Source organism: Pseudoalteromonas sp. 120-MNA-CIBAN-0494 (assembly GCF_040308885.1).
GTDB lineage: Bacteria > Pseudomonadota > Gammaproteobacteria > Enterobacterales > Alteromonadaceae > Pseudoalteromonas > Pseudoalteromonas nigrifaciens.
This window is the reverse complement of sequence record NZ_JBEOOE010000009.1, coordinates 1-57,671: the sequence shown is the minus strand read 5'-3', so window position 1 is coordinate 57,671 and position 57,671 is coordinate 1. Positions and strand designations below refer to the sequence as shown.

General features: G+C 40.4%; 54 protein-coding genes and 1 pseudogene (1 of these 55 running past the window's edge). 43 read left to right on the top strand and 12 right to left on the bottom strand.

What is annotated here, in order from left to right; all coding sequences use genetic code 11:
• From AAEY55_RS08140 to AAEY55_RS08120, 5 genes are all read left to right on the top strand, one after another.
• Window positions 1-991, top strand: partial view of an ATP-binding protein gene (locus AAEY55_RS08140; RefSeq protein ID WP_011329989.1) — the 3' portion only. 740 nt of this gene lie to the left of the window's left edge; only the last 991 of its 1,731 coding nucleotides appear in the window; the start codon falls outside the window, past its left edge; its stop codon occupies window positions 989-991.
• The gene (locus tag AAEY55_RS08135) at window positions 984-2,348 is read left to right on the top strand and encodes a sigma-54 dependent transcriptional regulator (protein WP_011329990.1); all 1,365 of its coding nucleotides are present in this window, start codon (window positions 984-986) and stop codon (window positions 2,346-2,348) included. Before AAEY55_RS08140 ends, AAEY55_RS08135 begins: the two co-directional genes overlap by 8 nt.
• Window positions 2,349-2,535: 187 nt before the next feature.
• Window positions 2,536-3,495, top strand: coding sequence for a porin (locus AAEY55_RS08130; RefSeq protein ID WP_182677993.1), 960 nt, complete (start codon window positions 2,536-2,538; stop codon window positions 3,493-3,495).
• An 11-nt stretch (window positions 3,496-3,506) separates the two neighbouring features.
• Window positions 3,507-4,982: a DASS family sodium-coupled anion symporter gene (locus AAEY55_RS08125; protein ID WP_089369226.1), complete on the top strand. Its 1,476-nt coding sequence runs from the start codon at window positions 3,507-3,509 to the stop codon at window positions 4,980-4,982.
• A gap of 178 nt (window positions 4,983-5,160) precedes the next feature.
• Window positions 5,161-6,582 (top strand): coniferyl aldehyde dehydrogenase, encoded by a 1,422-nt coding sequence (locus AAEY55_RS08120; RefSeq protein WP_089369227.1) that lies wholly within the window; start codon window positions 5,161-5,163, stop codon window positions 6,580-6,582.
• Window positions 6,583-6,700: 118 nt separating this feature from the next.
• On the opposite strand, the gene AAEY55_RS08115 is transcribed toward AAEY55_RS08120, so the two are convergent.
• A complete protein-coding gene (locus tag AAEY55_RS08115) occupies window positions 6,701-7,426 on the bottom strand; it encodes a tetratricopeptide repeat protein (protein WP_086995764.1) in 726 nt (241 codons plus the stop codon).
• A 511-nt stretch (window positions 7,427-7,937) separates the two neighbouring features.
• On the opposite strand from AAEY55_RS08115, the gene AAEY55_RS08110 reads away from it, so the two are divergent.
• Both AAEY55_RS08110 and AAEY55_RS08105 read left to right on the top strand, forming a co-directional pair.
• A complete protein-coding gene (locus AAEY55_RS08110) occupies window positions 7,938-8,801 on the top strand; it encodes a DUF6279 family lipoprotein (RefSeq protein ID WP_089369229.1) in 864 nt (287 codons plus the stop codon).
• 131 nt (window positions 8,802-8,932) lie between these two features.
• Window positions 8,933-9,964, top strand: coding sequence for a diguanylate cyclase (locus AAEY55_RS08105; protein ID WP_350550772.1), 1,032 nt, complete (start codon window positions 8,933-8,935; stop codon window positions 9,962-9,964).
• A 3-nt stretch (window positions 9,965-9,967) separates the two neighbouring features.
• On the opposite strand, the gene AAEY55_RS08100 is transcribed toward AAEY55_RS08105, so the two are convergent.
• Entirely contained in the window at window positions 9,968-10,906 is a 939-nt protein-coding gene (locus AAEY55_RS08100) for a LysR family transcriptional regulator (protein WP_350550769.1), read from the bottom strand.
• A gap of 118 nt (window positions 10,907-11,024) precedes the next feature.
• Here AAEY55_RS08100 and AAEY55_RS08095 point away from each other — a divergent pair, with 118 nt between their 5' ends.
• The 5 genes from AAEY55_RS08095 to AAEY55_RS08075 all read left to right on the top strand — a co-directional run bounded on the left by AAEY55_RS08095 (window position 11,025) and on the right by AAEY55_RS08075 (window position 20,357).
• Entirely contained in the window at window positions 11,025-12,194 is a 1,170-nt protein-coding gene (locus tag AAEY55_RS08095) for an efflux RND transporter periplasmic adaptor subunit (RefSeq protein ID WP_089369230.1), read from the top strand.
• Between the two features lie 9 nt (window positions 12,195-12,203).
• Complete coding sequence (locus AAEY55_RS08090) at window positions 12,204-15,356, top strand: efflux RND transporter permease subunit (RefSeq protein WP_089369231.1); 3,153 nt, start codon at window positions 12,204-12,206, stop codon at window positions 15,354-15,356.
• Window positions 15,349-16,761 (top strand): TolC family protein, encoded by a 1,413-nt coding sequence (locus AAEY55_RS08085; RefSeq protein WP_089369232.1) that lies wholly within the window; start codon window positions 15,349-15,351, stop codon window positions 16,759-16,761. The genes AAEY55_RS08090 and AAEY55_RS08085 overlap by 8 nt, the downstream gene beginning before the upstream one ends.
• Before the next feature lie 9 nt (window positions 16,762-16,770).
• A complete protein-coding gene (locus AAEY55_RS08080) occupies window positions 16,771-17,799 on the top strand; it encodes a zinc-binding dehydrogenase (RefSeq protein ID WP_011330001.1) in 1,029 nt (342 codons plus the stop codon).
• A 302-nt stretch (window positions 17,800-18,101) separates the two neighbouring features.
• Window positions 18,102-20,357, top strand: a complete 2,256-nt coding sequence (locus tag AAEY55_RS08075; protein ID WP_011330002.1) for an acyl-CoA dehydrogenase — start codon at window positions 18,102-18,104, stop codon at window positions 20,355-20,357.
• Window positions 20,358-20,476: 119 nt separating this feature from the next.
• On the opposite strand, the gene AAEY55_RS08070 is transcribed toward AAEY55_RS08075, so the two are convergent.
• The gene (locus AAEY55_RS08070; RefSeq protein WP_089369233.1) at window positions 20,477-21,028 is read right to left on the bottom strand and encodes an outer membrane beta-barrel protein; all 552 of its coding nucleotides are present in this window, start codon (window positions 21,026-21,028) and stop codon (window positions 20,477-20,479) included.
• Window positions 21,029-21,484: 456 nt separating this feature from the next.
• Between AAEY55_RS08070 and AAEY55_RS08065 the strand changes: the two genes are divergently transcribed.
• From AAEY55_RS08065 to AAEY55_RS08040, 6 genes are all read left to right on the top strand, one after another.
• Complete coding sequence (locus tag AAEY55_RS08065) at window positions 21,485-22,441, top strand: phosphotransferase (RefSeq protein ID WP_089369234.1); 957 nt, start codon at window positions 21,485-21,487, stop codon at window positions 22,439-22,441.
• Window positions 22,442-22,586: 145 nt separating this feature from the next.
• On the top strand, window positions 22,587-23,216 hold the full coding sequence (upp, locus tag AAEY55_RS08060) for a uracil phosphoribosyltransferase (RefSeq protein WP_011330005.1): 630 nt from the start codon (window positions 22,587-22,589) through the stop codon (window positions 23,214-23,216).
• 24 nt (window positions 23,217-23,240) lie between these two features.
• Window positions 23,241-24,482, top strand: coding sequence for a uracil-xanthine permease family protein (locus tag AAEY55_RS08055; protein ID WP_041454985.1), 1,242 nt, complete (start codon window positions 23,241-23,243; stop codon window positions 24,480-24,482).
• Window positions 24,483-24,562: 80 nt separating this feature from the next.
• Entirely contained in the window at window positions 24,563-25,438 is an 876-nt protein-coding gene (locus tag AAEY55_RS08050; RefSeq protein ID WP_089369235.1) for a hypothetical protein, read from the top strand.
• A gap of 212 nt (window positions 25,439-25,650) precedes the next feature.
• Window positions 25,651-26,040, top strand: a complete 390-nt coding sequence (locus AAEY55_RS08045) for a cytochrome b562 (protein WP_011330008.1) — start codon at window positions 25,651-25,653, stop codon at window positions 26,038-26,040.
• A 10-nt stretch (window positions 26,041-26,050) separates the two neighbouring features.
• Window positions 26,051-26,437 carry an OsmC family protein gene (locus tag AAEY55_RS08040; protein ID WP_011330009.1) on the top strand — a complete coding sequence of 129 codons (387 nt, stop codon included), beginning with the start codon at window positions 26,051-26,053 and terminating at the stop codon, window positions 26,435-26,437.
• A gap of 73 nt (window positions 26,438-26,510) precedes the next feature.
• Here the strand turns inward: AAEY55_RS08040 and ykgO are convergent, their stop codons facing one another.
• Entirely contained in the window at window positions 26,511-26,645 is a 135-nt protein-coding gene (gene ykgO / locus AAEY55_RS08035; RefSeq protein WP_011330010.1) for a type B 50S ribosomal protein L36, read from the bottom strand.
• 265 nt (window positions 26,646-26,910) lie between these two features.
• On the opposite strand from ykgO, the gene AAEY55_RS08030 reads away from it, so the two are divergent.
• Window positions 26,911-27,180 (top strand): hypothetical protein, encoded by a 270-nt coding sequence (locus tag AAEY55_RS08030; protein ID WP_011330011.1) that lies wholly within the window; start codon window positions 26,911-26,913, stop codon window positions 27,178-27,180.
• Window positions 27,181-27,316: 136 nt separating this feature from the next.
• On the opposite strand, the gene AAEY55_RS08025 is transcribed toward AAEY55_RS08030, so the two are convergent.
• The 7 genes from AAEY55_RS08025 to AAEY55_RS07995 form a co-directional block, all read right to left on the bottom strand.
• Window positions 27,317-27,526, bottom strand: coding sequence for a cold-shock protein (locus AAEY55_RS08025; RefSeq protein WP_011330012.1), 210 nt, complete (start codon window positions 27,524-27,526; stop codon window positions 27,317-27,319).
• Window positions 27,527-27,715: 189 nt separating this feature from the next.
• Window positions 27,716-27,925, bottom strand: a complete 210-nt coding sequence (locus AAEY55_RS08020; RefSeq protein ID WP_011329603.1) for a cold-shock protein — start codon at window positions 27,923-27,925, stop codon at window positions 27,716-27,718.
• A gap of 190 nt (window positions 27,926-28,115) precedes the next feature.
• On the bottom strand, window positions 28,116-28,322 hold the full coding sequence (locus tag AAEY55_RS08015) for a cold-shock protein (RefSeq protein ID WP_011330013.1): 207 nt from the start codon (window positions 28,320-28,322) through the stop codon (window positions 28,116-28,118).
• A 583-nt stretch (window positions 28,323-28,905) separates the two neighbouring features.
• The gene (locus AAEY55_RS08010; RefSeq protein WP_208619498.1) at window positions 28,906-29,130 is read right to left on the bottom strand and encodes a hypothetical protein; all 225 of its coding nucleotides are present in this window, start codon (window positions 29,128-29,130) and stop codon (window positions 28,906-28,908) included.
• Window positions 29,111-29,836, bottom strand: a complete 726-nt coding sequence (locus tag AAEY55_RS08005) for an IS110 family transposase (protein WP_208619499.1) — start codon at window positions 29,834-29,836, stop codon at window positions 29,111-29,113. The genes AAEY55_RS08010 and AAEY55_RS08005 overlap by 20 nt, the downstream gene beginning before the upstream one ends.
• A gap of 529 nt (window positions 29,837-30,365) precedes the next feature.
• Window positions 30,366-32,930 (bottom strand): excinuclease ABC subunit UvrA, encoded by a 2,565-nt coding sequence (uvrA, locus tag AAEY55_RS08000; protein ID WP_339684040.1) that lies wholly within the window; start codon window positions 32,928-32,930, stop codon window positions 30,366-30,368.
• 133 nt (window positions 32,931-33,063) lie between these two features.
• Window positions 33,064-33,717: a DUF6058 family natural product biosynthesis protein gene (locus AAEY55_RS07995; protein ID WP_089369237.1), complete on the bottom strand. Its 654-nt coding sequence runs from the start codon at window positions 33,715-33,717 to the stop codon at window positions 33,064-33,066.
• A gap of 172 nt (window positions 33,718-33,889) precedes the next feature.
• On the opposite strand from AAEY55_RS07995, the gene dapA reads away from it, so the two are divergent.
• The 21 genes from dapA to AAEY55_RS07890 all read left to right on the top strand — a co-directional run bounded on the left by dapA (window position 33,890) and on the right by AAEY55_RS07890 (window position 52,590).
• Window positions 33,890-34,807: a 4-hydroxy-tetrahydrodipicolinate synthase gene (gene dapA / locus AAEY55_RS07990; protein WP_182683632.1), complete on the top strand. Its 918-nt coding sequence runs from the start codon at window positions 33,890-33,892 to the stop codon at window positions 34,805-34,807.
• 117 nt (window positions 34,808-34,924) lie between these two features.
• Complete coding sequence (locus AAEY55_RS07985) at window positions 34,925-35,638, top strand: beta-ketoacyl synthase chain length factor (RefSeq protein ID WP_350550764.1); 714 nt, start codon at window positions 34,925-34,927, stop codon at window positions 35,636-35,638.
• Window positions 35,631-36,416, top strand: a complete 786-nt coding sequence (locus tag AAEY55_RS07980) for a 1-acyl-sn-glycerol-3-phosphate acyltransferase (RefSeq protein WP_192532288.1) — start codon at window positions 35,631-35,633, stop codon at window positions 36,414-36,416. The genes AAEY55_RS07985 and AAEY55_RS07980 overlap by 8 nt, the downstream gene beginning before the upstream one ends.
• Window positions 36,413-36,670, top strand: coding sequence for a phosphopantetheine-binding protein (locus tag AAEY55_RS07975; RefSeq protein WP_011330019.1), 258 nt, complete (start codon window positions 36,413-36,415; stop codon window positions 36,668-36,670). Before AAEY55_RS07980 ends, AAEY55_RS07975 begins: the two co-directional genes overlap by 4 nt.
• A gap of 25 nt (window positions 36,671-36,695) precedes the next feature.
• Window positions 36,696-36,941: an acyl carrier protein gene (locus AAEY55_RS07970; RefSeq protein ID WP_011330020.1), complete on the top strand. Its 246-nt coding sequence runs from the start codon at window positions 36,696-36,698 to the stop codon at window positions 36,939-36,941.
• A gap of 4 nt (window positions 36,942-36,945) precedes the next feature.
• Window positions 36,946-37,512 (top strand): hypothetical protein, encoded by a 567-nt coding sequence (locus AAEY55_RS07965; protein WP_086995804.1) that lies wholly within the window; start codon window positions 36,946-36,948, stop codon window positions 37,510-37,512.
• Window positions 37,505-38,884: an AMP-binding protein gene (locus AAEY55_RS07960; RefSeq protein ID WP_350550761.1), complete on the top strand. Its 1,380-nt coding sequence runs from the start codon at window positions 37,505-37,507 to the stop codon at window positions 38,882-38,884. The genes AAEY55_RS07965 and AAEY55_RS07960 overlap by 8 nt, the downstream gene beginning before the upstream one ends.
• Complete coding sequence (locus tag AAEY55_RS07955) at window positions 38,868-39,227, top strand: thioester dehydrase (RefSeq protein ID WP_011330023.1); 360 nt, start codon at window positions 38,868-38,870, stop codon at window positions 39,225-39,227. The genes AAEY55_RS07960 and AAEY55_RS07955 overlap by 17 nt, the downstream gene beginning before the upstream one ends.
• On the top strand, window positions 39,228-39,977 hold the full coding sequence (locus AAEY55_RS07950) for a glycosyltransferase family 2 protein (protein WP_089369242.1): 750 nt from the start codon (window positions 39,228-39,230) through the stop codon (window positions 39,975-39,977).
• Window positions 39,967-40,926 carry an acyltransferase gene (locus AAEY55_RS07945; protein ID WP_011330025.1) on the top strand — a complete coding sequence of 320 codons (960 nt, stop codon included), beginning with the start codon at window positions 39,967-39,969 and terminating at the stop codon, window positions 40,924-40,926. The genes AAEY55_RS07950 and AAEY55_RS07945 overlap by 11 nt, the downstream gene beginning before the upstream one ends.
• A 2-nt stretch (window positions 40,927-40,928) precedes the next feature.
• Window positions 40,929-42,473: an aromatic amino acid ammonia-lyase gene (locus AAEY55_RS07940; RefSeq protein ID WP_350550758.1), complete on the top strand. Its 1,545-nt coding sequence runs from the start codon at window positions 40,929-40,931 to the stop codon at window positions 42,471-42,473.
• Complete coding sequence (locus tag AAEY55_RS07935; RefSeq protein WP_350550755.1) at window positions 42,466-42,894, top strand: acyl-CoA thioesterase; 429 nt, start codon at window positions 42,466-42,468, stop codon at window positions 42,892-42,894. Before AAEY55_RS07940 ends, AAEY55_RS07935 begins: the two co-directional genes overlap by 8 nt.
• A 21-nt stretch (window positions 42,895-42,915) precedes the next feature.
• A complete protein-coding gene (locus tag AAEY55_RS07930) occupies window positions 42,916-43,455 on the top strand; it encodes an outer membrane lipoprotein carrier protein LolA (protein ID WP_350550752.1) in 540 nt (179 codons plus the stop codon).
• Between the two features lie 40 nt (window positions 43,456-43,495).
• The gene (locus tag AAEY55_RS07925) at window positions 43,496-45,757 is read left to right on the top strand and encodes a transporter (RefSeq protein WP_350550749.1); all 2,262 of its coding nucleotides are present in this window, start codon (window positions 43,496-43,498) and stop codon (window positions 45,755-45,757) included.
• 1 nt (window position 45,758) lies between these two features.
• Complete coding sequence (locus tag AAEY55_RS07920) at window positions 45,759-47,039, top strand: NAD(P)/FAD-dependent oxidoreductase (protein WP_350550746.1); 1,281 nt, start codon at window positions 45,759-45,761, stop codon at window positions 47,037-47,039.
• Window positions 47,040-47,054: 15 nt separating this feature from the next.
• Entirely contained in the window at window positions 47,055-47,615 is a 561-nt protein-coding gene (locus AAEY55_RS07915; protein ID WP_350550743.1) for a DUF3261 domain-containing protein, read from the top strand.
• Window positions 47,612-48,784: a beta-ketoacyl-ACP synthase gene (locus AAEY55_RS07910; RefSeq protein ID WP_350550740.1), complete on the top strand. Its 1,173-nt coding sequence runs from the start codon at window positions 47,612-47,614 to the stop codon at window positions 48,782-48,784. Before AAEY55_RS07915 ends, AAEY55_RS07910 begins: the two co-directional genes overlap by 4 nt.
• Entirely contained in the window at window positions 48,777-49,247 is a 471-nt protein-coding gene (locus AAEY55_RS07905; RefSeq protein WP_225740935.1) for a hotdog family protein, read from the top strand. The genes AAEY55_RS07910 and AAEY55_RS07905 overlap by 8 nt, the downstream gene beginning before the upstream one ends.
• Window positions 49,244-49,969, top strand: coding sequence for a 3-ketoacyl-ACP reductase FabG2 (locus AAEY55_RS07900; RefSeq protein ID WP_208833952.1), 726 nt, complete (start codon window positions 49,244-49,246; stop codon window positions 49,967-49,969). Before AAEY55_RS07905 ends, AAEY55_RS07900 begins: the two co-directional genes overlap by 4 nt.
• Window positions 49,969-51,198, top strand: a complete 1,230-nt coding sequence (locus tag AAEY55_RS07895; protein ID WP_350550737.1) for a beta-ketoacyl-ACP synthase — start codon at window positions 49,969-49,971, stop codon at window positions 51,196-51,198. Before AAEY55_RS07900 ends, AAEY55_RS07895 begins: the two co-directional genes overlap by 1 nt.
• A gap of 90 nt (window positions 51,199-51,288) precedes the next feature.
• The gene (locus AAEY55_RS07890; RefSeq protein ID WP_011330036.1) at window positions 51,289-52,590 is read left to right on the top strand and encodes a DEAD/DEAH box helicase; all 1,302 of its coding nucleotides are present in this window, start codon (window positions 51,289-51,291) and stop codon (window positions 52,588-52,590) included.
• Between the two features lie 90 nt (window positions 52,591-52,680).
• Here the strand turns inward: AAEY55_RS07890 and AAEY55_RS07885 are convergent, their stop codons facing one another.
• On the bottom strand, window positions 52,681-54,291 hold the full coding sequence (locus AAEY55_RS07885; protein ID WP_011330037.1) for an NAD(P)/FAD-dependent oxidoreductase: 1,611 nt from the start codon (window positions 54,289-54,291) through the stop codon (window positions 52,681-52,683).
• Between the two features lie 194 nt (window positions 54,292-54,485).
• Here AAEY55_RS07885 and fdxA point away from each other — a divergent pair, with 194 nt between their 5' ends.
• The 3 genes and pseudogenes from fdxA to AAEY55_RS07870 all read left to right on the top strand — a co-directional run.
• Window positions 54,486-54,809 (top strand): ferredoxin FdxA, encoded by a 324-nt coding sequence (gene fdxA / locus AAEY55_RS07880; protein WP_011330038.1) that lies wholly within the window; start codon window positions 54,486-54,488, stop codon window positions 54,807-54,809.
• A 146-nt stretch (window positions 54,810-54,955) separates the two neighbouring features.
• Window positions 54,956-57,202, top strand: a complete 2,247-nt coding sequence (locus AAEY55_RS07875; RefSeq protein ID WP_197182312.1) for a carbohydrate binding family 9 domain-containing protein — start codon at window positions 54,956-54,958, stop codon at window positions 57,200-57,202.
• Window positions 57,203-57,303: 101 nt separating this feature from the next.
• Window positions 57,304-57,440, top strand: a pseudogene (locus tag AAEY55_RS07870) (EAL domain-containing protein); the annotation flags it as partial.
• Window positions 57,441-57,671: the final 231 nt, after the last annotated feature.

The window sequence follows — 57,671 nt, the reverse complement described above, 5'->3', positions numbered from 1 at the left end:
TAGCCAAAACATTGCACAATTTAAAATTGCTAAGCGTTTATATGTAGTGGCCTCTAAGCCATTAAAACACTTTAATGCCCAAATGAACGTATTAGTAGATGTTTCTAACATAGCAGCCATGCAGTTACCTCGGTTGTTATGGTTGATGATTTTTTATTGTGTGTTTATTTTTATCGTTTATAGCTTACTTGCACGTTTTGCTGGTTATAAAAAACTACTTTATTCTAGGCACAGTTTAGAGCAAAAAGTGATTGAGCGTACCCAAGCACTTGAAAAAGCTCAAACCGCTTTAGTACAGTCTGCAAAACTTGCCACCATAGGGCAATTAAGCGCAGGCATAAACCATGAAATTAACCAGCCTTTGTGTGCCATGAACGCTTATTTAGCCAGTGCAAAAATATTGCTAAATAAAGGTAAGTTAACAGCATTAAACGAGAACTTAGTCATTATTGAGGGCTTAGTAGAGCGGGTGCATAAAATTGTTGCGCAATTAAAACACTTTAGTAAACCTTCAAAAATGCAACTAAGGCCGCACCCTTTGTCGGCATTATTAAATAACGCTTTAATGATCACTCATTCACAACTAAAACAAGATGATATTAGCGTTATTCCTCCGCAGTTTGAGCAAAATATTACCGTTTTGGTCGATTCGCTTAAGTTTGAACAAGTATTAGTTAACGTTATTACTAATGCATCGCAGGCAATGAGTAACTGCGCAACGCGGCAATTAAGTTTTGAAGTTGAATGCTTTGATGGACGCGTAAAACTATCGATATTAGATACAGGATCTGGCATAGAACACCATACTTTAGGCTCTATTTTTGAACCATTTTATAGTACCAAGTCGAGTACTGGTTTAGGCCTTGGTTTATCAATATCTAAGCAAATTATCGACTCGTTTGATGGTCGTTTAAGTGCGCATAATCGCCCAGAAGGGGGGGCGCAGTTTATTATTTGTCTTTGGAGTACCGCGGAGTCACAACATGATTGAGCCACTGCTTTGTAAACAGGTAATGGTTATTGATGATGAGGCGATGATCCGCGATTCGTTAAATCAATTACTCACTTTGGAAGGCTACCAAGTTCAATGTTTTAGTGATGGGGCAACGGCGCTTAGTCGCTTAAGCCGAGGCTATAGCGGCGTGGTCCTTAGCGACATTAATATGCCAGCAATGGACGGGCTTACGTTACTTGAGCAAATAAAAGCGTTTGATAGTGAGTTACCGGTTATATTTTTAACTGGGTATGCCGATGTGTCGGTGGCGGTAAAAGCGATGCAGTTAGGCGCTTATGATTTATTTGAAAAACCCCTTAACGAGCATTTAATAGATTGTATTGCTAGAGCGTGCGATAAACGCAGCCTGGTAATGGAAAACCGCGCTCTTAAACGCGCGGTAGAAAAAACCTCAGCGCCGGGTGTGCGTATTTTAGGTGATACGCCTAAAATGCAGCACATGATGAAGCTGCTTAATACCGTGATAGATACTCCTGCAGATATATTAATTGAAGGTGAAACTGGGACTGGCAAAGAGCTGGTTGCACGTTACTTACACGACCACAGTAACCGTTCAAGCTGTCAATTTGTGGCGATTAACTGTGGTGCTGTGCCAGAGCAGCTCATAGAAAGTGAACTGTTTGGTGCTGTAAGCGGTGCATACACTGGGGCCACAAAAAATAGAAAGGGTAAATTTGAATTTGCCCAAGGTGGCACTGTTTTTTTAGATGAAATAGAAAGCACCCCGTTGTCGTTACAAGTAAAGTTACTGCGTGTACTAGAGGAGCGAAAGGTAACGCCGGTTGGCGCTAATCATACCGTTAACTTAGATATTCGCATTGTTGCTGCTACTAAAGTTGATTTGCTGGCATTGGTGAATGAAGGTGGGTTTAGAGCCGATTTATATTATCGCCTTAGTTTGGTCAAAGTAAGCATTCCAGCGCTGCGCGATCGAAAAGCTGATATTCCTTTATTATTTAAGCATTTTAGCTCAATTGCGGCAACGCGGTTTTATAAACCACTTGGGGCATTAAATGTAGAGTTAGAACAACGTTTATTAGCCTATGACTGGCCAGGTAACGTGCGTGAACTAAGAAACCAAGCAGAACGAGCAGTATTGTTAGGGCCTGAATTAGCATTTGCGCAAAGTGATTCAGCTGATCAACAAGTGTTATCACAAGATTTAAGTTTGGCCGAAAAGGTCAGTTATTATGAGCAATCTTTAATAGAAGAAGCGTTAGAGCGTAACCATGGCAGTATAAAAAACACCATGGGCACGCTGCAAATTGCGCGTAAAACCTTGTACGACAAAATGAGTAAATATGGTCTAAATCGGGATATGTTTACTGATTAGGGCATGTAGTAGTGTGCGATAAAGGTGATGTTTTTAAATAAAAGTGTGCGGATATCCGCACACTTTTTTGCTTTAAAAACAGTGTTAATCATTTAACTTGCTGAAATTTATGTTTATTTAGTAGTTGGCCACCATTTTGCTTAATGGGTGTACAACAATAAGTAGATTCTAATTTTTAGGACACATGATGATAAACAACACACACGTTAAACGCTCTGCGCTTACTTTATTGTGTAGCATAACTGCCTTACCTAATATGGTATTAGCTGCTGAATATTCTGTGTATGGTAAAGCAGAAGTACAAATAGCTAAAACCGATACAGGCGTTATGCGCTACGCCGATGAAGGCACACAAATAGACGCGCCATTTTCACGCATAGGGATCAAAGGACAACACACACTTAACGAGTACGTTAGCGCAGTATTTAAATACGAAGTACAAGTAAAGGGCTTTGAACATGACGATACTAACGAGCCGTTTGCAGCGCGTAATACCTATTTAGGTTTAAAAGGAGCGTTTGGTGAAATAGTTGTCGGTAGAAACGATACCCGCTTTAAATACTCAGAAGGTAAGCTGGATAATTTTAACGAAACACAAGCCGATATAGCACAAGTTATTGCTGGGCAAGACCGCCTTGGCGATACCATCACTTACACTTCAAGCTATTGGCATAATGCTCAGTTTTCATTTACTTATGCCCCCAAAGACGATAATAAAGATAACCAAGCGGGTTTTGCCGCTACACTTATTTACGGTGATCGTAATTTAAACAATACGCCATATTATATTTCTTTAAGCCATGTTGACTCACTTAATAATATTAAAGCGAGTCGGATTGCAGGTGTTTATAAGTTTGAGCAGTTACAGCTAGGTGCTTTGTATCAACACTCAGAGTCAATAGATGGCACTAAATCAGGCAATGGCTATGTACTAAGTGCAAGCTATACCTTAGATAAATGGGTTCCTAAATTACAGTTTGCAAAAGATGACTCAGCACTGCGTCAAGAGTCAGAAGCCACTCAGTGGAGTACAGGTTTAGACTATGTATTTGATAAACAAACCACGGCTTATCTTTTATATACAGACTTAGACTTAGAAGAAAACGCCGATAGCAGCTTAGCGCTTGGTCTTAGGTACAAATTTTAAGGTTTGGATAAATGACACAACAAATTTTGCAAAATAACGCGCCTAAAAACCAATTTAAGCAATGGTTATTACTGCTACTTGGGCCAAGCATAATGCTATTGACCTGTTTACTCGATCCCCCTACGGGCATGTCCAGTGCAGCGTTTAAAACTGCTGGGTTAGCATTTTGGATGGCGTCGTGGTGGGTAAGCGAAGTAGTGCCTATTCCGGCGACTGCTTTATTGCCACTTGTTATATCGCCACTGGCTGGTATAGCAGGTATGAAAAGTGTAGCCGCGCCTTATGCTCATCCATTAATATTTTTATTTTTAGGTGGGTTTTTAATTTCTATCGCAATGGAGCGCTGGGGGTTACATAAACGCATAGCACTGAGCACTATGCTGTATGCAGGCACTAAGCCTAGCTTGCAGATTTTAGCTATGATGCTAGTTACGGCCTTTTTATCTATGTGGATGTCAAACACAGCTACCGCAGTGATGATGTTACCAATAGCCTTGTCTATTACACATTTAGTAAAGCAGTCAGATCCTAGCAATGAAGGGTTTGGTAAAGCTTTACTACTTTCTATTGCTTATGGTGCCAGTATTGGTGGTATTGCAACATTAATCGGTACTCCGCCGAATGCATTAATGGCGGCTTATTTGTCCGACAGCTACCAAATAGAAATTGGCTTTGCACAATGGATGCTAGTGGGTGTGCCACTGGCGGTAAGTATGCTGTTTATTAGTTGGATTTGGCTTACAAAGTTTGCTTATAAAGTAGACGCAGGTATTAAAAATAATCAAAAAATAGACACCAAAGCTGTATTTACTGAACAATTAAAAGCACTTGGTGAAATGCAACGCGCCGAAAAAGGCGTGTTATTTGTATTTGTGCTTGCTGGTGCGTGTTGGATATTTAGACCTTTGCTAGGCGAGTTTAGTGGTTTGAGTATTTCAGACACCACTATTGCGATTGCCGCGGCGCTATTATTATTTGTATTACCTGCAAATAAAGGCACTAACGAGCGTATTTTAGATTGGGAAAGTGCTGCTAGAGTACCTTGGGGCGTATTATTATTGTTTGGTGGTGGCTTAACACTTGCCTCGCAAATAAAGTCATCGGGCTTGGCGCAATATATTGCACAAATGATTCAAGGTGCGAGTGCTATTCCTCTCGTTATGAGTATTTTAGTGGTCGTTGCATTAATTACATTTTTAACCGAAATCACCAGTAACACCGCCACCGCGGCTGGTTTTTTACCCTTACTTGGCCCCGTTGCAGAATCGATTGCAGGCTCACCACTTGTGTGGGTTATTCCGGCGGCGATTGCCTGTAGTTGTGCATTTATGATGCCAGTAGCCACCCCGCCAAACGCAATTGTGTTTGGCTCAGGGCAAATACAAATGCGCGACATGATACGCGCAGGCTTTGTGCTTAATATTGTGGCAATTGTTTTAATTACTTTAGTAACAATGACAATTGCAGCGCAAGTATTTGGCTTTTAAATTACGCAGCTATTGGCTGCTAAACAACAGCCAATAGCTGCAACAGTTACCACTTAGTTCCAACCAAAACCAGAGTAGTTTTGTATATAGTTCAATACTATGCAAAATTACTCTTTATTGCTCGTATTACAGAACAAGGTTATAGTCTCAAATAACTTTAAAATTTGAGTAATCTATTTTGACTATCGACGCACCGCAAACACCTTCGTTAACTGCACAATTTGATGAGTTACAACAGTACTTTATAAAAACTCCTTACTTGTCGATTAATAAACGCATCACAGTGTTAAAGCAATTGCGCAGTCGTGTTGTAGAGTTTGAGCAAGAGCTGATAGACGCAGTATCAAAAGACTTTGGTTATCGCACCGCATTTGACACCTTGCTAGGCGATATATTACCCACCATGCAAGCCTTAGCGCACACCATAAAAAAACTACCAAAGTGGTCTAAACCAAGCAAGCGATCAGTAGGTTTAAGCTTATGGCCTTCAAAGGTGAGCGTAACATACCAGCCTAAAGGCGTGGTTGGCATTATAGCGCCTTGGAATTACCCAATACAGCTTGCCATTGTGCCTGTTATTACCGCATTGGCAGCGGGTAATCGTACAATGTTGAAGCTCAGTGAGTTTACCCCCCACACCAATCAAGTGCTTGAAAAGCTATTTAGTGGTGAACTAGAGCAGCATTGTAAAATAATACAAGGGGGGAGTGACGTTGCTAGTGAGTTTTCATCGCTGCCATTTGCACACCTGTTTTTTACAGGCTCAATTGCGGTAGGTAAGTTAGTAATGGGCGCTGCAAGTGCTAATTTAACGCCAGTTACCTTAGAGCTTGGCGGTAAATCGCCTGTTATTATTACTGAAAAAGCAGATATTAAAAAAGCGGCGCAAGCAATACTCTTTGGTAAAATGGCCAATGCTGGTCAAATTTGTGTTGCCCCCGATTATGTATTTGTACCCAAAGAGCTTGAGCATCAGTTGGTGCAACACTTGTGTGAATTATATAAGAAACACTACAAACAAGGGGTAGAAGGTAAAAATTTAACCTCTATTGTAAGCGATGCTCACTATGCACGCTTATCTGGCTATTTAGAACAAGCACAGCAGCTAGGCGCAACCATAATTAAACCTCTTGAAGATAACCAGCAAGACCCAGATAAACATCGAATGGGGCTAAATATTGTCACCCAAGTAACCGATGAAATGCAATTAATGAAAGATGAGCTATTTGGCCCAATATTACCTGTAATGAGTTACACCAACTTAGAGCACGCAATAAGTTATATAAAGCAGCATCATCACCCATTAGCCTTGTATATTTTAGGGCAAAATAAACAAATTCAAGAATATATTATAAAGCAAACACTAAGTGGTACTGTTGCGGTTAACGACACCTTAGTGCAAGTAACTGCCGATGATGCGCCGTTTGGTGGAGTGGGGCATTCTGGAATGGGGCATTATCATGCTAATGAAGGGTTTTTAACCTTTAGCCATGCTAAAAACACGCTGGTTTCTGGATCATTCAATCCACGTATCGGCATGCTACTTAAACAAAGCAAAGTACTAATTAAGTTATTAAAGTGGCTTTATATTAAAAAGTAGTGAATATAACAAAAAGGCTAAACTCATCTTACTGCATTAGTTAGTATTAGCGAGCTTAGCCTTGTTATTTAAACGCTGTTTTAGAGCAATTAATTAAAACAGCGTTTAAAGCAGTTTATTAAAACAACCGCCCTTCACCAGCGTAAGTGCCGGCTAAAATTCTGGCATAAATAGCGTCGGCTTTTTCTTTTGCTTCTTCAACTTCTTTAGGCAGCATTTTTTGCTCGTCGAGCTTGCGACTATGGCTTGCTTGCATATTGCCGTTATACTCGGCAATGGTGTTCCAAATATATGACTTTTCTAAATTCTTAGGCATGCCTAAGCCTTCAAAGTACATTAAAGCTAAATTAAATTGCGCCAAAGTATAATTATTGGCTGCAGCTTTTTCATACCACGTTTTAGCAAGTTCATAATCTACGCTTACGCCATCACCATTGGCATACATAACGCCTAGGTTAAATTGTGCAGCGGGTAGGTTTTTGTTTGCCGCTTGTTCAAATAACTTTATTGCCATTTGTTTGTCGAGTTTTACCCCGTTGCCTTCATCGTATAAAACAGCGAGAGCAAACATAGAATCAGGGTGGTTTTTTGCTACCCCTTGTTGGTAAAGTTGAGCAGCTTTACGGTAGTCACGCGTTACACCATAACCACCTTCATATAATTTACCCAGCTCATAAATACCAGGGGCAAAGCCTTTATCTGCTAGGTAATTAAACTCTTTTAGTGCTTGTGCAAACTCGCCTTCATTAGCGGCTTTGATCCCTTCCTCCAACCCGGCATGAGCGAAAGGGCTGCTAAGTAAAATGCCAGCTAGGAGTAAGGTTTTTAAATTAAACTGTGACATAAGAATGTCTCCAATAAGTGATAGTTGCAATGTGTATTATTTAAACATTATTCTATTTAAAATTTTTGTGCTAAATGAGGTAATGCAACGTTTAAAGATTAAGTGCAAAGTTTATTGCTTGTTATGTTTTACGCTGGCCTTAGTATTAAGCACCGCATTAGCAAATGCAAAGTACGCTTATTATAGCCTAAAGCCGAGCAGAGTTGTTTTAGCAGTGTAAGATACAGATATTACAAAAAATTTAAAGCAGTAAAAAAGCCCTTTCGGGCTTTTGGGTCATATCAACCGTCACTAATATGAAAAATGAAGATGTAGGCTAAGCTTTGTTTATTACAACCCGAGCAACATAAGTATTACGGGCTTATAAAAATAACAGCATCCGTGCTGAAAGTTCATCCTTGGGCACTGAGGTCGGCACATTTAACTTATGCGAGTGATTATCAGTTAGATTTAAATTAAAGTCAAATGCAAATAAAAACTATTATCAACTTTGTGTGTGCGCAGGAGAGTTATGTTAATTAAAATAAATACAAAAAAAATAATACATTTAATGATAGCCGTCAGCTTTGTACTTTTAGCTAGCTGCTCTACTTCTTTTGCTTATAACAATTTACCTTGGCTATCATCATTTTGGGTAGATGACTACATAGACCTAAACAGTAGCCAAGCAAAACAACTTAAAATTATAATTAAACAAACCCGTAATTGGCATCGTCAGGTAGAGCTGCCTAAGTACAAGCAAGATCTTATCAAGTTACAAAAAACATTTAATAGTGAGTTTAATATCAGCGATTTAACACAGCAGGTTACTGTAGCTAAATTGCATTGGAGCAATTTATTAATACAGGTTAAAGCGCCTTTAATCGAATTGGCTAAAACACTTAGTACTAAGCAACAACAAGAGCTTGTAACTAACATACAAGCTAACTTAGCTGACGAGTTAAAACAGTATCAAGAGCAAACGGCGCAACAACTAAGCGAGGAGCGCCTAAAAGAGCAGCTTAATTATTATAAAGATTGGTTAGGGAAATTAACTAAGCAGCAAACCCAGCTTATAACATTGGCTAACGAGCAGCATATTAATACCTTTGTGCTTTGGCAGCGCTATAAGCAAAATAGGTTAAACGCACTGCAACACGCTTTTAATTATGAATTACGTAATGTTGAGCAGTTTGATCAGCAAATGGGCATTATAATTACCGAGCGTGAATATTTTATTAGTGAAGAATTAGCGGCCAAAAACCAAGCTAATTTAATGGCTCATGTAAATTTACTTGTTAGTTTAAATAGTACTTTATCGGATAAACAACGCCGCCACGTAAATAAGCACTTTGCTGAGTTGATAGAGACTGTGGATGATCTTATTGCTGATTAGGTTTTTTGCGCAGTACAGTAACGAATTTTTATATAATTATTTACCAGCAGGGCTGCTATTGTAGGTAAACTATTTTGTTATATTTATGTTTCACGCTAAACTAATTTTTTATTTTTTATCAAGTTTCATAAATGGATATAGCAGCACTTAATAGTACAGAGTTTTTAAGGAAAAATGTTCTCAAATGGGTCAGCTTATGCTTTGGTTGCTTGGCGTTGGTATTTTCAGGTTTTAATCTTGCTGTGAATAATTTAAGTGTGCTTGGTTATTTTGAAGCTGTTTTTGCGCTGTATTGTTTTTGCATTTATTTTCGTTTGGGTAAACACCCGGTGCAAGTTTGGCAGTCTGTTGTTATGTGTGCCTTTATTTCTTTTATTGTGGTTTTTGGGGCTTATATAGCCACGCTTAATAATGCGGTGTTTGTTTGGGCGTTGGTGCTGCCTACTATGTATTATTTATTGCTAGGAAAAAACTATGGATTTATTTTTTCTATGGTTTTGCTTAGCTTACAAAGTATTGTATTAATGAATAAATCCTCGTTAGCTCCTTTTACTTCTCTGAATTTATATTTAAATATATTATTTGCTTATATTGTTATTTGGGCTATTTCACATACATTTGAAAGCAACCGCGCACAGTTTTCAAAAAGACTTAAAAACCTTGCCATGCTTGACCCTCTGACCGGATCGGGTAATCGTTTGGCAATGAATCATTATTTTTCGGTTGAGTTACATGAGCGTACCCAGCTTTACTTATTTTTAGTTGATTTAGATTTTTTTAAGCAAATAAATGATAAATACGGCCACGATGTGGGCGATAAAGTACTGATAGAAGTAGCCACGCTATTAAAGGTCACTTTTGCTAAAGGTTATGTTTTTAGGATCGGGGGCGAGGAGTTTGCACTTATAAGCTCGTTTAATAGTGAGCATGCAGCGCTTGCTGTTGCTGAAAAAGTAAGAGCAGCACTGGAAAATAAATACATAAACGTTGATAACTATAAAATAAACCTAACAGCAAGTATTGGCGTTGCACGTTATAAACCCCAACAATCACTCAATGAATTGCTTAAAGCAGCCGATAAACAGCTTTATAAAGCCAAAGATTTAGGGCGCAATAGCGTTTATTATCCAGCGGTTAAAAGTGACAAAACAGCGCTTATATAACGATTAATACATGTGATCAAAATTTGGGATACTGTTTTCCCAAATCGGTTTATCTTTGCCTAAATACTCGCGCACAGCATCAAAAAATAGTCGCGTTCTGACCGGTAAGTCGCGGTGCGGATATAGCGCATACATAGCACTGTGGTCCATTATTTTTATATTGGTAAGTAATGGCACTAACTCGCCATCAATAACTTCGTTATCGAGTAAAAATGCAGGCGCCAAAAAGTAACTGGTGCCAGAGAGTGTTTTCATTAGCAATACTTCAGCGTCGTTAGCCCGAAACACACTCCTTATTTTTTGCTCGCAAGCCTCACCTTTATCGTTATAGTAATTTATTGCATCCACTCTAAATGCATTGCTTTTATAGCTTGCCGCCGGTAATTGAGCCAGATCGCTCATAGTTTTAGGTATGCCATAGGTTTTTACAAATTCAGGTGTTGCTAATATTAATAAACGATTACGGGCAATTTTACGCGCAATGAGCGATGAATCTTTTGGCTCGCCAATTCTAAATGCTAAATCAAACCCTTCAGATACTATATCGACCAAGCGGTCATCTAAACGTAATTCTACTTCTACTTGTGGAAAGCGTTTTTGAAAATCATTAATAACAGGTTGTAAATAACGGCGACCAATAATGGTTGACGCTGTTATTTTTAATAATCCACGCGGCTCTTGGTGATAGTTTTCGGCCATGCGCAGGGTTTCACCTAGCAGCTCTCTAAGGTCGGCTGCTTTTTTTATCATTTCGGCGCCCGCTGCAGTAAGCGAAAAAGAACGTGTTGTTCTGTTTAACAACCTCACGCCAAGCTCATCTTCTAAGCGGCTAATTTGTTTTGATATAACGGAGCGGTCAATATTACGTATTTCAGCTGCTTTGGCAAAAGAGCCTTGTTCAACCACTTCAAGTAACATTAAAAGTCGACTAGTTGTATCCATAACATTACCTAAAATAGTTTATTGATGCCATTTTGGCATTAATGAATTTAGAAATCTATTATTTTTGTCAGCACGATTGTTCCGTACCATGCAACGCTAATTATAAAGGAGCGTCGTAATGAACAAACATTTAATTGCTGTAGCACTGGCTACAGCATCCTTAACACTTACAAGTTGTGCCGATGAAAGCACGGCTCAGTCGGCTCCAACAGCGCAACATCAGCCAATAGATGTTGCCAAGGTTATTGTTAAACCGGTACAAAGCTGGCACACCTACACAACTCGCTTAGAATCGCCTCAAGAAGTTGCTTTAATGCCACGAGTATCGGGTGTTATCGACAGCATCGAGTTTAACGAAGGCGACTTGGTAAATAAGGGCGACGTGTTATTTCAATTAGATAACCGTTCATTTACAGCCAAGGTTGCCAGCCTTGAGGCGCAAGTTAACAGTGCAAAAGCAGCGCTTGAACAAGCAATCAGTGAAGCAACCCGTGCGGTACGCTTAACGCAGCGTAAAGCTATTTCAACTGAGCAAGCACAAGCACGTACTTCAACACTGCGCCAACGCGAAGCGCAACTAGCGGCGCTACAAGCACAGTTAACATCGGCGCAGCTTGATTTAGAATTTACCTCAGTTGTATCGCCTATAGATGGCATTATTTCGCGCGCTAATATTACTAAAGGTAATAATATTTTAGCGGGGCAAAGCGTATTAACGTCGATTGTTTCAAATGAAAAAATGTACGCTTATTTTGATATAGACGAGCGCACTTGGAATTCATCGTTTAATGATGTTAGTGCAGCAAGCCGCCAACCTGTGGTAATGCAAAAGGTAGGTCAAGATGATTTTGCTTATTCAGGTTACATCAACTTTATTGACAACCAAATTAACGCCGCTACGGGTACTTTACGCGTGCGAGCAGTGTTTGCAGATAATAGCGGGCAGTTACGTGCAGGTTCGTTTGCGCGTATTAAGTTAGCCGCTAATGCAATTACTGAAACAGTGATAGTGCCAGATAGAGCAATAGGTACAGATTTAAAAAATCGCTTTGTACTTACGGTCGGCGAAAACAATGTTCTGCAATATAAATTAGTAACCGTTGGAGAGCGTTATGGCTCATTACGCGCGATTACTGCAGGCCTTACAGAGGGTGATGTGATTGCTGTAAATGGCCCCGCTCGCGTCGGACCTGGTATGCCAATTTCTCCTAATACCGTCACTATTGATACCAGTGGAATTGCATTTACTTTAGGTAATAGCAACAACCAGTTAGTCGCTAAACAATAAGGTTTATTGATGAAGTTTTCGCACTTTTTTATCCAGCGCCCAATATTTGCGGCGATGTTGTCGTTAATCATTTTAATAGCAGGGGGAATTTCATTATTTCAACTGCCAGTAAGTGAATACCCAGAAGTTGTTCCACCTACCGTAGTGGTAACAGCCAGTTACCCGGGGGCAAACCCAACCGTTATTGCACAAACGGTAGCAACGCCATTAGAGCAAGAAATTAATGGCACCGAAAACATGTTGTATATGTTTTCACAAGCCACTAGTGATGGTCGTATGACCTTAACGGTGACGTTTGCGCTTGGCACCGATTTAGACCGAGCACAAGTACAAGTACAAAACCGAGTAAATAGCGCATTGCCGCGTTTACCACAAGAAGTACAGCGCTTAGGCGTAGTAGCCGAAAAGTCATCGCCCGACTTAACCATGGTGGTGCATTTATATTCTCCTGAAAACACCCACGATACGGCGTATTTATCAAATTATGCCGATTTAAATATTAAAGATGAAATTGCACGCTTATCGGGCGTAGGTGATATTCGCCTGTTTGGTGGCGGTAAATATTCTATGCGTGTGTGGCTTAATCCCGATGCTTTAGCATCGCGCGAGTTAACCGCATCGGATGTAGTAAGTGCACTGCGCTCACAAAACCAGCAGGTTGCTGCGGGTAGCTTAGGCGCTCAGCCAATTTCGAACGACAGCCAGTTTCAAATATTGTTAAATGTTAAAGGTCGTTTAAACAGTATTGAAGAATTTGAACAAGTTATTATTAAAGTAGGTGAGCAAGGGCAGTTAACCCGTTTATCTGATATAGCTCGTGTAGATTTAGGGCAAGACACTTATGCACTGCGCGCTGAGCTTGATAATCAACCAGCACTGGCTATGCCAATATTCCAACGCCCGGGTTCTAATGCAATTGAGCTCTCTGATCAAGTACGCGAAACCATGGCGCGTTTAGCGAAAGACTTTCCTACCGGTGTTGAATACGACATAGTGTACGACCCTACAGTATTTGTACGCGGCTCTATCGATGCGGTAATTACTACCTTGCTAGAAGCAATCGCATTGGTTGTTATTGTGGTGATTGTATTTTTACAAACATGGCGTGCATCTATAATTCCATTGATTGCGGTGCCTGTTTCACTCATTGGTACTTTTGCAGTGATGCAGTTGCTGGGAGTGTCTATTAATACCTTGTCGCTGTTTGGTTTAGTATTGGCCATAGGTATTGTGGTAGATGATGCCATAGTAGTGGTAGAAAACGTTGAGCGTAATATTGAAAAAGGTCTGTCGCCACTTGAAGCAACCCGCGTTGCCATGAGTGAAGTAACCGGCCCTATTATTGCAATTGCCTTGGTACTTAGTGCGGTATTTATTCCTACAGCGTTTATTACCGGGTTGTCTGGGCAGTTTTATAAGCAATTTGCCTTAACCATTACTATTTCTACTATTATTTCAGCTTTTAACTCGCTGACTTTATCCCCAGCACTCGCTGCATTATTATTAAAACCCCATGACGCAAAGCCAGACGCTTTTACGCGGTTGTTAAATAAACTATTTGGCCGTTGGTTATTTGCACCCTTTAATCGCGTGTTTAATCGTGGCGCTAAAGGCTACGAAAAACTGGTACAAAAGCTGATCCGCATGAGCGTGGTGGTCATGGTTGCTTACGTTGCTTTAGTGGGCGGTACTATTAAGTTATTTGACTCTGTACCCGGTGGCTTTATTCCTCAGCAAGATAAACAGTATTTAGTGGCGATTGCACAGCTCCCTGATGCTGCGAGCCTAGATCGTACCGAAGCGGTTATTAAACAAATGCAACAAATAGCGCTAGAAGTGCCCGGCGTTGCCCATACGGTTGCCTTTCCGGGGTTATCGGTTAACGGTTTTACCAACAGCCCTAACAGCGGTATTGTATTTACGCCCTTAGCTCCTTTTAGTGAGCGGACTGATCCTAGCCTATCTGCCATGGCAATTGCAGCGCAACTTAATCAGCGCTTTGCAGCAATTGACGAAGCATTTGTAGCGGTATTTCCGCCGCCGCCTATTCAAGGTTTAGGCACCACAGGTGGCTTTAAATTACAAATTGAAGATAGAGCAAACAAAGGCTTTGAAGCATTATTTAATAGCCTACAAGCGGTAATAGCCAAAGCGCAACAAGACCCAGCATTAGTTGGCCTGTACTCAAGTTTTCGTATTCAAGTACCACAAATGGATATAGATATTGACCGTGAACAAGCGCTTATTCAAGGCATACCACTGGATGAAGTGTTTAATGCGTTACAGATATATTTAGGCTCAGTGTATGTAAACGACTTCAACTTATTTGGCCGTACTTACCAAGTAAATGCACAAGCTGACGCCGATTATCGCGTTGATCCAGAACAAATATTGCATTTAAAAGTACGAAATCGTGCGGGTAATATGGTGCCATTAGGATCAGTGTTAACGGTAACTCCTACCATAGGCCCAGACAGAGTAATGCATTACAACGGCTACCCAAGTGCAGAACTTAATGGCAGCCCAGCGCCAGGTTATAGCTCAGACCAAGCGCAAGTTGCGATTGAAAAAGTACTTGCCGATACGCTACCTTCAGGTATTGAATACGAGTGGACCGAAGTAACCTATCAGCAAGTACTTGCGGGTAATACTATGGTGTATGTATTTCCGTTAGTGGTACTACTGGTATTTATGGTGCTGGCTGCACAATACGAAAGCCTACGTTTACCATTGGCAATTATAATGATTGTACCTATGACCATATTTTCAGCGCTAATTGGGGTGTGGTTTGTGGGCTCAGACAACAACATATTTACGCAAATTGCATTAATTGTGCTGGTGGCTTTGGCCTCTAAAAACGCGATACTTATGGTGGAGTTTGCCAAAGATCAACACGAAACCGGTTTATCACATTTAGATGCCATGTTAGCGGCATGTCGAATGCGCTTACGTCCCATATTAATGACCTCAATAGCCTTTACCGCGGGCGTTGTACCATTAGTATTAGCAACGGGTGCGGGAGCCGAGATGCGCCACGCTATGGGTAATGCTGTATTTGCAGGCATGATAGGAGTAACCGTATTCGGCTTATTATTTACCCCGGTATTTTATATGTTAGTAGCCAATAAAAAGCAAAAAGCACAGCAGGTATCACATGATTAAATTAGTGCAAAAAAACCTTAAAACGTCGCTTACCACAAGCGCTATATTAATTGCTGCTATGTTATCGGGTTGCGCCGCTAAAATTGACGCTGCCAGCGAGCAAAACGTGGTTAGTGAGTTTATAGCTAGTGCCAATATAGCCAGCGAGCTTAATAATATTGATGAGACAAACTGGTGGCAAAAGCTAGAATCAGCTCAGTTAAATCAGTTGGTTACAGACGCATTAGCCAATAACCACAACTTACAAACCAGTCAGTTAGTACTTAAAAGCGCCTTGGCGCGCTTAGGTGAGCAACAAGCGCAGTATTTACCGCAAGGCGGGGTAGAAATTGGCGCGCAGCGCAGTGGTTTAGGCGATACTAACAGTCGTCAATCGAGTGCTAATTTAGCACTTAATTGGCAGCTCGATTTATTTGGTCGTATTACGGCATTGGTTGATGCAGCGAATGCATCGGCCATGAGCCAAGCCGAGCAAGTACGTTTATTGCAAATTGAAGTGGTTTCGTCGGTTGTTAAAGGCTTTGTGAGCTATCAAGGTAATGTACAAAAGCAGCACATTGTTACGTTGCAAATAGACGCACTAGAGCAAAGTATTGCGGTACTTCAAGCCCAGGTTGATGAAGGCGTAGCAAACGAGCTTGATTTAAATCGTACTATGGCACAACTTAAGCAACAACAAGCACTAATGCCGGCAATTGAATACGCTAAATATCGCGATTTATCTACACTGGCTGTGCTTAGCGGACGACTAGCACAAAATGTTAAACTCACTAATGAGCAAGCCATTTTAGAGCATAAATTTACCGTATCGTTAAATGATGCTAATGAATCTATCGCACTTAGGCCCGATATTAGCCAAGCACTTTATGCATTTAGCCAAGCAAATAGTTTAAGTGTTGCTGCAAGTAAAGCGTTATTACCAGATATAAGCTTAAGTGGTTTTGCAGGCGTGCTTAGTATTGGTAGTAATAGCTTTAGTGATACACAGCAGCAATGGCAGGTGGCTCCGCAAATTCAGTGGTCAATACTGAGCTACCCGGCACTCTTAGCGCAGCGCGATGCACAGCAATTTTTAACTCAAGCGGCTTATAGCGATTATCAACAAGTGATACTCCAAGCGCTGAGCGAAAGTGAACTTTCTTTGCAATTGTTGGTCAACCAAGCTCAGCAAAAGAGCTTTGCTGAGCAGCGTTATCAGTTTGCGAATAATGCATTTTTACAAGCGCAAGCAATGTACGAAGAAGGGCAAATTCCTTACTTAGAGTTGTTAGATGCGCGTCGGGATGTTCTAATAGCTCAAGAAAATGCTGTTGATTCAACGATTTCATCACTGCTCGCTAAAGTAAATGCTTACCAATCATTTAACGGGCGATGGAGTTATGCGTTAAATAATACTAACCAGTAGAGTTTTTTGATGTCTGATACTGATATTTCACCGCAATACACGCTACCGCAGACTATGCGAGCAATTGTATTGCCTGAGCCTAATGAAAAAATTTGTTTAGCCGATGTTGAGTACGCTGTTCCTGAGTGTGCAGACAACGAGCTGCTTATTAAAGTTGAATATGTTGGCTTAAACCCAGTTGATGGCTTGTTTGCTAAATCGGGTTTTTGTAAGTGGCAATATCCACATATTTTAGGGCTTGATGCCGTTGGCGTAGTGGTAAAGGCTGGTAAAGGTGTTTTCCCGGGCGTTGGCACGCGTGTAATGTGGCATGCCAGTATTGGCGATCAAGGGGCGTTGAGTGAATATACCAAAGTAGCTAACTATGCTGTATCGGTTGTTCCTGCTGAGCTTGCAGGCGATATGGCGGCTACTTTACCTTGTGCCGGTATGGCTGCACTCATAAGCCTAGATAAAATTAATATTACCGAGGGCGATACCGTATTAATTGACGGTGGCGCAGGGGCTGTAGGGCAGTTTGCCATTCAGTTTGCAAAGCAGCGCGGTGCCGACGTATTTACCACAGCAGCTAAGCGTAATCATAAATTGGTAAAACAATTAGGCGCTGATGTGGTATTTGCTTACCAGGATAAAGACTTATGCGAAAAAATTCGCCGAGAGCTTGGCCCACAAGGCTTTGATGCGGTAATAGACACCGTTGGTGGCGCCTCTACAATACGCAATATAGAACTAATGCGTTTTTGTGGGCGCATTGCTTGTTTAAACCCATTACCACATTTTGAACAAGAGCTAATGTATCGTCGAGCACCCAATATTGGTGTTGTATCCTTAGGAGGTGCTTGGTTGGCAAATAGTTTATGTGCCCAGCAACGTTTAAGTTTTATGGGTAACTTATTAATAGAAGGTGCTTTGAGTGGTGACATTAAAACACCCGAAATTACAGCTGTCGACTTTAACGCACAAGCAGTATCAGCAGCACTACATAAACAATTAGACGGCGGTTTTACCGGCAAACAAGTGGTTAAAATAAGCACTTAGTTAATTTTATAATTGAGCGGATACTAATTAACGCAGCATATAATTATGCTGCGTTTTTTTATGCCCGTTAAAGTCGCTTTATCTTTAAGGCGTGATTTAGCTAAGTTTTGTTGTTTAATTAGCCAAATGAAGAAAAATAATGTTTTTCAGCGCATAGCCGTAAGCCCTTGTGTTTAAACAGTTTACGTTCACGTAAAGAAAATAAATTGAAAAAACTGTTAATTATTTGCATAGAGTAATTGATCTAATCGAATTTTTATGACGTAATGTAGTTATTATTATCTGGTCTGATGAGTTCAATCATGAGTTTACGTACAAAATTAAAAAAAGTATTACCAAGTATTTCAATTACTGAACAAGAAGCGCTAGACGCCGGCGATGTATGGTTAGAAGGGTCTATCTATCAAGGTAAACCTGACTTTAGTGCACTACGCGCCGTGCCAGCTGCAGTATTAAGCGCAGACGAAAAAGCCTTTATTGATGGCCCACTGCAAGACTTGTTGGGTATGATTGATGACACCGAAATTCAAAATGGCATTCATTTACCGGATTACATTTTAGACTTTTTAAAGAAAGAGCGTTTCTTCTCGCTGATCATTCCTAAATCGTTTGGCGGTTTAGAGTTCAGCCCATACGCTAACTCAACAATTGTAGCCACTATTGCCACTAAAAGCTCTGCAGTAGCGGTAACAGTAATGGTACCTAACTCGTTAGGCCCAGGTGAGCTATTACTGCATTTTGGTACGCAAGAGCAACAAGCACACTACCTACCACGTTTAGCAAATGGTACAGACATTCCATGTTTTGCATTAACTAGCCCAGAAGCGGGTTCTGACGCAGGTGGCATTCCAGATTTAGGTACAGTTACTAAAGGCATGTACAACGGCGAAGAAGTACTAGGTTTAGAAATTACGTGGGACAAGCGTTACATTACACTGGCGCCTATTGCGACTGTATTAGGCTTAGCATTTAAAGTTGTTGACCCTGATGGTTTGCTTGGCGGCAAAGAAAACCTAGGTATTACCTGTGCGCTTATTCCTAAAGAGCACCCGGGTGTAGAGTTAGGTAATCGCCATGATCCTATGAATATTCGTTTTTATAACGGTACTACGCGTGGTAACAAAGTATTTGTACCTATGGACTTTATCATTGGTGGCCAGAAAAACATTGGTCGCGGTTGGCAAATGCTAGTTAGTTGTTTAGGCGCAGGGCGTGGTATTTCATTACCAGCACTGGGTGTAAGTACGGCGCAAGTTGCATTTAAATCAGCGTCTGAGTACGCTGCTGTGCGCGAGCAATTTGGTTTAGCAATAGGCCAGTTTGAAGGTATTCAAGAAAAGCTTGCCGATATAGCAGGTAAAACATACCTACAAGAAGCAATGCGAGTGCTTACAACTGAAGGCTTAGGCATGGGCTTAAAACCATCGGTAGTAACTGCAATTGCTAAATACCACATGACTGAGTTGGGCCGTGATGTACTCGACTCTGCAATGGATATTCAAGCGGGTAAAGCAATTCAAAATGGTCCACAAAACACGCTAGCAAGCGGTTATGTAGCACAGCCAATTGCCATTACGGTAGAGGGCGCGAATATTCTTACTCGTAACCTGATGATCTTTGGTCAAGGTGTAATGCGTTGTCATCCATACTTACAATCTATGGTTGAATCAATTCATAGCGAAGATAAAAATGCAGATAAAGAATTTAACCGTATTTTACGTAAAACAGTAAGTTACAGCGTAGCAAACAGCTTACGTGCGTTCCGCTTGGGTGTATTACCATTTACAGCAGGTGCAAGCTCAACGTTACCAGAAGTACGTGAATACGAAAAAGCAGCACATAAACTGTCAGCTAAATTAGCTGTATATGCAGATTTCTCGCTACTTGTACTTGGCGGTAAGCTAAAGCAAGCAGAAATGTTGTCGGCACGTTTAGGTGATGTAATGAGCTTTTTATACGCGGCAATGGCGTCAATTAAATACTACGAGCAAAAAGTATCAAGTAGTGAACGTGAGCAAGCAGCACCGTATTTTCATTATGCAACTCGCTTTGCACTACAAAGTGCTGAAGAAGCGCTGCACAAGTTTTTAGATAACTTCCCTGCAAGTGGCACGCGTAAGTTCATGCGTTTTATTACCATGAATTACTCAACTAAAATGCCAAAAATTAGCGACGACTTAATTCGTGAACTAGCTAAGCAAGCTCAGCTAGATACGGCCTTTAAAGCGCAAATTACGCATTTAGTTAAGCCAGTTAAAGGTGATGGACATTACATTAACGAGCAAGCGTACAAAGCTAAAATGGCATCGCTTGGTGAGTTGGCTAAAGTTAAAAAAGCACTGCGTGCTAAAACAATTAAAGCGGGTATTCGTTTTTCAATCACACTTGATAACGCACTTGCGGCTAATGTAATTACAGCGGCTGAACATACTCAGCTTATTGATTACAACACTAAGCGCGAAAAAGCGATTCGTGTAGATGAGTTCGATTTTGATATGAACTTACTTGACGACAACGCACAACCGGTTAACCCACTTAAAAGTGTTGTAAACCAGTAATCACCCGGTGTAAATAAATTCAACAATGTAAGCGCCTGTAGTTTGGGCGCTTTTTACGTTTTTAAAGAAAGCCCCCAAAAGTTAATTGAGGGGCTTTTTGTAACTTAATGAGGAGCTATTTAAAATAAATAAGAAATAGTTAAGTTACCCGATACAGCAACGTAGGTGCCTGTGCGGTACATAAAATCTTCATATTCATCAGCTTGGCGTAGAGTTAAAACAAAATCTAAAGCCGCAGGGCCCCAGTTGTAGCCTAAGCCGCCACCAAGTTGAAAGCCTGACATAGTCTCATTTTCACCCAATGCACTCCACTTATCTGAAAAGAAACCAGCACCGCCATAGCCCCTAAAGCCTTTTTTAGACAAACCCACACCCCCGTAAGCCATTAGGTCGAATCCATCACTTTCTATCGCTGAAAAATCGTCGTTTTCTAATGAGAAGTAGGTAGCTCTAATTTGAAAGTGATTATTAACAGCATAACCAGCAGCTATATTAAAACCACTAAAATCCAAATCTTCGCTTGAGCTATTGTCATTGGCTAATGTGAACGCGTAAGCACCCGCTCCAATACTCCAATGTTTTTGAGGTACTGGTTCTAGCTCATTCGCTTGTACAAAAGAGCCTAGTAATAAAGAAGATAGCAGCAAAGTTCCCTGGAATGTTTTTTTCATTATTTTTCCTATTTTGATATTTTAAAAGTACGATTTAAAGATAATTCTCATAAAGCATATTCAGGTTTTAACGACTAAAAAATTTAGCCCGTTACACCAAGTAAGCAGCATGTATGATGTTATAGAGATGAAATCGGCGAGAGAATAGCGCATACAAAAGCAAGTGTCTAATGTTAGGTTATTGTATTTATTGAGTTATTTGCAATGGTGGTGTGGTTGGGATACTTATCATACTAATTGTGAGCGGTATGTGAGCGTGTATTGAGCAATGCTGCTAATTGTTTTCTGTTTTTTGATTTAAAGATGAATAGAGGTAATAGCTAACGTTAATGAAAATAAATTTATAAATAAAATTGTTCTTTGTCACTTAAGTAGTTTTTACTATTAAATAACACTTTTTATAATAACAACGCTTTGCGTTAAACTAACTAAAATTTATTAATATTAAGTGCGGCTATGGCTTTTTACCTTTCTTTATTACAGCAACAGTTTAAACAGATAAAAGTGGGGGCTACGCTGACTTCTTTGTGGAGTGGTTGTGGCAGCATAGTGGCTTGTGAGCTTGACGGACAGGCGTGTGTTATAAAGGCGGTGAATATTCCTGAGGTTATAAATCACCCAAAGATTAAACAAACGGCGTTTGCTGTTAATCGTAAGCGTAAATCTTATAATGTTGAATACTACTTTTATAATGATTGCAGCCAGCAGTTACCTAATAACGCTGCTGCTATTGGCTGTTTAGCCGCAATCCAAAATGATCAGCAATATGTGCTGGCGTTTAACGATTTTACCCAGCAGGGCTATGTACAAGCTTTGCCTCAAGACTATCGCGAGGTTATTAAATGGTTAGCGCATTTTCATGCGTTTAATTTAACAATTGAAGCTGTTACTCACGCGGCTGAAAAGCTATGGTCACAGGGCAATTATTGGCATTTAAGTACGCGTCCCGATGAGCTTACAAAGCTCCAGCAATCAGCTATTAAGCAGGTTGCAGCTAAGCTAAATACGACATTATGCAATAGTGCATATAAAACAGTAATTCATGGTGATGCCAAGCTGGCAAATTTTGCCATAAACAAACAGCAGCACGTGCTAGGGTACGACTTTCAATATGTAGGTGCTGGTGTTGGGGTTATAGACGTGATGTATTTTATGACAAGCTGCTTTAACGAAACACAATTGCATCAGCATGCTGATAGTTGTTTAGAGTGGTATTTTAGCGAATTGAAGTTAGCATTAGGCGTTTATCATCCTAAGGTAGAGGCAAGTAAAGTGATTAACGATTGGCGCAATTTATGGAGTGTTGCATGGGCCGATTTTTATCGTTTTTTAGCAGGGTGGAGTCCAGAGCATAAAAAAATAAACAGTTACATGTTGCTTCACGTAAATAGTGAGTTAAAAAAACACATTTAATTAACGCTTGAATTAGGTATATTGCCTTAATATCAGGCAAAATAATGTTATTTGGCAGCAATTGTGAAAACTTAACGAAAACTGCAGGCCAAATGCACTTTTTTACTATAAAATACCGCAAATTTTATTACTAGGTTTTTTTAATATGGCTATTCACGTTATAACTCATCCCCTTGTTCAACATAAATTAGGCTTAATGCGCTCCCATGGAATTAGCACTAAAAGCTTTCGTGAATTGTGCTCAGAAGTAGGTACATTATTAACCTACGAAGCAACTCAAAACCTACCGTTAGAAGATAACGAAATTACCAGCTGGGATGGCACAAAGTTAAATGTGCAGCATATTAAAGGTAAAAAAATTACTGTAGTGCCTATTTTACGTGCGGGCTTAGGCATGATGGACGGTGTGATGCAGTTATTGCCGGCTGCCAAAGTAAGTGTTGTAGGCCTTGAGCGAAACGAAGAAACATTAGAGCCAATTCCATACTTTGAAAAGCTAGTAAGTAATATTAATGAGCGTTTAAGCTTAGTGATAGATCCTATGCTTGCAACAGGCGGCACTATGATTGCCACTATTGATATGCTTAAAAAAGCAGGCTGTAAAGAAATCAAGGTGATTGTATTAGTTGCTGCTCCTGAAGGGGTTGAAAAAACATTAGCTGCCCATCCAGATGTAGAAATATATACCGCATCGGTAGACAGCCACTTAAACGATAAAGGCTATATTGTGCCTGGTTTAGGTGATGCAGGTGATAAAATTTTCGGTACGGTTTAAGTGAAAACAGTGCAAAACGATACGATGAAAAACAATGCCATGTTCTCAATAAAAACGATACTTACTGGTGCGCAAATGTTGTTTGTAGCATTTGGTTCATTAGTATTAGTACCGCTGTTAACAGGGCTTGATCCAAGTGTTGCTCTTTTTACTGCGGGCTTAGGTACGCTATTATTTCAGTTTGTTACTAAAGGCCAAGTACCCATATTTTTAGCGTCATCGTTTGCTTTTATTGCACCGATTATTGCCTCAATACAAATGTGGGGCATACCTGCCACTATGGGTGGTTTAATGGCGGCTGGTTTTGCTTATATGCTATTGAGCTTTTTAGTTAAATTTAAAGGCACTGAAACGCTACATAAAATATTACCACCAATAGTAGTCGGGCCAGTTATTATGGTTATTGGCCTAGCTTTAGCACCGGTTGCGGTAAACATGGCCATGGGCAAAAGTGGTGACGGCAGCACGCAAATTATTGCTTATGATAGTGCTATTTACATCTCATTATTTTCTTTAGTGGTTACGCTTATATTAGCGGTATGGGGTAAGGGTGTATTTAAACTTATTCCAATATTAGCAGGGGTGATAGCTGGTTATAGTTTATCGCTTGCTATGGGCGTAGTACAATTTGACGCCGTAACCAATGCACAGTGGTTAGCTGTGCCTAACTTTGTTTTACCTGAGTTTAAATGGCAAGCCATTTTGTTTATGGTGCCGGTGGCGATTGCTCCCGCTGTTGAGCATATTGGCGACATGATGGCGATTAGCCAAGTTACCAATAAAGATTTTTTGAAAAAACCAGGGCTACATCGCACTCTATTTGGCGACGGATTAGCTACCTCAGCAGCATCATTGTTTGGTGGGCCGCCAAACACAACTTACTCAGAAGTAACCGGTGCGGTAATGCTGACTAAAAACTTTAACCCAAAAGTGATGATATGGACTGCAATTATTGCCATTACTCTAGCCTTTATAGCTAAAATGGGCGCAAGTTTACAAACAATTCCAGTGCCGGTTATGGGCGGCATTATGATTTTATTGTTTGGCTCAATTGCAGTGATTGGATTAAACACTTTAGTTAAATCTGGGGATGATTTAAGCGAACCGCGTAATTTAAGCATAGTAGCGCTTATTTTGATTTGTGGTATTGGTGGAATGCATATTGGCAGTAGTCAGTTTAGCCTAGAAGGCGTAAGCCTCTGCGCTATTTTAGGCATAGTGCTAAACTTAGTGTTACCAAAAGCCGAGAAGAAAACCGCAGCTTAAATTTATAGATAAGTTAAACTAACCTAATAGCGCATATATATGCGCTATTTTTTTATCTAAAATAAAGGCGCAATAGAAATATGGATATCAGTGATTTTTTAGCAAAACATCAACTACCAATAAGCTATCAACAGCAGTGTGAACAGTTTTTTATTCCGGTAGCAAAAAATATATTGCACGCTAAAAAAACCAATACTCCGTTATTTGTTGCTATTAATGGCAGCCAAGGCTCGGGTAAAACCACCTTGGCTGATTTTTTAGTAACTTGGTTGGCAAAAAATAGTTCGTTTAATAGCATAGCGCTTTCTATTGATGACTTTTACCTTACTAAGCAGCGCCGACTGCAGCTTGCAAAAAATGTACACCCGCTACTTGCCACTCGCGGCGTACCCGGCACGCACGATGTAGCTTTAATGAAAAGCACACTTGAGCAGTTACTAGCAGGGCACAGTGGTGTGCCTCTACCTCATTTTAATAAGCATTTAGATGACAGTGCACCACATAACGAGTGGCCGCGTAATAATACCGCTGTCGATATTATTATTTTAGAAGGGTGGTGCGTAGGTAGTAAGGCACAATCGGCATCAGCATTAACTGCGCCATTAAATGAGTTAGAGCAAAATGCAGATAGCCAAGGTGTTTGGCGTAACTATGTGAACAATTGTTTAAAAACAGAATATTTAAACATTTTTGCTAAAGTTGATTATTTAGTGATGCTTAAAGCCCCTAGTTTTGCTGCCGTATTTGCATGGCGAAAAGAGCAAGAGCAAAAGCTTATAGCCTTAAAAGGGCAAGGTGCAGGCACTATGAATGACGCCCAACTTAGATACTTTATTGCTCATTTTGAGCGTGTCACTCGAGAAAATTTAAACACACTAGCATCAACAGCAAACGCCCTTGTAACACTTAACGAGCAACGGGAAATTAGTTGCTTGGAGTTTAAGCTGATTAATTAAAATGTTATGTCAGCAGCAACTGTGGCTTGCTATAACAAGGTTGAGTTTACTAAGCTCCTCAAAAAAGTCGCTCTTTACTCTTTAAGTTTGCATCTAAAGTGTAAAGGGGCTTTACACAGCGAACAAGGCTAAACATTACACACTTTCATTTGCGGTTACTTACTAGCGTATTATTGGTATAATCGACGGAGTTTTTAATTGAAAGGTTTATCATGAAGTACTTTTATTTTGTTTTTATTTTACTCACGTCATCAGTCTCAATTGCCAGCGCGCCAGTTGACCTTGAAATTAATATGAAAAACACGGGGCTTGCATATAAACAAGCAGTGCAAGCGACTAATATTGACGAGTTTAACCTTGCGATTAATGAATTCATCTCGTTAGTGGAAATAAGTAAAACAGCTAAGTTTTATAAAGAACCAGAGCAATCATTACAAGGGCTTGATAAAGTCATTGCTCAGGCTGAGCTTGCAAAACAAGCTGCTAACCTACAAGGTTTGAGTGCGGCTAAACAGCCACTAAAAAACATAGATAATTTACGTAAAAAGTACCATGAGTTACATGAGCCTCCAGGCTTTTTTGAATTACTATTTGGAAAATAAGGGACCCTCGATGGAAATTTCAGTTGCAATGTTAGATGGCCAAAAGCTCAGTGCTAAATTTGGCGATCATGAAGTGATAAGCGATCAGAGTTTGGCTGCAGGTGGCAACGCAGAGCACCCAGAACCGTTTGATTACTTTTTAGTGAGTATGGTGTTATGTGCAGGTTTTTATGCAAGAAAGTTTTGCCAACAACGCGATATTTCGACACAAGGGATGTCACTTAAGCAAAATAACGAAAATGTGGATGAAGATGGTAAAAAGTTATTTTCTATTGAGATAACACTCCCAGATGGATTCCCTGATAAGTATAAAAAAGCACTGGTTGCCGCGGTAAATACATGTACCGTGAAAAAAGTAATTCAGGCAGTACCTGAATTTTCAGTGGTAGTTAAATAACTAGTTAAATAAAGTCACTCTGTGTTGCACACAACACTGAGTGACTGCTTTATAAAGTGATAGTGGTTAAATGCTATTTCTTTTTCATACCCTGAACAGCTTTAAAGCGCGGGTTCTCCTTACAAATCACAAACACGCGTCCTTTACGTTTTACAACTTGACACCCTGCACGCTGCTTAGCACTTTTAAGTGAGCTTAATACTTTCATTTTATACCTCATTAATAAATAAAATAGGGAAATTCTCATAACAGCATTACGTTATGTGATATTATATCATTTTATTCATCAGGATCTATAGCCACTCAAAAAATTATTTAATAAGCATTTAAAAACCATAATTGCTGGCTATTTATGCAAACAAATCAAAAAATGAGCAGTTAAACCAAAAGTGCTGGCTATTGGCGTTTAGCCTGTTATAACTATAATTACATTCGTTAAAAATAGCATAAACAGTAGATCTCAGAGGTAACATATGAGCGACGCAATACAAAAACAACAACAAATAGATCAAGGAGTAATGGATACTCTAAAAGAGCGCGACCATAGTGTTTTAGCACAACAAGTAAACCCCTTAACTTGCACCCATAATGATATTATTGAGTTACTTGCCCAATATATGGCATTAAGTGAACAGGATAACGATGATCTATTTGATCACTGGTTTGATAATCTAACTAAAGAGCAGCATACAGTACTAAAAGTATTTGAAGTGTATCGTGGGCAATACGAACATCAAAACTAGCCTAATAATAATCTTATTTATTGCTATGAAAGCTAAATAACAATGCTATATAAGTATAGAAAAACAAAAAACCCACTTATAGCCAAGCTATGAGTGGGTTTTTAGTGCGCTTTAAAAACGCATCAGCTAAAACAGCTTAGATAGCTACGATGTTTTCAGCTTGTGGGCCTTTTTGACCTTGTGTAACAGTAAACTGTACGCGTTGGCCTTCAGCTAGAGTTTTAAAACCGTCGCCAGAAATTGCGCTAAAATGTGCAAAAACGTCTGCGCCAGATTCTTGCTCGATAAAACCAAAACCTTTTGCTTCGTTAAACCATTTTACTGAACCAGTAGTTGTATTAGACATAATAATATCCTTAAAAATTAATAAAAGTGTGCCTGAAAATAGGCGATTGAGCCGGAAAAAACCTATATTTAACTTGAGGATAACGCGAAGGATTATTACTAATATCAACGTGGTACTTACAAATAAACAGTATTTCTTTCAAACTTATATAAATAGATGGGTTATAAATAACCCATCAACTTAAACATCTTAGATACAAACGATGTTTTCAGCTTGTGGACCTTTTTGACCTTGTGTAACAGTAAACTGTACACGTTGGCCTTCAGCTAGAGTTTTGAAACCGTCGCCAGAGATTGCACTGAAATGTGCGAAAACGTCTGCGCCAGATTCTTGCTCGATAAAACCAAAACCTTTAGCTTCGTTAAAAAACTTTACTGTACCAGTAGTTGTATTAGACATAATTGTATCCTAAGAAATTAATAAAAAATGTGCCTGAAAGTAGGCGATTAAGCTGGAAAAAATAAATATTTAACTTGAGGATAACACAAAGGATTATTACTAATATCAACGTGGTACGTACAAATAAACAGAACTTCTTTCAAACTAATATTCATTAACGGGTTATTACTAACCCATTAAATTAAACAATTTAGATGCAAACAATATTTTCAGCTTGCGGGCCTTTTTGACCTTGTGTAACAGTAAATTGTACACGTTGGCCTTCAGCTAAAGTTTTGAAGCCATCGCTAGTAATTGCGCTAAAATGAGCAAAAACATCAGGGCCAGACTCTTGTTCAATAAAACCAAAACCTTTTGCTTCATTAAACCATTTAACTGAACCAGTTGTTGTAGACATAGTAGTATCCTAAAAAATTAAAGTGCGCCCTATATAAGGCAATGTAAAGAGTAAGAAAACATATATTTAACTGAGGATAGCGCGAAGGATTATTACTAATAACAACGTGGTACTTACAAATAAACAGGGCTTTCTATCAACCCGATGCGAAGTACTTTAACAGTAACCTCAGCCGGACATCAAGTTTTATTTAGATTTATTTTTACCACTAGCAAAACGTACTGGCTTTTACGGATTATAATTTGTTAAATTATTTCAGGTAAAGAACGTTATATTAAGCAGTAACTTAAAAGATGAATTACTTGTTAATTACAGTTTTTATTATATACAGCAAGATAATGAGCTGTACGAAGTTAAATTACTAACACTAGGGTCTTATATGGACTCCCTATTAATGTCAAAAATAAAATTGAAATAAATTAGATGCTAGCTTATATACGGGCTCAAATTGAGGAGCTACCCCTGGCCTCAAATGTATTCGCACCTTCATGACTTTTCTGTTGAGCAGTTTTTCAAACTTCAGACCCTAACAGTCTATTGAAGGTCGGTCTTACCTATTTCAATCGATCTTTCTGACAAGTTTTTAAGCCACAAGTAATTGTGGCTGATAATCTTTGTTATGCTTTTGCATTGCAAAAGCCGTTCTGATTGTTTTATTTGCTAACGCTATTGCGGCTACTTTTTTGCCTCGACGTACACTTAATTCTTTTAACCATATATCTTTTTGGCTACGAACTTCTCTTTTTTCTAGTTGTGAAACAACAGCTAATGCGCCTTTATACAAAGCACTACGCAGCTTCTCGACCATTTTTAAAATGGGTTGTATTACCTAGTGCTATTTTAATCAGTATTGCACAGACCGGTCCCACGCCTTCTAATGCTTGCAAGCGTATACAGGTTTGATCTTCTTTAATTACTTCATGCAATTGCTTTTCAATCAGCTTCACCTCTTCGACCGCCTCAGTAAAACGCTGATAAACTCGGTTAATTGTGAAGCGAAAAGCGCCTGTTAGGCTGTTTTCAGCATCTTCTAATATCTCAGGTATCGCTTGGGTCAACTTCGTATCCCCTTGAGCAATTGGGTAACCAAACTCTAACAATAAAGCTCTTAGTTGATTACCTAAGCTGACTTTTTGTTTGACTAATAAATCACGCATACATTCAATGCCTTGTAAGCATTGTTCTTGCACTGAAAGTAAACGACTTCCTTTTATATGAGGCTGTCTCGCTGCAACTGAAATAGCCAGCGCATCATTTGCATCGGTTTTCTGCCCTTGACGAAACGCTTTTACCTGTCGCGCGTTGATCGCTTTGATCTGGTGCCCTGCCTGTTTAGCAAATTGCGCCCAATAATGCGTACCACCACATGATTCCATAGCAACTAAAGATTGCTGTTCTTTAATTAATAACTCTTTAAGCTTGGCTCTGCTTATTGTTTTGTTATAAATAACTTTGCCATTGCTTTGCGTTTTGCAAACTTGAAATAAATTTTTTGCTAAATCAATCGCTATCACATTACAATTCAACATGTATGGGCTCCTTAGTAAAAGTTTGAACACTTATTACGTTACTTCTGATGGAAGTGGGAGTCCATACATCTGTTGATCTTTCAAGGTTAAATTTGCAGCAGTGTGTTTGGTATTTAGGCAAGGCTGAGCCTATGTGGTGTGGTTATTCCCCATAAATAGGCGATAACGTAGCATCAATGCCAAATATGCGCTGCCCGAAGGGTTCTGCCTAGGGGCGATTAACTCTTTGTTGCTCGGTTTTTACTTAGCCCACTAGGTTACAAACCTCACGCCGTGATTAAATCGCCCCTAGTTTGAACAAATTTCAATCCGTAAAGGTCAACAGACCCTAGAGTAATAATCAATAAAATCATTAATTAACAAAAGCTTATGTTGTTTTGTGTTTGATTCGGGTTACATGCACTTTTTAAATATAAAACGTATAAATTGGCAAAACGAATTTTGACTTTATACTGCTGGCCCACTAAGTTATTTACTTATGTCGAGTGTTTAACAGTATTGTTATAGCTGTATTTTAGGCTAATAAAAAGGGAGCTGTTTGGCTGGCTTTTGACTTTGCGACCTGTGCAGGGGAGCCTTGAGCAACAATTTGTCCGCCATGATCACCCGCACTGGGGCCCATGTCGATAACCCAATCGCTATTACTGGCAACCTGCATATCATGTTCGACCATAATAACGGTATTACCTGCATCTACAAGCTTATTTAATTGCACCATCAGCATTGCTATATCAGCTGGATGCAGGCCGGTAGTAGGCTCATCAAGTACATAAAGAGTATCACCGCGTTGTATGCGCTGTAATTCGGTTGCAAGTTTAATACGCTGGGCTTCGCCGCCAGATAACTCGGTTGCTGGCTGGCCGAGGCGTAAATATCCTAGGCCTACTTGTAACAAAGTGTCCAAAGCTCGCGATATTTGTGGTTCATCTATAAAAAATTGATGTGCAGATTCAACCGTTAAATCGAGTACTTGAGCAATGTTTTTATCGCGATAATACACTTCAAGTGTTTGCTCGTTATAACGCTGGCCTTGGCATACTTGGCACGGTGAATAAACACTTGGCAAAAATAACAGCTCAACACTAACAAACCCCACACCCTCACAATTAGCACAGCGGCCTTTTTTAACGTTGAACGAAAAGCGGCCCATATCGTAGCGTCGAGCTTTAGACTTGTTAGTGGATGCAAATAATTTGCGGACGTGATCAAATAAGCCAGTATAGGTGGCGAGGTTTGATCTGGGTGTACGCCCGATTGCCTTTTGGTCTACATTTACTAGACGTTTTACGTGCTGCATGCCATCTGTAATTTGCCCGCCAGTGGGAATTTCTAGTTCTTGCTCTAATAACTCGGCTTCGTCAGTTGGGCTCTCTAAAGTAGCTTTTTGTCCTAACGCATCATAGACCAGATCTACTAAAGCTTGACTAATGAGGCTTGATTTACCCGAACCAGAAACGCCGGTAACGGTTGTCATTACGCCCAATGGAAATTCAACATCTAATTTTTGTAAGTTATTACGCTCAATTGCTGCGAGCTTTAGCCAGGCTTGAGGTTGTCTGCAAGTGTGTTTGGTTATCGCGTCTGCAGTAAATAAAAATCGAGCGGTATGAGATTTAGCAACGCCTTGTAAACCACTAATAGGGCCGCTGTAAATCACTTCACCGCCATGCGTACCAGCATCTGGACCAACATCAACAATCCAATCGGCATGTTTAATCACGTTAATATCGTGTTCTACAACAAATACAGAGTTACCAGCTGCAATGAGTTGATCAAGCGCCCCAAGCAATGCTTGGGTATCTGCTGGATGTAGTCCTGCCGAGGGTTCATCTAAAACATAAACCACACCAAACAGTTGTGAACGAATTTGGGTTGCTAGTCGTAAACGTTGCAGTTCGCCTGCAGATAAAGTAGGTGTGGTACGTTGCAACGACAGATACCCTAAGCCAAGCGTTGTGAGTGCCTCTACTCGGGCCAAAATGTCGCTGGCAATTCGCTGAGCTACAATTGCTTTTTCTCTATTGGGCGCATTTTGGGTTGGCTTTATGTTAGCAATATCACGTAATCGCAGTGCTAGCTCTGTTAGTGTTAATTGTGATAACTCACCAATATCAAGGCCTGTAAACTTGACCGACAAGGATTGCTGTTTTAATTTTTTACCTTTGCAATCAGGGCATTCCGAAATTTGCATAAACTGTGATACGCGTTTTTTAGTTCGCGGGCTTTGCGTGGTAGCAAAAGAGTGCAAAATAAAACGTTTAGCACTTGAGTATGTACCCATGTAACTCGGCTTCTCATTTTTTTCAATGGCGTTGCGAGTTTGCTCTTTGCTATATTGCGGATAAACAGGTACAACGGGAGTTTCGTCGGTAAATAGAATCCAATCGCGGGTTTTTTTAGGGAGTAATTTCCATGGTGTATCAATGTCATAACCAAGAGATACAAGTATACGGCTGAGGTTTTGTCCTTGCCACGCAGGTGGCCATGCAGCTATGGCGCGCTCGCGAATTGTTTTTGTATCATCAGGTACAAGTAACTTTTCAGTTACTGCAAACACTCGGCCAATACCATGACACAAGGTGCAGGCACCTTGTGGGGTGTTAGGTGAAAAGGCGTCGGCGTAGAGTATATTTTGACCGCTAGGGTAGTCGCCTGCACGAGAGTAGAGCATTCGCAGGGTATTAGAAATAGTAGTTACACTTCCCACAGATGAGCGAACCGATGGGGTGCCTCGTTGTTGTTGCAGTGCTACTGCAGGAGGTAGGCCGTTTATGTCATCTACATCGGGCTCATCTACTTGGTCAATTAATCTTCGCGCGTAAGGCGATACTGAATCGAGATAGCGGCGTTGTGACTCGGCAAACAAGGTGCCAAAAGCAAGAGATGATTTTCCAGAACCCGATATACCAGTAAAAACGATGAGTGCATTGCGGGGTAAGTCTACATCAACATTTTTTAAATTGTGAACCCGCGCGCCTCGGACCTGAATACAGTGCTCAAGTGCATTGGAAATGCTGTGTGTTTGCTGTTGAGGCGTGTGGTTGACAGACTGTGTTGCGTTTTTGCTGGTACTGCTCATAAAATTGCTGCTCCGGATTATATCGTGCTTTTCAATTTTTGCTTTAGTTTGGCGTTGTTAGTCTAGCTTGTTTACCTTAACGTACCTGCATTTATACTTCAAACCTGCATTTTAGTTTATCTAGTTTGTATTATTACTTTATCGACAAATCGTATTTTAAAATAAGGGTATCTATATAGCGGGTTCTAAGTGTGTGTTGCTTTTCGTGATCGGCACCATGGCTCAAAGCTCGGTTTAGTAATTTTATAGCGGGGTGCAATTTTGCCCGCTCATCTTGATCTAACCCCGCTTTACTGCGTAATTCGGTTATGTCATCAACCACCAGGCGGCCTATATCAACAGCCACTATTTCGTCTATTAAGCCATTTTGAGTAAGCACGCCATATTTGCTGCATAAAAATTGCTGCCATACTTGTTGTACATGCTCTTCTATTTCGCAACCAAATAGTTCTTCGTTAAATTCAAACCCTTGCTGAGCAAGTTTAGTTAAGCTGGCGGTATATTGCCGGGCAAAGTAATTAAATGCCTGGCTGGATGAATCAATTTTTTGTTTTATTAGCCCTTGCCCCCAGTTTACACAACCTCGCGGGTAATAATCGTCGTACTCTTCGCATTCGTATAAACCCGAATATGAGCTACAACTTAGTTGGTTTTTAATACAATAACTAGGCTTAGGAAATACACTTTGCTGTTGCCAATGCTCAAGCTTATCTGCATCAATATTGAGTGCCTGGCATAGCTCGTCGGTATGATAAAAATGGGTTGTTAAGTACTGAGATAAACGCATAAAAGCTCGCCTAATATTAAAAATACAAACACTGTTTATATATACAGTTGTTCATTTTGTATTATCAAACTTAATATTACAAGCCATTTTATTACAAAATATGCGTTTACATCTGCAAAAGCACACATAAATATGGTACAAATAGCGCAAGTTTTATAAAGAATGATTTTTTATGCGCAGCCTAGAACAAATTAAACAAGCAAGTCTTATTACAGCAATTAAAACACCTTATTTATCGAGTGGCGAAATTGACCTTGCAACATACGATCGCCTTGTTGAGTTACAAATAGCAGCTGGGGTTGACGGTATCGTTGTAGGCGGCACTACCGGCGAAGGCCAGTTAATGAACTGGGAAGAGCACTTAATGCTCATAGCGCATAGCGTAAATAAGTTTAGCAGTAAGCTGGTAATTGTAGGTAATACGGGCAGTAATAATACCCGAGAAGCTATTAAAGCCACTAAATATGGTTTTGCCAGTGGTATGGATGCTGCGTTGCAAATTAACCCTTATTATGGGCGCACCTCTATTGCGGGTGTAAAAGAGCATTTAAAGCGTGTTCTTGATATTGGCCCTGCATTTATTTACAACGTAGCGGGGCGTACAGGACAAGACTTAACGCCTGATATTATTGAACCATTAGCAAAGCACGAGCATTTTATTGGTGTTAAAGAGTGTGGTGGTAACGAACGTATAGCTCATTATGAGAAGCAAGGCATAGCGTGTTGGTCGGGTAATGATGATGAAAGCCACGATGCTCGTCATACTCATGGCGCTCATGGGGTTATTTCGGTTAGTTCTAATCTTATGCCAGAATTGTTTCGCCAGTTAATGGATGCGCCAAATGATGCGCTAAATACGTCATTACAACCATTAATAAATTGGTTGTTTTGCGAGCCAAATCCAATTGCGATTAATACTGCACTCATGATGACAGAGGCAGTTAAACCGGTATTTAGATTACCTTACTTACCCCTTAACGACGCACAGCAACAACAAGGTGAAAAGTTGATTAATCAGCTAAGCGCAAGTGATGTTGTTGGTGGCCATGCTCGCTGCATAAATGAACAAGAATTCTTTTTAATATCATAGAATTATTAGCCAGCGCTGAATGAAAATTCAGCGCTGGCTTTTTTTATTGTTTATTTTACTTTTTTTGTTAAAAAATGTAAGATCCTGCGTCCTATCATTAACTAAATATGTATATTTGTGAAATTTGTTGTTGAACAACTCGCTACATGGATCCAGCCAGAACAGCGACAAATAGAAAGCGATCATTGGTATGATAACTCGCCTATAACGCTTGATTGGGTTGCACCTATGCAACGCCGGCGTATGACTCGTTTTAGCAAAATGGTATTACACAGTACCCAGCAAGTAAGTAGCGCTGATCAGTATACTAATTTATCGGCGGTGTTCTCATCGCGCCACGGGGACTTTCATAAAACAGCCAATTTATTAGTTGATATAGTTAATCAGCAACCATTATCGCCCACAGGTTTTGGCCTGAGTGTGCATAATGCCGCAGCCGGACTTTTTAGTATTATAAAAAGTAATACCTGTGCAATGAATGCTATTGCAGCAGGGGCTGAGAGTTTTATGTGTGCAATTGTAGAGGCCTACATTCGCCTTGTTGATAGCAATGAGCCGTACATGTTAGTAGTCCATAGCGATGAAATCCTCCCCGATATATATAACCAATTTGCTGACGAGCTACAAATTACTCATTCCATTGCTATGATAGTGCGCCTTGCTCAAGCAAATGAGCCGTGCTTTAGTTTAAATAAAGTACTTAACCCTGCTGCAAAAAGTAGTAACTTACCAATGAGCCTGCAAGGTGCTAAAGCCCTACGCGATAAAAAAAGTGCGATATTAACCCACACTACATTGGCTCATCATTGGCAACTTACCTACCATGATTAAACACATTATAAGAATAACAGGGCTTTGTTGGCGTGTGCTTGCAACCGGTGTTTGTTTTAGCGTGTTTGGCATAGGTGGTTTAGTACTAACATTAGTGGTTTTTCCGCTGCAAAACGTATTAGAAGCAGATGTAAACACCCGTAAAAACAGAGCAAGAGCGACAGTACATTACTGTTTTAAATTTTTTGTTGGATTAATGCATTACACAGGCGTTATTCGTTTTAATATTAAAGACAAAACCCAGCTTGCTAATTTAAACGGAAAATTAGTACTTGCCAATCACCCCTCTTTAATTGATGTGGTTGTGCTTATATCTGTGATTAAAAATGCAGATTGCGTAGTAAAAGCCCATTTATTTAAAAACCCCTTTATGCGCGGTGTAATTAAAAGTACTGGTTATATAAGTAACGAAGATCCAGAAGGTTTATTACGTGAATGTGAGCGCAGTATAAGCAAAGGAAATAACTTAATAGTTTTTCCTGAAGGCACACGTTCACAGCCCCATACTGCACTTAAGTTTAAACGAGGAGCGGCCAATATAGCACTTAGATGTAATGTGCCAATCGCCACAGTATTAATAAAAATGCAGCCTAATACCTTAACCAAGGGTACACCTTGGTATAAAGTAGCGCCTTATCAAGCGCACTTTAGCTTGCAGCTGGCCAGCAAGCAGTTTAACAGTAACCTGCCTTATGTTAGTGACACACCCGCTATACAATCTCGGCATTTAACTAACAGCTTACAACATTATTTTACAGAAGAACTGAGCAATTTATGACTGAATTAAAAGTACAAATTAAACAATTAATTATATCCAGCCTTGATCTAGAAGATATGACAACTGCAGACATTGCTGATGATGAAGCATTATTTGTTGATGGTTTAGGGCTCGATAGCATAGATGCACTAGAACTTGGTTTGGCAATAAAAAAACAATTTGATGTGAAAATAGATGCCAATTCAGAGCAAACAAAAGCGCACTTTGCCTCGGTGAATTCTTTAGCACACTTTATAGAACAAGCACGTTCTTAAATTATAAAAATATATAGGAATAACAATGAAAACCGCTGCTGAAATTTATGATGTATTACACGGCATTTTAGAAAACGATTTTGAGATAGACCCAGCCGACATAAACCTAGACGCCAACTTATATCAAGACCTTGATTTAGACAGCATTGACGCTGTTGACTTGGTAGTAAAACTAAGAGAAATCACCGGTAAAAAAATTGATCCTGATGCATTTAAGCAAGTACGTACTGTGCAAAATGTAGTTAGCGAAATAGAAAAGCTCGTTAACTAAATAAATGCTTAAAGCCTTGTTAACCACCCTTATTATGCTTTGTTTGGCCTGCTACCCAGTTATTGTGTATGTGGGCCTGACGCAGTTTAATAGCCAACTGCTATCGATCGTATTATTATTTTTGCTTGCACTACGCTTGTGGTTAAGCAAAGCATTATTTGACAAAATGCCGTGGTTAAAGCCAGCGACATTTTTAGCTGTGATAGCAATCGTATTGTCAAAAGTGTTCGACAGTGATGTGGGTTTACGTTTATACCCGGTGATTATTAACACTGTGATGTTGCTCGTGTTTAGCTACTCACTTTATAAAGGGCCATCAATAATAGAAACCTTTGCCCGCATCACTGAGCCTGAGCTCGATGAGCAAGGTGTGCAATACACTAAAAAAGTAACTCAGTTGTGGTGCGTTTTTTTTATAGTTAATGGTGGTATTGCCTTATATACCAGCCTGTTTGCTAGTTTGGCAGTGTGGGCTTTTTATAATGGTGTGATTGCTTATGTAGCTATGGGCGTGTTGTTTGCCTTAGAGTGGCTAGTCAGGCTAAAAGTAAAAAGGAAAGCGCGTGTTTAGTACCTTTCAAAGTAAAGTATTTCAAAGTAATAATGTTAGTGTGTGCTTTAATCATGAAAATAAGGCAGTGACACAACGCCAGTTTGTTAGCGATGTTAATCGGCTATTAGCTAAGTATTTACCGGGCACAGCGCCCACATCTGTGGTGTTATATAGCACTAACACTTATAAGTTTGCGGTGAGTTTAATGGCACTCACCTTGCGCGGTTGCACGGTTATACTGCCACCTAATGGTCAACCCGAAACACTCAAAGCCTTACTACAGCAAACGCCTTGTTTTTTAGGTGACTCAGAGCTTGTTGAACCACTGGGTATTGACTTTATCAATATAGAAAACTTGCCTGAACAGCCTGGCTTTTTTCCTTTAGCGCAACTTGTTTGGCCCAAAGAAGGGAACTTGGTGTTTTATACCTCGGGATCAACAGGTAAAGCTAAGCCAATTGTAAAGTCGTGGCAAACAATTAACAAAGAGCTGAGCATTTTATCAAGCAGTTATGCGTTAAAATGTATGCCAATGTTTATTGCTAGCGTATCGCATCAGCATATTTACGGGCTGCTATTTAGGTTGTTATGGCCACTTAGTACCGGACATGTCGTTGATACCGATTTACTACACTACCCAGAGCATATAGCCGCCAAGCTCAAGGACGCTAAACAAGTAGTGTTAATTTCTAGCCCCGCACAGCTAAAACGATTACGCGCAGACAACGTATTAATTGAACAAAAATCTCACTTACAATGGATATTTTCATCTGGTGGGCCGCTGGCAAACGAAGATGCAGTATCGCTATTCAGTCAGTTAAATAAACCAATAACACAAGTGTTTGGCAGTACCGAAACCGGTGGTATAGCGTATCGACAAGTTACCTCGCTTGAAACCGTGAGCTCGTGGCAGCCGTTTTCAGGTATAAAAATGAGTGTTGGCACAAACGATAGACTCCTTTTAAATTCACCGTTAGTGAACCACAAAGATTACCCGCTTGACGATAGAGGTTTGGTGCTTAAAAGTGGTCAATTTAAACTGCTTGGTCGATTAGACCGAATCATAAAATTAGAAGAAAAACGCCTCAGTTTGGATGAACTAGAACACCACCTAGCAAGCAGTGAGTGGGTAAACGACGTTAAAGTAATTGTATTACCTGGGGCAAGGCAAGTAATAGGTGCGGTAGTTGTGCTTAGCCAGCAAGGGGTAAAACATTTACAAAGTGAAAGTAAATTAGCCACTAATAAGCTTTTAAAAGAGCATGCACTAACGCGTTTTGAGCGCATTTGTACGCCTAAAAAGTGGCGTTTTATAGAGCAGTTACCTTATAACAGCCAAGCTAAATTAAACTTAAAAGCATTGGAGCACCTTTTTGACAAAGTTGATTAAAACGCAGCCGCAACTACTTAAATGTGAGCAAACCGAGCAAGGTTATCAATTAAGTTTATTTGTGCCCAAGGATTTAGATTACTTTAATGGCCATTTTAAAGACGGCCCTATTTTAGCAGGCGTAGTGCAGCTAGATTGGGCGGTTGCTGCAATTTGTAAGCAGTATAATATTCAATTAGCGGTAAAGAATGTCGAAGTGCTAAAGTTTCAGGTGGTGATTACGCCGGGCCTTACTATGGTATTAGCCATAGAGCAAAAAGCGCTTAATAAGTATGTGTTTTCTTATCGCTCGGCTAAGGGGCAACATGCATCTGGGAGGATTGTTTTTGAAAGTGTTGTTTAAATGAATAAGTTTTGTATTGTGATTCCAAACTACAATCATACCTCAGTGATAGCGGAGGTATTAACCAGCCTTGCTGAATATAACTTACCAATTATTATGGTTGATGATGCAAGCAATGATGCAGCTAAAGCAGTGTTTTCTGCACTTGCACAGCAGCATCCGTTACTTACCATTGTTACCCATGAGCACAACCAAGGTAAAGGTGGGGCGGTACAAAGCGGTTTGCATTATGCGTATCAGCAAGGGTATTCCCATGCTATTCAAGTTGATGCCGACGGCCAGCATAATTTGGCCGATTTAGTGCAGCTTTTGCGCCTGTCAAACGCAAATCCACAGGCATTAGTAAGCTGTTGCCCAATATACGACGCTTCAGTGCCTAAGCATCGCTATTTAGCTCGATACTTAACCCATGTGTGGGTATGGATTGAAACCCTTAGTTTTGAAATTGTTGACTCTATGTGTGGCTTTAGAGTGTATCCGCTGGGAGCCTGCGAAAAACTGTTAAAAGAAGTTAAGCTGGGCAAGCGGATGGACTTTGATCCTGAAATATTAGTGCGTTTATATTGGCGTAATGTGCCGTTTATATTTTTACCTAGCCAAGTGATCTATCCAGAAAATGGGCTTTCTCACTTTCAGCCATTGCACGACAACGTGCGTATATCTTGGCTACACACGCGATTGTTTTTTGGTATGTTAGTGCGCTCGCCTTGGCTTATAGCACACAAATTAAAGAGACGTTATGGCCGTTAAACATTGGTCTAAAATGCAAGAGCGCGGTAATTATTTAGGCATTCAAACTCTGCTATTTACACATAAAATACTGGGTCGCAAAGGGCTGTGGCTAATTTTGTTTCCTGTGGTGGTGTATCTCTTTATTACTGGTAGGGTTGCCCGTGCTGCTTCAAAACAGTTTTTACAGCAAGTTAATTTGTACACCGGCACTGGGCAAAGCGTGACACTTAAGCAGCAACTAAAGCACTTTTGTAGTTTTGCCGACAGCGCCTTTGATAAAATAGATGGTTGGCTTGGGCGTATTAGCTTAAGTGATATTGAATATACCAACGAGCATTTATTTAGCCAATTAAATGAGCAACGCCAAGGGGCTATTTTTATTGGCTCGCATTTGGGTAATTTAGAAGTGTGCCGAGCGCTTAGCCAACATCGCAGTGGCAAAGTTATTAACGTGCTGGTGTTTACTCATCATGCAGTTGAATTTAATAAAATGCTGAAAAAAATTAACCCCAACGTAGCGGTTAATTTAATTCAAGTAACTGACTTAGGCCCAGGTTTAGCTATTTTATTGAAAGAAAAAATTGAGCAAGGCGAAATTATTGTTATTGTTGGCGATCGCACCAGTACCACCACTGCCGCGCGCTCTGTACAAGTGCCTTTTTTAGACAAGCCAGCCCCGTTTTCTCAAGGACCTTTTATTTTAGCGGCATTACTTGATTGCCCAGTTTATTTTTTGTTTTGTTTAAAAGATAAGAAAATCAATAAGTACCACGTAATATTTGAGCAATACAGCAATAGCTTAAAAATGCCACGCACCCAACGACAGGCAATTTTAAACCAAGTTATTACAGACTATGCGCAGCGTTTAGGTCACTATGCGGCGCAATATCCTTATCAATGGTTTAATTTTTACGATTTTTGGCAAAATGATCAGCAAGTCGCCCGCGATCAAGCAAAGGAGAAATAGAAGTGCCAGTTCAAAACACACAGCTTTTTGGTCAGCAGCGATTATCAATCGAAAACATTGTTGATATTGCACATAACCACACCCAAGTGCAAATTAGTGGTTGCAGCGAATTTAGTAGCAAAATTAATAGTGCGCTGAGTTTTTTAGATACATTATTAAAAGAAGACGGCGTTATTTACGGTGTAACGACCGGTTATGGCGACTCAGTAACCGTAGCAGTACCATTAAATTTAGTAGATGAACTCCCCCTACATTTAACGCGATTTCATGGATGTGGACTAGGCGATGTATTTAATAAAGTACAAGGACGAGCAATTTTAGCCACGCGGCTTACGTCTTTATCGCAAGGCTACTCGGGTATTAGCTGGGAAATGCTGAATTTACTGCGCGACTACTTAAATCACGATATTGTACCGGTTATTCCTCAAGAGGGATCGGTAGGTGCCAGTGGCGACTTAACGCCATTATCTTATGTTGCTGGTGCTATGATAGGCGAGCGCGACGTATATTATAAAGACACCGTACGTAATAGCTTAGCGGTAATGCAAGAAGTTGGCTTAACGCCGCTCGTGCTGCGCCCAAAAGAAGGCCTTGCAATAATGAATGGCACCGCGGTAATGACCGCATTAGCCTGCTTAGCCTTCGACAGAGCCAATTATTTAGCCAAATTAGCCAGTCGTATTACCGCCATTGCTAGCTTAGCGCTCAAAGGAAATAGCCATCATTTTGATGAAATTTTATTCTCGGTAAAACCTCACCCAGGGCAGCAGCAAATAGCACGTTGGATCAGAGATGATTTAAATCATCACGACCATCCACGTAATGCCGACCGCCTGCAAGATCGCTACTCAATTCGCTGTGCACCGCATGTTATTGGTGTGCTGCATGACAGCTTGCCGTTTTTTAGGCAAATGATCGAAAACGAATTAAACTCAGCCAACGACAACCCAATTATTGATGGCGAAGGGGAGCATGTACTGCACGGCGGGCATTTTTATGGCGGCCACATTGCCATGGCAATGGACAGCATGAAAACCGCAGTAGCTAACTTAGCTGATTTAGCCGATCGACAAATAGCCTCATTGGTTGATACTAAATATAACAATGGTTTGGCGTCTAATTTATCCGACAGTGCCCCTGAGCGTCGTTATATAAATCATGGTTTTAAAGCGGTACAAATTGGTGCCAGTGCTTATACTGCTGAGGCATTGAAATTAACTATGCCTGCCAGTGTATTTTCGCGCTCTACCGAGTGTCACAATCAAGACAAAGTAAGTATGGGTACCATAGCCTCGCGCGATTGTTTACGTATTTTACAGCTTACCGAGCAAGTGATGGCCAGTACCTTATTAGCCGCTATTCAAGGGTTAAGGCTGCGAATTAAACAAGGCGAATTAGAATTTACGAGTTTAACTGACGATATGCAGCATATGTATAGCGATATAACAGGTTACTTTGAAAACCTGACCGAAGACAGACCAATGGAAGCGGTGCTAAGACAAACTATTAGCTATATTCAAAGCAAACGCTGGGCGCTTTATGAATAATAAAGACGCATTACTTTCGCACAGCGTAGAAATAGAAATCCCTTTTCATGATTGCGATCCAATGAATGTAGTGTGGCATGGTAATTACCCACGCTATTTAGAAATTGCTCGTTGTGAGTTACTCAGAATATTTGACTACGACTACCTGCAAATGAAAGACTCTGGATTTGCGTGGCCCATTGTTGATATGCAAATTAAATACGTAGCATCAGCTGTATTTACACAAAAAATTAAAGTGGCAGCGTATTTAAAAGAGTATGAAAACCGCTTACGTATTGATTATGTTATTACCGATGCAATCAGTAATAAGCGCATTACCAAGGCGTCCACTACACAAGTGGCGGTAGAAATTAGCTCCAAAGAAATGCAATTTGTTTCACCCCCAATACTTTATGAAAAACTAGCCCCTTTTTTAAAGTAGCTGGCAATTAAAGGAGAAGGAATGACAATGTTTAAATTATTTATAACCAGCGTATTGCTGCTATTTTGTAGTGCATTGCAAGCAAACACTGTATCGCAGGTAAATACCACATTAAAGGCTGATATAGTAACGGGTGAGTTTAAACAATATAAACAACTTGCTGGTTTTGCATCGCCGTTCGTCTCCTCTGGAGTGTTTTCTCTAAATGCCAAAAAGCTAGTATGGCAAGTAGAACAACCGGTAAAAAGCGCATTGATTGTAGAAAATGGCCAGGTATTGGTTGAAAATGCTAAAGGGGAGTTTGTACCACAGCCAGGCAGTGAGCAGTTTGTAGGGCTTTTAACTGACTTACTCAGTGTAGATATGAGCGCCCTTGCAACACGCTTTAGTATAAAAGCGCAAAACAATTGCCTGCAACTAACCCCAAAAGAAGCGTTGTTACAGCAATTATTTAGCCACTTTACTTTGTGTGAAAGTGATAAAACGGTACACAGCATCATCCTTTATGAGCATTCAGGTAGTAAAACAACTATTGAGTTTAGTTACCCTGAGCAGCCTTAACGGCTCAATCGTTTAAATAGTTAATTAATGGAATAGTGGATTGAAGAAACGAATTGGCATTGTTTTTATTTGGTTTAGTGGTTTAATTTTGCTTTTAACCAGTATATTTTGGCTGACTAAACCTACATTTAGTGCTGATATGTTTAGTTTGCTGCCAAAATCGCATTCTCAATTAGCTTATGGCGAACAGCTGTTTTTTGAAAAAAATGCCCACCGTGTGGTGTTTTCATTTACTGGTGAACAAAAAAATAACGCCCACGATGAATTTAACAATTGGCTTGAGCAGCAAGATATAACAAGCACATTTAATTTTCCCTCTATAAACGCTTTAACAACCACATTTGCGCCTTATAAATATGCACTATTAAGTAAGCCCTATAAGCAAAAAATAGCAGACAAAGCCAGCTTTGAGCAGTTTTACCTGCAGCAATTAAATCAGTTAGGATCGCCATTTGTTAGTGCTACATTAAGTACTGATATTAGTTTAAGTTTAGCTGGCTTTATTAGCGAAAACTTAAGCCAAAGCCAAGTTTTTACTATTAAACAAAACCGCCTCACTCGCCAGTATGAGGGGGTTGAATATGCAATGCTTTTTGCCACACTGCCAGAGCCAAACTTGAGCATTAATAATGCAATTAGCTTAGCTGCTAAAATTAAAACGCAAATAAACACCCTAAGTAAAGCGTACCCAAATACCACTATTTCCTATTCAGGGGTGCTGTTTCATACGGCTGAAAATGCCCAACAAGCAAAATACGAAATGAGTTTGTTTGGTGGTATCAGCCTAATGGCACTAATGGTTATGGTGTTTTGGGTATTTAGAGCGATTAGCAGTATTTTATTAGCGAGCTTTACAGTGCTTAGTGCATTAATGGGCGGTGCTATTGTTATGTTATTGGTGTTTAACAGCATTCACTTATTAACCTTGGTATTTGCCGTAACCTTAATAGGCATTGCTATTGATTACGCCTTTCATGGCATGACCGATTTAGCCAAAGTAGCAAATGAGGCTGCACAGCAAGCCACTTCTAACGGCTATAGCAAAGGGGTGAAATCAGCGTTATTACTCTCCTTTATTACTACCGCATTAGGCTACAGCTGCTTATTAGGTGCACCGTTAACTTTATTAGCGCAAGTGGCAGTGTTTGTTATAGCGGGCTTATTTAGTGCATGGCTGTTTACTGTGTTAATTTTACCATTTTGGCAGCAAACACTGCGTGTATCGACATCAAGTTTATTACTCAGTAAAAAAATAACGCGGGTGTTTTTGTACTGTAATAAAATAAAAAAACCACTGTTTATTGCGCTAAGTATAGTGCTTGCAAGCTTATTGATATTGAAACCGATTGAGTTTAATGATGATATTAGATTGCTTAATGCCAGCTCTGAGCAGCTAATGGCAAGTGAAAAAAAACACTTAACTTTACTAGAACAATGGCGCAGCCATATAGTATTTATTATTGGCGACAATGCACAACACGTGTTACAAAAACAACAGCGGTTAGTTAGCGATTTAACCGCGAGTAACCCGCATATTAAACACAATGCCATTAACCGATGGCTGCCTAGTATTGAGCAGCAAAAAAATAATTTAGCGGTGTTTAATCAAGCTAAAAAAAGTGGTGTATTTGCACTCACCGAGCAATTAACTGGGCGGCAATTAAGTAGCGGGCCCGCGCAATTTATTACCTATAACGCATTATTAAATAGCGAATTTAAACCCTTATTGTTAGCGCAAATGCATGTTGAGCCGCAGCAAGCCATAACCTGGATGACAATTACCAATATTAATACACAGAGCTTAAGCGCCGCGCTTTTAGAAGATGATGGCTTATTGCTATATAATAAACCGCAGCAAATTAGTGCGTTATTAAGCGATTACCGAGCATACTTATTGTTAAGTTTAGTGCTTGCAGGGACCATTAGTTGGTTACTTTTTAGTTGGCGTTTTGGCGTAAAAATTGCCACTTTACAACTGTTAAGCTTGTTATTAGTGGTTGTTAGCATGCTGTGGGTGTGTAATGCAATTCAAGGCAGCCTGTCGTTATTTAACATGTTGGGCGCGTTGCTAGTGGTAGCCTTAGCTATTGACTACCTTGTTTTTTATCAAATAAATAAGTTACAGCCAAAAAATATATTGGCAATTAGTTTATCTGCAGCGTCTTCTATGTGGGTGTTTGGTATGTTAAGTGCCTCAAGCACCCCTGCTATTTTTAGTTTTGGACTTACCGTAATGGTAGGGATTTTAGCGGTATATATTTTATCGCCGCTGAGTGTATTACCCTCGCAAAAGGAAGGATAAAGTGAATAACCCTGAGCAGTTTGATGTTGTTGTAATTGGTGCGGGCCCCTCTGGCGCACTTGCAAGTAGCCTTTTAGTGCAAAAAGGCTGGCGAGTATTAGTACTTGAGCAACAGATTTTTCCGCGCTTTACTATAGGTGAGAGCTTGTTACCGCAATGTATGGAGTATTTGGCCGACGCTAATTTAGTCGCTCCATTGCATGAACACGCTGCTAGTTTGGGGTTTCAGTTTAAAAACGGCGCTGCGTTTCATCGAGCGGGTGAAAATACCGCGATTAATTTTACCGAAAAATCATCACCAGGGCCAGGTACTACTTATCAAGTGAAAAGAGGGCTGTTTGATAAATTACTAGCCGATAATGCACAGCTGCAAGGGGCTGTTATTCGTTATCAGCACAGTGTTAAAGACTACAAGGTTACTGATGTTTTTGAAAACAGTTCCGATAAAAACAATACCGATAAAAATGGTGGTGCAACCTTATTAGTACACGACGCGCAGCAGCAGCCTTACCAAGTTCAAGCACGCTTTGTGTTAGATGCCAGCGGCTTTGGCCGAGTATTACCTAAACTACTAAACTTAGAGCTACCCTCTAACTTTCCGGTACGCAGTGCTTACTTTAGCCACTTTGTAGATAATATTAGCGATGAAAATTTTGATCGTAATAAAATCCTCATTACCGTACACCCAGAGCATCGAGATATATGGTATTGGCTAATTCCCTTTAGTGATGGCACCGCAAGTATTGGTGTTGTAGCAGAGTCTGAGCGTTTTAATGACGATGAAGCAGAGGTAATATTAAATCGCTTTTTAGAGCAAGATCCACATTTAAAAGCACTGCTAGCTAAACGCGAATTAATTGGGCCAGCTCGCAGCATAACAGGCTACTCCTCTAATGTGAGTAAGCTGTATGGACAGCACTTTGCGCTATTAGGCAATGCGGGAGAGTTTTTAGATCCGGTGTTTTCATCAGGAGTAACCATTGCGCTTAAATCAGCAAGTTTAATTGCCCCTTTGGTCGATCAGTATTTAAAAGGTGAGACGATTGACTTTGAGCAGCATTATGCAAAACCGCTACAAGCGGGAGTTAACTGTTTTAGAACTTTTGTTACAGGCTGGTACGATACGCGCTTTCAAGACGTAATATTTCATACAGAGCAAAACAAACAAGTGCGAGAAATGATCAGTGCAATTTTAGCCGGATACGCATGGGACACGAGTAACCCATTTGTTGCACAAAGTGAGCGCCGCTTAAATGTGCTAGCTCAGCTGTGCCGAAACTAATATGTTGAAATTAATATGTTTAAACTAATACTCCAGCGTGCATTGCTATTGCTAACCTGCATAGTGCTGTCAGCCTGTGCGAGTCAGTTTAGTTCCAGTGCAGCTATAAGCATAGCACCTGCGGCTAGCCTAAATTTAAATAGCATGGCGCCATCAATGTATGGCCGCTCTTGGCAACAAGTGTTATTTATTACCACTGGGCAAGAGCAGCATACCTTGTTATCGCAATTGGCGGTTAATGAGGCGGGAGGGGTCAAGTTGCTGATGATGACCAGCCAGGGCTTTCCAATTGTAGAGCTTGAAAAATCACCCAAAGAGCCAATTAAAGCTAAAAAAATGCTTGTAGGCGTCGATATAAATCCTGCTTATGTATTGGCCGACATTGCCTTAGTACATTGGCCTGTTGCGTTTATAAATGAGCAGCTGAGCGGCGCACTGGTGGAACAAGTAGGCACACACAGACAAGTACTACAAAATCATAAAACCCTGATCACCATTGACTATAACGATGATGCAATTACGCTGCATAATATTGTACGTGATTATAAAATAATATTTAAAAAGGTAACTCAGTGACATATTGGCTAAATAACTTAGGTATTGTTAGTGCGATGGGAGTAGGCCCGCAGGCAACTCTCGATAGCTTAAACAGTTATAACTCTGCAACGCCTATATTAACTCTAAATTCTACACTTAGCGCGCAACAACAGCCGTTATATGTTGGCCAAGTAACCTCGGTTGCGTTGGCGCAAAAAAAACGTATAAATACCTTTATTGATATGTGTTTAGCGCAACTACAAACAACTATTGAGCAATTTTCGCATATCGATAAATCCCGTATTGCGGTGGTGTTAGGCACGAGTACTTCGGGTATTGCAGATGGTGAACGGGCTCGTACTCATTTTGAACACACAGCGCAATGGCCAAATGACTTTCATTATTATGACCAAGAACTTGCCACCCCAGCACACTATATTGCGCAAAAGCTTGATGCAAAGGGACCCTGTTATAGTATTTCTACAGCCTGTACATCAAGCGCAAAAGCATTACTAAGTGCCCGCGCACTGCTAAAAGCTGATATGGCCGATGTTGTTATATGCGGTGGCGTTGACACCCTATGCCAACTTACTCTCAATGGTTTTGATTCGTTAGCGTCGTTAAGTAGCGGAGTTTGCCAGCCGTTTTCAAGTAACCGAGACGGCATTAATATTGGTGAAGGCGCAGCATTATTTGTAATGAGTAAAGGCGTAAGCGCAATTACAGATAAAGCAATTGCACTGTACGGTGGCGGCGAAAGCTCTGATGCACATCATATTTCAGCGCCCGATCCCAATGGTATGGGCGCGCAATCTGCAATGCAAAAAGCACTAAAACAAGCGCAATTAGCTGCCCATGAAATTGACTACATAAATGCACACGGTACCGCAACGCTAAAAAATGATGAAATGGAGGCACTTGCAATTAATCGTGTGTTTGGCAACAATACGCCACTTAGCTCAAGCAAGCACTTAACTGGGCATACCTTAGGAGCTGCAGGCGCAATTGAAGCCGCGCTATGCTGGCTACTTCTTAAAGAGCAAGGCCAGTATGCATTGCCGTATAACGTATTATCAACAGGCGGTAACTTGGCCGATGTAAAAATAATAAAACAAGCATTTAAGCCCAAATTGCGTTACTGCTTGTCAAACTCATTTGCCTTTGGTGGCAATAACGCCAGTTTAATTTTAGGTATTGCCGATGAATGAGCTGAGCAGTAATCATTACGCAATTGAGCAGTTGCTTGCCCACGACGCACCAATGATTTTAATTGACACTTTAACGCATTATAGCGCAGAGAGTGCGCGTTGCCAGGTAACGATTACACCGCAAAGTGCGTTTTATAATGCCGATATTGCCGGTGTACCCAGTTATATTGGGGTTGAGTATATGGCGCAGTCAATAGCCGCTTACGCAGGCGCATTAGCAAACGATGCAAATGAGCCTCCTAAAATAGGCTTTTTAATTGGTACGCGTAAATATCAAACCCATCAAGCGTGTTTTAAAGTTAATAGTAGTTTAACTATTAAAGTGCATAAGCTATATCAAGAAGAGTCGGGATTGAGTGTGTTTGAATGCCAAATAATCCACGGCGATACATTAGCATGTGAAGCAAAAATTAATGTTTTTCAGCCCGAAAATCCGCTGGAATTTATAAGAGATAATCAATGACAAAACGAATTTTAGTCACAGGTTCAAGCCGTGGCATAGGCAGGGCTATTGCGCTTAAATTAGCATCCCAAGGGTATGACATTACAGTGCATTGTAAAAATGGTGTGGCAGATGCACAAGCAACTTGCGCAGCAATACAGGCATTAGGCCAAGCTACTAGCTTATTACAATTTGATGTATGCGACAGAGCCGCCGCCAAAGCACAAATAGAGCAAGACATAGCCCAGCATGGTGCTTATTATGGCGTGGTATGTAACGCAGGTATTACCAATGATATGGCGTTTCCGGCTATGCAAGGCGAGGACTGGGATTGCGTTATTCGTACCGGGCTTGATGGCTTTTATAATGTGGTGCACCCCACGGTAATGCCTATGGTGCAAAACCGTAAAGGTGGGCGTATTGTAACCATGGCTTCTGTATCGGGCATTGCCGGTAACCGTGGGCAAGTAAATTACAGTGCAGCAAAAGCCGGTATTATTGGCGCTACAAAAGCGTTGTCGTTAGAGTTGGCTAAGCGAAAAATAACCGTAAACTGCGTTGCACCTGGGTTAATAGAAACCGCAATGACTGACGAGTTACCGGTAGACGAAATGCTAAAAATGATCCCGCTTAAGCGTATGGGCACAGTAGAGGAAGTTGCGGGTACTGTGGCATTTTTAATCTCAGATGATGCGGCCTACATTACCCGCCAAGTCATTTCAGTTAACGGCGGTATGGTGTAATGAAGCGCGTTGTAGTGACAGGTATGTCGGTGATCACCGCACTTGGCGATGAATGGTCGGTATTTAAACAAGCACTGATCAGAGGCGAAAATGCAGTGACCACTATGCCACAGTGGGACAAAGCACCAGAGCTTAATACGCGTTTAGCGGCGCCGGTTACTCATTTTGAGCGACCGAGTCATTATAAACGTAAACAAATACGCTCAATGGGGCGAGTGGCGCTTATGTCAACACGCGCTACAGAGTGCGCGTTAGAGCAAGCCCAGTTACTCAATCATAGTAGCTTAACCGATGGCTCTACGGGGGTTTCTTATGGTTCATCTATAGGGTCAACCCCGCCGTTACTCGCGTTTGCTAATATGATGGAGTCGGGCTCTATGTCTGGGGTAACAGCCACTAGTTATATTCAAATGATGGCGCATACTGCTCCGGTTAATGTTGGAGTGTTTTTTGGCTTAAAAGGGCGAGTGATCACCACAAGCTCAGCTTGTACCTCAGGCTCACAAGGTATTGGTTATGCCTATGAAGCAATAAAATTTGGTCGTCAAAAGGTGATGGTTGCTGGTGGTGCAGAGGAGTTATGTATTACCGAAGCCGCAGTATTTGATACCTTATATGCTACCAGCACAAAAAACGACACACCCAAGTTAACCCCCAGGCCATTTGATAAAGACCGTGATGGATTAGTGATTGGCGAAGGTGCTGGCACACTGATTTTAGAAGAGTATGAACACGCAAAAGCGCGCGGTGCCACTATACTGGCAGAGGTGGTTGGTTTTGGTTGTAATAGTGATGGTGAGCATGTTACTCAACCTACCTCTAAAACAATGCAAATAGCGATTGAACAAGCCCTACACGATGCAAATTTAACCGCCCAGCAAATTGGTTATGTAAGTGCGCATGGCACCTCAACCGATCGAGGCGATATAGCAGAGTCGCATGCCACTTTTAACGCATTAGGGGCAAAACCCATTAGCTCTTTAAAAAGTTATTTAGGCCACACTTTGGGCGCATGCGGTGCTATTGAAGCGTGGGCGACGATTAATATGATGAATGATAACTGGTTTGCCCCCACAATAAACCTCACCGAGGTGGATAACGAGTGCGCTCAACTTGACTATATAACCGAGCAAGGGCGAGAAATTAACACCGATTATGTAATGAGTAATAACTTTGCTTTTGGCGGTATTAATACCTCTTTAATATTTAAACGCTATAAAACAGATTAAACCATGCAAAAGTAAAGTAATGACTAACTGTTAGCACTTTTTTACTGTATAATTTGCGACCCTTGATAATGTGGCCGCAGGTTATACACCATGAATTTTAAATCTTTTAGTTTTGCTCCTGAACTTGTTCAGGCGTTAGACGAACTTAACTATCACACCCTTACGCCCATTCAGCGCGCAGCAATTCCTGCTGTTCGTAAAGGTAAAGACGTTTTAGCAAGTGCACAAACGGGGACGGGTAAAACCGCCGCGTTTGCGCTACCAATTATTCAAAAATTATTTGAGTCTGAAGTAAGCACTACTAATGCTCCGCATGCTTTAGTTTTAGCGCCTACGCGCGAACTTGCAGAGCAAATAGCAAATAACTTTAAAGACTTCGCAAAACACACTTCGTTAAAAGTAGTCAGCTTATTTGGCGGTGTTAACACCGCAGGCCAAGCTAATGCACTTAAAGAAGGTGTTGATATTGTAGTAGCAACACCAGGGCGTTTACTTGATCATATTCGCTTAGGTAACTTAAGCCTTGCCAGCGTAAAGCATTTAGTACTTGATGAAGCAGACCGTATGCTCGATATGGGCTTTATTGAAGAGATGCAAGGCGTTATAAAAAGCTGCGCTGACGATCGTCAAATCTTGTTATTTTCAGCCACTTTCCCAGCAGCAATTAAACAGTTTGCATCTAAAGTATTAAAACAGCCAGAAATAGTACGTGTTGATCAAACAAACAGTACTGCTAGCACTGTAGCGCATGTGGTTTACCCAGTTGAAGAGCGCCGTAAGCAAGAGCTGCTTTCTGAGCTAATTGGTAAGAAAAACTGGCAGCAAGTGTTAGTATTTGTAAACATGAAAGAAACAGCCGATGAGCTAGTAACAGAGCTTAACCTTGATGGTATTCCGGCTGCGGTTTGTCATGGCGATAAGTCACAAGGTAATCGTCGTCGTGCGCTGCGTGAATTTAAAGAAGGTAAAGTACGTGTATTAGTGGCAACAGAAGTTGCGGCGCGTGGCATTGATATTGATGGTTTACCGCGTGTAATTAATATTGACTTACCTTGGCTTGCAGAGGACTACGTACATCGTATTGGTCGTACTGGCCGCGCAGGTAAAGAAGGCCAAGCAATTTCGTTTGTAAGCCGTGAAGAAGAAAACATGTTGTTTGAAATTGAAACCTTAATTGGTCAAAAAATTAAACGTGTTTACTTAGAAGGCTATGCAGTAAGTAACCGTGAAGTATTAATTGATAAAATTGGCAAAAAGCCTGCACACTTACGTCGTACTCGTGCTAATAAGCCATCTGGTCAAGCAACTGGCGAAGCAAGAGCAGTAAATCGCTCACGTATTTCTAAAATACGTAAAAGCTTAAAAGGCGAAAAACTGTCGCTTAAAAAGTAATTAATAATGCGCTAACCTAATATGGTTATTTGCAGTTACAAAAAAACCTGAGCTTGCTCAGGTTTTTTGTGGCTTAATTTAATAAAACGCTTATTTTGCGTTTTCTAGCATTGAAAGCGCCACCGCTTCAGCGGCTTTAATACCATCAATACCTGCCGATAAAATACCACCGGCATAGCCTGCGCCTTCGCCAGAAGGGTAAAGCCCTTTAGTATTAATACTTTGAAGTGTTTTATCGCGCTTAATACTTACCGGCGAAGAGGTACGTGTTTCTACACCTGTTAGTAAGCCATCATTAGTTGAAAAACCACGAATTTGCTTATTAAATGCCGGAATTGCTTCACGCAGAGCATCAATTGCATATTTAGGTAATACATCGGCTAAATCGGTTAATTTAATACCCGGCGTATAAGATGATTGCACATCGCCTAAAGCTGATGACGATTTACCCTTTAAAAAGTCGCCAATAAGTTGTGCTGGCGCATCGTAATTACTGCCGCCAAGTTCGTATGCTTGTTTTTCAAGTTTACGTTGTAACTCAATACCCGCTAATGGGTGACCCGGGAAGTCTTGCTCTGGCGAAATACCTACAACAATAGCGCTGTTTGCATTGCGCTCACTACGAGAATATTGGCTCATACCATTGGTAACAACTAGGCCTTCTTCAGAGGTGGCTGCAACCACAGTCCCCCCTGGGCACATACAAAAACTATATACGGTACGGCCATTATCACAGTGGTGAACTAGTTTGTAATCAGCAGAGCCTAAAATGGGGTTACCTGCATTGTCGCCAAAACGGCACTCATCGATCATAGATTGCTTATGCTCGATCCTAAAGCCCACCGAAAATGGTTTAGCTTCCATGTAAATACCTTTTTTATATAGCATATCAAAGGTATCACGGGCACTGTGACCCACAGCAAGCACTACATGGCGGGTATTTAGCTGCTCGCCATTTGACAAGGTTAAGCCCGTTACTTGGCCGTCTTCTAAATGAATGTCGTCTACGCGAGTGCTAAAGCGAATTTCGCCGCCAAGTTCTACAATATGCGCGCGCATTTTTTCAATCATAGTTACCAGTTTAAAGGTTCCTATGTGTGGCTTACTTACGTATAAAATTTCTTCTGGCGCGCCAGCGGCAACAAACTCGGTAATAACTTTACGGCCATAATGTTTTGGATCTTTTACTTGGCTGTATAATTTACCGTCGGAGAATGTACCTGCGCCGCCTTCACCAAATTGTACATTTGACTCGGTATTTAGTGCGCGCTTACGCCAAAAACCAAAGGTATCTTTAGTGCGCTCGCGTACTTCTTTACCACGCTCTAATATTATTGGCTTAAAGCCCATTTGTGCCAACACTAAACCTGCAAATAAACCACAAGGGCCAAAGCCTATTACGACAGGGCGCTCTTTTAAATCGTTATTTGCCTGAGCAACAAACTTATAAGCGGTGTCGGGTGCTACTTTTACATGCTGATCTTTGGCAAAAGTTGTGAGTAACTGCTCTTCGTTATCAACGCTTATATCTAAGGTATAAATAAGTAAAATAGCTGTTTTTTTACGGGCATCGTAACCACGTTTAAACACATTAAAACTATGTAACTGTTCTGGCGTTATTTTTAGCTTACTGACAATGGCATCTTTAATTGCATTTTCGTCATGATCTAGCGGTAGTTTTATTTCGGTTAAACGTATCATTTTGTCTCTTTTAGGTGTCTTAGCGGGCTTTTAATTACCGCTCACAATAAGGGGAGTAGCGCAAATAGCACCACAAAACATAAGGCGCTTATTTTACGTTAAATTACGCTATTATGGCACTTATATATTGTATTTTAGCCTTGGTTGGGTATGATCCGCCGTTGTCGTTATAAAACCTTAGGCATTGAACCATTATGGCATTTGTAGTCACCGAAAACTGTATTAAATGTAAGTACACAGATTGCGTATCAGTGTGCCCAGCAGATGCATTTTTTGAAGGCCCTAACTTTTTAGCTATAAGCCCAATTGATTGCATTGACTGTGGTTTATGCGTACCTGAATGTTCAGCTGATGCTATTTATCAAGAAGATGAATTACCAGAGTCACAACAAGAGTTTACCGAACTAAATGCCGAGCTTGCACTTATATGGCCACGCATTACGCAGGCAAAACCAGCCCCAGCCGATGCTGATGAGTGGAATGGTATTGCTGATAAACTCAAGCTTATTGAAACCTAATCGCTGCGCTTAAATACTTCTTTATTATTAATTAGTTAATGTTATGCAAAAAGCTCTTTGCAAGGTATTAACAAATCCATTGGTATAAACTACAATCCACGCCAGAAATTACTCTTATTGAGTAATTTAAGTCTAAATGGATGTTTATGCAGTACTTAATAATAATAAAAAAACAATCAGTGTTCTTTATTTTAAGCTTTTTCTTTCTTTTACTCACCACTCCAAGCGCGCTTGCCAATAAACAACACTATTCACTCACGCGTATTAATAAAAATATAACAGTAGATGGGGTAATGAATGAGGCGCATTGGCAAGATGCCACGCGCATTGCATTGCAGTTTCAAGATGAACCAAATGAAAAAGGTACGCCACCGGTAAAAACCGATGCTTATATATACGAAGACGGCAGTAACTTATATGTAGCGTTTGTTGCACACGATCCTGACCCAACGCACATTCGCGCTGCACTGCGAGATCGCGATACTCTGTGGCAAGATGACACCGTGGCACTAGTAATTGATACCTTTAATGATGAGCGCTCTGGTTATGAATTTTATGTGAACCCGCTAGGGGCTCAGGGCGATATTCGCATGACCGACACCGATGGCTGGCAACAAGACCTTTCTTGGAATGCCATTTGGGATAGCGCAGGCAAGATTACTGAGCAAGGTTATGTGGTAGAAATGCGTATTCCTTTTAAAGCGCTGCGTTTTGCACAAAATAAAGAGCAATTAACCTGGGGTTTTGCCCTAATGCGCAATTATCAACGAGATGTGCTTTATCAGTTATCAAACATTGGGTTTGATCGCGATATTAAGTGCAGCCTTTGTCAGTTTGATAAACTTACCGGCTTTGAAAAAATAACGGCCAGCAAAAACCTGCAATTAACGCCTACTTTAACTGCGCTGCGTAACGATACCAAATCACAGTTACCGGGTGATTGGGAAAATGGCGATGTAAACGCCGAAGTAGGTATAGATTTACGCTGGGGCTTAAGCCAAGACGCCGTTATAAACGCCACTATAAATCCAGACTTCTCGCAAGTGGAAACCGACTCTCTGGCGCTGGATATTAATACCACTTACTCTATATACTATGAAGAAAAACGACCGTTTTTTTTAGACGGTGCGTCATATTTTAAAAGTAGTTTATTTGAGCTTTTATATACTCGCACCATTGCAGAGCCTAATCTAGGCGCTAAATTAACCGGCAAAACAGCTAATCACAGTTATGCGGTGATGTTTGCCGATGACGACAATAGCAATATTTTACTGCCAACTAATCAGGGCTCAGGATTTGCAAGCTTAAACGAAAATACCAAAGTGGCAGTGGCGCGTTACCAGTACGATATTGGCCAGCAAGGCACTATAGGGGTTTCAAGTACGCATCGTGAAGGTGATGACTATCGCAATACGGTTTTATCAGTTGACGGTAGTTACTGGTTTAATCAATCAGACACCTTAAGTTATCAAGTTGCGAGCAGTGATACCCGCAACTCAGCATTTTTAGTTGAAAATTATAACCTGTCACAAACACAATCCGATCAAGCGTATGCAATTAAGCTCACCCGCGATAAACGCGATTATAAATTATTCGCAGAGTACGAAAATATTGGCGCAGATTATCGTGCCGATTTAGGCTATCAAGCTAAGGTCGATTACGAAAAAGTTATTTTAGGAGGCGGGCAAACCTGGTATCGAGATGAAAATGATTTAGTTACCTCTTGGTCATATGTAGCTGATTGGGATAAAACCTGGGCGAAAAATGGCGATTTACTTGAGCAAGAGTACGAAGGTTATTTAAGCTTTAAAGGCCAAAAACAGTCTATTTTCGAAATAGGGCTGATACATAGGTATGAAAATTATAACACTAATTTTTACAATCAAAACATTGGTTATATTTACAGCGGATTTAAACCAACAAAAGATCTCAGACTGTCTTTGTATGTTGAATACGGGAGTCGCATTGACTACAGTAATGAGCAACTAGGTGACGCCTTTGATACCCAAACTCAAGCGGTGTGGGATATAAACAATCATTGGCAAGTTGACATAAAGCATAGCTACAGCCAATTAGACAACCCACAAGGGGAGCGTGTTTTTACAGCTAACCTAATTGATTTTAGGCTTTACTATAAATTTAATATGCGCTCAATGCTAAAGCTTATTTGGCAATTTGAAGATATTGATCGCAACGAAAATGCTTATTTTTATCAAGTGAACCAAACTAATAAAGATTACGGCAGCCAACTCGTTTATTCGTACAAAATTAATGCGCAAACATTATTTTACTTAGGGTATTCAGATAAAGGTTACCAAGATGATTCACTTAAAAGCTTAGAGCGCGACCAGCGCACCTTTTTTACTAAAGTCAGTTACGCATGGCAGCTTTAAGCAAGGTAAAAAACAACTCGAGTAGGGCTAGCAAGGATGATGGTTTGGATAAGTTTATCAACGCTTATAAAAGTAGATGCTCTAATAATTTAATAGCTTGAAAACTATGTAAAAAGGGTATTACGATTGCCATTGATGATTTTGCACTGGTTTTAGCTTTGTAAGTACTTTGGCTGATTTACCTATAGATGTGATTAAAATTGCTCGATCTTTTATTACTCAAGCAAATAAAAGTAAAAATGCCACTTAACTTAAGTGGCATTTTTTTGCTAAGTAATAGCATTCATTTAATTAATTAAGTTTATAAATTAAACGTACGTGATACGGCCAACACCAGGCGCTCATCTGCGTAGTCGTAATCTAAGTGCATATTCTCTCCAGCTTTGATCACTCAATTGCATTAACTTTGATCGCTTATTCTCATTAAGCTTTGATCACTAAAATCACTTGTAAATGATCACTTTTATGC

Coding starts and splice junctions, on each gene's coding strand:
- AAEY55_RS08105 (WP_350550772.1), top strand. CDS start 8,933: ATGGATATAGCAGCACTTAATAGTACAGAGTTTTTAAGGAAAAATGTT.
- AAEY55_RS08075 (WP_011330002.1), top strand. CDS start 18,102: ATGAGTTTACGTACAAAATTAAAAAAAGTATTACCAAGTATTTCAATT.
- AAEY55_RS07885 (WP_011330037.1), bottom strand. CDS start 54,291: ATGATACGTTTAACCGAAATAAAACTACCGCTAGATCATGACGAAAAT.
- AAEY55_RS08070 (WP_089369233.1), bottom strand. CDS start 21,028: ATGAAAAAAACATTCCAGGGAACTTTGCTGCTATCTTCTTTATTACTA.
- AAEY55_RS08095 (WP_089369230.1), top strand. CDS start 11,025: ATGAACAAACATTTAATTGCTGTAGCACTGGCTACAGCATCCTTAACA.
- AAEY55_RS07875 (WP_197182312.1), top strand. CDS start 54,956: ATGCAGTACTTAATAATAATAAAAAAACAATCAGTGTTCTTTATTTTA.
- AAEY55_RS08135 (WP_011329990.1), top strand. CDS start 984: ATGATTGAGCCACTGCTTTGTAAACAGGTAATGGTTATTGATGATGAG.
- AAEY55_RS07935 (WP_350550755.1), top strand. CDS start 42,466: ATGAATAATAAAGACGCATTACTTTCGCACAGCGTAGAAATAGAAATC.
- AAEY55_RS08085 (WP_089369232.1), top strand. CDS start 15,349: ATGATTAAATTAGTGCAAAAAAACCTTAAAACGTCGCTTACCACAAGC.
- uvrA (WP_339684040.1), bottom strand. CDS start 32,930: ATGAGCAGTACCAGCAAAAACGCAACACAGTCTGTCAACCACACGCCT.
- AAEY55_RS07945 (WP_011330025.1), top strand. CDS start 39,967: ATGGCCGTTAAACATTGGTCTAAAATGCAAGAGCGCGGTAATTATTTA.
- AAEY55_RS08090 (WP_089369231.1), top strand. CDS start 12,204: ATGAAGTTTTCGCACTTTTTTATCCAGCGCCCAATATTTGCGGCGATG.
- dapA (WP_182683632.1), top strand. CDS start 33,890: ATGCGCAGCCTAGAACAAATTAAACAAGCAAGTCTTATTACAGCAATT.
- AAEY55_RS08115 (WP_086995764.1), bottom strand. CDS start 7,426: ATGTCACAGTTTAATTTAAAAACCTTACTCCTAGCTGGCATTTTACTT.
- AAEY55_RS07915 (WP_350550743.1), top strand. CDS start 47,055: ATGTTTAAACTAATACTCCAGCGTGCATTGCTATTGCTAACCTGCATA.
- AAEY55_RS08065 (WP_089369234.1), top strand. CDS start 21,485: ATGGCTTTTTACCTTTCTTTATTACAGCAACAGTTTAAACAGATAAAA.
- AAEY55_RS08080 (WP_011330001.1), top strand. CDS start 16,771: ATGTCTGATACTGATATTTCACCGCAATACACGCTACCGCAGACTATG.
- AAEY55_RS08125 (WP_089369226.1), top strand. CDS start 3,507: ATGACACAACAAATTTTGCAAAATAACGCGCCTAAAAACCAATTTAAG.
- AAEY55_RS07995 (WP_089369237.1), bottom strand. CDS start 33,717: ATGCGTTTATCTCAGTACTTAACAACCCATTTTTATCATACCGACGAG.
- ykgO (WP_011330010.1), bottom strand. CDS start 26,645: ATGAAAGTATTAAGCTCACTTAAAAGTGCTAAGCAGCGTGCAGGGTGT.
- AAEY55_RS08015 (WP_011330013.1), bottom strand. CDS start 28,322: ATGTCTACAACAACTGGTTCAGTTAAATGGTTTAATGAAGCAAAAGGT.
- AAEY55_RS08050 (WP_089369235.1), top strand. CDS start 24,563: ATGGATATCAGTGATTTTTTAGCAAAACATCAACTACCAATAAGCTAT.
- fdxA (WP_011330038.1), top strand. CDS start 54,486: ATGGCATTTGTAGTCACCGAAAACTGTATTAAATGTAAGTACACAGAT.
- AAEY55_RS07930 (WP_350550752.1), top strand. CDS start 42,916: ATGACAATGTTTAAATTATTTATAACCAGCGTATTGCTGCTATTTTGT.
- AAEY55_RS08030 (WP_011330011.1), top strand. CDS start 26,911: ATGAGCGACGCAATACAAAAACAACAACAAATAGATCAAGGAGTAATG.
- AAEY55_RS07890 (WP_011330036.1), top strand. CDS start 51,289: ATGAATTTTAAATCTTTTAGTTTTGCTCCTGAACTTGTTCAGGCGTTA.
- AAEY55_RS08010 (WP_208619498.1), bottom strand. CDS start 29,130: ATGGTCGAGAAGCTGCGTAGTGCTTTGTATAAAGGCGCATTAGCTGTT.
- AAEY55_RS07900 (WP_208833952.1), top strand. CDS start 49,244: ATGACAAAACGAATTTTAGTCACAGGTTCAAGCCGTGGCATAGGCAGG.
- AAEY55_RS07980 (WP_192532288.1), top strand. CDS start 35,631: ATGATTAAACACATTATAAGAATAACAGGGCTTTGTTGGCGTGTGCTT.
- AAEY55_RS07965 (WP_086995804.1), top strand. CDS start 36,946: ATGCTTAAAGCCTTGTTAACCACCCTTATTATGCTTTGTTTGGCCTGC.
- AAEY55_RS08100 (WP_350550769.1), bottom strand. CDS start 10,906: ATGGATACAACTAGTCGACTTTTAATGTTACTTGAAGTGGTTGAACAA.
- AAEY55_RS07970 (WP_011330020.1), top strand. CDS start 36,696: ATGAAAACCGCTGCTGAAATTTATGATGTATTACACGGCATTTTAGAA.
- AAEY55_RS08045 (WP_011330008.1), top strand. CDS start 25,651: ATGAAGTACTTTTATTTTGTTTTTATTTTACTCACGTCATCAGTCTCA.
- AAEY55_RS08130 (WP_182677993.1), top strand. CDS start 2,536: ATGATAAACAACACACACGTTAAACGCTCTGCGCTTACTTTATTGTGT.
- AAEY55_RS08025 (WP_011330012.1), bottom strand. CDS start 27,526: ATGTCTAATACAACTACTGGTTCAGTAAAATGGTTTAACGAAGCAAAA.
- AAEY55_RS07905 (WP_225740935.1), top strand. CDS start 48,777: ATGAATGAGCTGAGCAGTAATCATTACGCAATTGAGCAGTTGCTTGCC.
- AAEY55_RS07975 (WP_011330019.1), top strand. CDS start 36,413: ATGACTGAATTAAAAGTACAAATTAAACAATTAATTATATCCAGCCTT.
- AAEY55_RS08040 (WP_011330009.1), top strand. CDS start 26,051: ATGGAAATTTCAGTTGCAATGTTAGATGGCCAAAAGCTCAGTGCTAAA.
- AAEY55_RS08110 (WP_089369229.1), top strand. CDS start 7,938: ATGTTAATTAAAATAAATACAAAAAAAATAATACATTTAATGATAGCC.
- AAEY55_RS08055 (WP_041454985.1), top strand. CDS start 23,241: ATGAAAAACAATGCCATGTTCTCAATAAAAACGATACTTACTGGTGCG.
- upp (WP_011330005.1), top strand. CDS start 22,587: ATGGCTATTCACGTTATAACTCATCCCCTTGTTCAACATAAATTAGGC.
- AAEY55_RS07950 (WP_089369242.1), top strand. CDS start 39,228: ATGAATAAGTTTTGTATTGTGATTCCAAACTACAATCATACCTCAGTG.
- AAEY55_RS08020 (WP_011329603.1), bottom strand. CDS start 27,925: ATGTCTAATACAACTACTGGTACAGTAAAGTTTTTTAACGAAGCTAAA.
- AAEY55_RS07895 (WP_350550737.1), top strand. CDS start 49,969: ATGAAGCGCGTTGTAGTGACAGGTATGTCGGTGATCACCGCACTTGGC.